General features: G+C 48.8%; 50 protein-coding genes (2 of these 50 running past the window's edge). 16 read left to right on the top strand and 34 right to left on the bottom strand.

Annotated features, from left to right (window positions below; translation table 11 throughout):
- Both SPIBUDDY_RS05385 and SPIBUDDY_RS05380 read right to left on the bottom strand, forming a co-directional pair.
- Positions 1–144, bottom strand: partial view of a DUF438 domain-containing protein gene (locus SPIBUDDY_RS05385; protein ID WP_013606747.1) — the 5' portion only. It extends 1,080 nt beyond the left edge of the window; only the first 144 of its 1,224 coding nucleotides appear in the window; the start codon lies at positions 142–144; its stop codon lies beyond the left edge, outside the window.
- Between the two features lie 100 nt (positions 145–244).
- Positions 245–688: a CBS domain-containing protein gene (locus SPIBUDDY_RS05380; RefSeq protein ID WP_013606746.1), complete on the bottom strand. Its 444-nt coding sequence runs from the start codon at positions 686–688 to the stop codon at positions 245–247.
- Between the two features lie 225 nt (positions 689–913).
- Between SPIBUDDY_RS05380 and SPIBUDDY_RS05375 the strand changes: the two genes are divergently transcribed.
- Both SPIBUDDY_RS05375 and SPIBUDDY_RS05370 read left to right on the top strand, forming a co-directional pair.
- Positions 914–1,399 (top strand): permease, encoded by a 486-nt coding sequence (locus SPIBUDDY_RS05375; protein WP_013606745.1) that lies wholly within the window; start codon positions 914–916, stop codon positions 1,397–1,399.
- Positions 1,396–1,932 (top strand): permease, encoded by a 537-nt coding sequence (locus SPIBUDDY_RS05370; protein WP_013606744.1) that lies wholly within the window; start codon positions 1,396–1,398, stop codon positions 1,930–1,932. The genes SPIBUDDY_RS05375 and SPIBUDDY_RS05370 overlap by 4 nt, the downstream gene beginning before the upstream one ends.
- On the opposite strand, the gene SPIBUDDY_RS05365 is transcribed toward SPIBUDDY_RS05370, so the two are convergent.
- Positions 1,929–2,648 (bottom strand): Crp/Fnr family transcriptional regulator, encoded by a 720-nt coding sequence (locus SPIBUDDY_RS05365; protein WP_013606743.1) that lies wholly within the window; start codon positions 2,646–2,648, stop codon positions 1,929–1,931. The genes SPIBUDDY_RS05370 and SPIBUDDY_RS05365 overlap by 4 nt on opposite strands.
- A gap of 114 nt (positions 2,649–2,762) precedes the next feature.
- On the opposite strand from SPIBUDDY_RS05365, the gene pflB reads away from it, so the two are divergent.
- Both pflB and pflA read left to right on the top strand, forming a co-directional pair.
- Positions 2,763–4,973: a formate C-acetyltransferase gene (pflB, locus tag SPIBUDDY_RS05360; protein ID WP_013606742.1), complete on the top strand. Its 2,211-nt coding sequence runs from the start codon at positions 2,763–2,765 to the stop codon at positions 4,971–4,973.
- 9 nt (positions 4,974–4,982) lie between these two features.
- The gene (pflA, locus tag SPIBUDDY_RS05355; RefSeq protein ID WP_013606741.1) at positions 4,983–5,747 is read left to right on the top strand and encodes a pyruvate formate-lyase-activating protein; all 765 of its coding nucleotides are present in this window, start codon (positions 4,983–4,985) and stop codon (positions 5,745–5,747) included.
- Between the two features lie 64 nt (positions 5,748–5,811).
- On the opposite strand, the gene SPIBUDDY_RS05350 is transcribed toward pflA, so the two are convergent.
- The 4 genes from SPIBUDDY_RS05350 to mgrA are packed head-to-tail and all read right to left on the bottom strand — an operon-like array spanning position 5,812 to position 8,400.
- A complete protein-coding gene (locus SPIBUDDY_RS05350) occupies positions 5,812–6,366 on the bottom strand; it encodes a lipocalin family protein (RefSeq protein WP_013606740.1) in 555 nt (184 codons plus the stop codon).
- Entirely contained in the window at positions 6,353–6,841 is a 489-nt protein-coding gene (locus SPIBUDDY_RS05345; RefSeq protein ID WP_013606739.1) for a MarR family winged helix-turn-helix transcriptional regulator, read from the bottom strand. The genes SPIBUDDY_RS05350 and SPIBUDDY_RS05345 overlap by 14 nt, the downstream gene beginning before the upstream one ends.
- A complete protein-coding gene (locus SPIBUDDY_RS05340) occupies positions 6,841–7,317 on the bottom strand; it encodes a glutathione peroxidase (RefSeq protein ID WP_013606738.1) in 477 nt (158 codons plus the stop codon). Before SPIBUDDY_RS05340 ends, SPIBUDDY_RS05345 begins: the two co-directional genes overlap by 1 nt.
- 57 nt (positions 7,318–7,374) lie before the next feature.
- The gene (mgrA, locus tag SPIBUDDY_RS05335) at positions 7,375–8,400 is read right to left on the bottom strand and encodes an L-glyceraldehyde 3-phosphate reductase (RefSeq protein ID WP_013606737.1); all 1,026 of its coding nucleotides are present in this window, start codon (positions 8,398–8,400) and stop codon (positions 7,375–7,377) included.
- Between the two features lie 116 nt (positions 8,401–8,516).
- On the opposite strand from mgrA, the gene SPIBUDDY_RS05330 reads away from it, so the two are divergent.
- From SPIBUDDY_RS05330 to SPIBUDDY_RS15630, 4 genes are all read left to right on the top strand, one after another.
- A complete protein-coding gene (locus SPIBUDDY_RS05330; protein WP_013606736.1) occupies positions 8,517–9,272 on the top strand; it encodes a TspO/MBR family protein in 756 nt (251 codons plus the stop codon).
- Positions 9,269–10,333, top strand: coding sequence for a 4Fe-4S binding protein (locus SPIBUDDY_RS05325; RefSeq protein ID WP_013606735.1), 1,065 nt, complete (start codon positions 9,269–9,271; stop codon positions 10,331–10,333). Before SPIBUDDY_RS05330 ends, SPIBUDDY_RS05325 begins: the two co-directional genes overlap by 4 nt.
- Before the next feature lie 68 nt (positions 10,334–10,401).
- Positions 10,402–12,627, top strand: a complete 2,226-nt coding sequence (locus SPIBUDDY_RS05320) for a putative bifunctional diguanylate cyclase/phosphodiesterase (RefSeq protein WP_041380596.1) — start codon at positions 10,402–10,404, stop codon at positions 12,625–12,627.
- The gene (locus SPIBUDDY_RS15630; protein ID WP_013606733.1) at positions 12,620–15,382 is read left to right on the top strand and encodes a diguanylate cyclase; all 2,763 of its coding nucleotides are present in this window, start codon (positions 12,620–12,622) and stop codon (positions 15,380–15,382) included. Before SPIBUDDY_RS05320 ends, SPIBUDDY_RS15630 begins: the two co-directional genes overlap by 8 nt.
- On the opposite strand, the gene SPIBUDDY_RS05310 is transcribed toward SPIBUDDY_RS15630, so the two are convergent.
- The 7 genes from SPIBUDDY_RS05310 to SPIBUDDY_RS05280 form a co-directional block, all read right to left on the bottom strand.
- Entirely contained in the window at positions 15,359–15,979 is a 621-nt protein-coding gene (locus tag SPIBUDDY_RS05310) for a hypothetical protein (protein ID WP_013606732.1), read from the bottom strand. The two genes, SPIBUDDY_RS15630 and SPIBUDDY_RS05310, sit on opposite strands and share 24 nt — an antisense overlap.
- Positions 15,979–16,386 carry a rhodanese-like domain-containing protein gene (locus SPIBUDDY_RS05305; protein ID WP_013606731.1) on the bottom strand — a complete coding sequence of 136 codons (408 nt, stop codon included), beginning with the start codon at positions 16,384–16,386 and terminating at the stop codon, positions 15,979–15,981. Before SPIBUDDY_RS05305 ends, SPIBUDDY_RS05310 begins: the two co-directional genes overlap by 1 nt.
- 113 nt (positions 16,387–16,499) lie before the next feature.
- Positions 16,500–17,069, bottom strand: coding sequence for a hypothetical protein (locus tag SPIBUDDY_RS05300; protein ID WP_013606730.1), 570 nt, complete (start codon positions 17,067–17,069; stop codon positions 16,500–16,502).
- Positions 17,070–17,080: 11 nt separating this feature from the next.
- Complete coding sequence (locus SPIBUDDY_RS05295) at positions 17,081–17,842, bottom strand: hypothetical protein (protein WP_013606729.1); 762 nt, start codon at positions 17,840–17,842, stop codon at positions 17,081–17,083.
- A gap of 3 nt (positions 17,843–17,845) precedes the next feature.
- Entirely contained in the window at positions 17,846–18,430 is a 585-nt protein-coding gene (locus tag SPIBUDDY_RS05290; RefSeq protein ID WP_013606728.1) for a hypothetical protein, read from the bottom strand.
- A 14-nt stretch (positions 18,431–18,444) separates the two neighbouring features.
- Positions 18,445–19,470, bottom strand: a complete 1,026-nt coding sequence (locus tag SPIBUDDY_RS05285) for an LPP20 family lipoprotein (RefSeq protein ID WP_013606727.1) — start codon at positions 19,468–19,470, stop codon at positions 18,445–18,447.
- 8 nt (positions 19,471–19,478) lie between these two features.
- Positions 19,479–20,090 (bottom strand): penicillin-binding protein activator LpoB, encoded by a 612-nt coding sequence (locus SPIBUDDY_RS05280; protein ID WP_013606726.1) that lies wholly within the window; start codon positions 20,088–20,090, stop codon positions 19,479–19,481.
- Positions 20,091–20,280: 190 nt separating this feature from the next.
- On the opposite strand from SPIBUDDY_RS05280, the gene SPIBUDDY_RS05275 reads away from it, so the two are divergent.
- On the top strand, positions 20,281–21,609 hold the full coding sequence (locus SPIBUDDY_RS05275) for a COG3014 family protein (RefSeq protein ID WP_013606725.1): 1,329 nt from the start codon (positions 20,281–20,283) through the stop codon (positions 21,607–21,609).
- A gap of 46 nt (positions 21,610–21,655) precedes the next feature.
- On the opposite strand, the gene SPIBUDDY_RS16150 is transcribed toward SPIBUDDY_RS05275, so the two are convergent.
- From SPIBUDDY_RS16150 to SPIBUDDY_RS05265, 3 genes are all read right to left on the bottom strand, one after another.
- Entirely contained in the window at positions 21,656–21,823 is a 168-nt protein-coding gene (locus tag SPIBUDDY_RS16150; RefSeq protein WP_013606724.1) for a hypothetical protein, read from the bottom strand.
- Positions 21,824–21,920: 97 nt separating this feature from the next.
- Positions 21,921–22,802: an alpha/beta fold hydrolase gene (locus SPIBUDDY_RS05270; protein WP_013606723.1), complete on the bottom strand. Its 882-nt coding sequence runs from the start codon at positions 22,800–22,802 to the stop codon at positions 21,921–21,923.
- A gap of 56 nt (positions 22,803–22,858) precedes the next feature.
- Positions 22,859–23,251, bottom strand: a complete 393-nt coding sequence (locus SPIBUDDY_RS05265) for a (deoxy)nucleoside triphosphate pyrophosphohydrolase (protein WP_041381112.1) — start codon at positions 23,249–23,251, stop codon at positions 22,859–22,861.
- A 327-nt stretch (positions 23,252–23,578) separates the two neighbouring features.
- On the opposite strand from SPIBUDDY_RS05265, the gene SPIBUDDY_RS05260 reads away from it, so the two are divergent.
- The gene (locus SPIBUDDY_RS05260; RefSeq protein WP_013606721.1) at positions 23,579–23,851 is read left to right on the top strand and encodes an RNA recognition motif domain-containing protein; all 273 of its coding nucleotides are present in this window, start codon (positions 23,579–23,581) and stop codon (positions 23,849–23,851) included.
- 134 nt (positions 23,852–23,985) lie between these two features.
- On the opposite strand, the gene SPIBUDDY_RS05255 is transcribed toward SPIBUDDY_RS05260, so the two are convergent.
- The 13 genes from SPIBUDDY_RS05255 to SPIBUDDY_RS05195 form a co-directional block, all read right to left on the bottom strand.
- The gene (locus SPIBUDDY_RS05255; RefSeq protein WP_013606720.1) at positions 23,986–26,688 is read right to left on the bottom strand and encodes a tetratricopeptide repeat protein; all 2,703 of its coding nucleotides are present in this window, start codon (positions 26,686–26,688) and stop codon (positions 23,986–23,988) included.
- Between the two features lie 16 nt (positions 26,689–26,704).
- Positions 26,705–29,383 (bottom strand): EAL domain-containing protein, encoded by a 2,679-nt coding sequence (locus tag SPIBUDDY_RS05250; RefSeq protein WP_155816069.1) that lies wholly within the window; start codon positions 29,381–29,383, stop codon positions 26,705–26,707.
- A 126-nt stretch (positions 29,384–29,509) separates the two neighbouring features.
- Complete coding sequence (locus SPIBUDDY_RS05245) at positions 29,510–30,253, bottom strand: 6-phosphogluconolactonase (protein ID WP_013606718.1); 744 nt, start codon at positions 30,251–30,253, stop codon at positions 29,510–29,512.
- Between the two features lie 194 nt (positions 30,254–30,447).
- Complete coding sequence (locus tag SPIBUDDY_RS05240; RefSeq protein WP_013606717.1) at positions 30,448–32,046, bottom strand: phosphomannomutase; 1,599 nt, start codon at positions 32,044–32,046, stop codon at positions 30,448–30,450.
- On the bottom strand, positions 32,036–33,301 hold the full coding sequence (locus tag SPIBUDDY_RS05235) for an AGE family epimerase/isomerase (protein ID WP_013606716.1): 1,266 nt from the start codon (positions 33,299–33,301) through the stop codon (positions 32,036–32,038). The genes SPIBUDDY_RS05240 and SPIBUDDY_RS05235 overlap by 11 nt, the downstream gene beginning before the upstream one ends.
- A gap of 49 nt (positions 33,302–33,350) precedes the next feature.
- Positions 33,351–35,039 carry an ABC transporter permease gene (locus SPIBUDDY_RS05230; RefSeq protein ID WP_041381106.1) on the bottom strand — a complete coding sequence of 563 codons (1,689 nt, stop codon included), beginning with the start codon at positions 35,037–35,039 and terminating at the stop codon, positions 33,351–33,353.
- Positions 35,040–35,095: 56 nt separating this feature from the next.
- Complete coding sequence (locus tag SPIBUDDY_RS05225) at positions 35,096–36,214, bottom strand: ABC transporter ATP-binding protein (RefSeq protein WP_041380592.1); 1,119 nt, start codon at positions 36,212–36,214, stop codon at positions 35,096–35,098.
- A gap of 68 nt (positions 36,215–36,282) precedes the next feature.
- Positions 36,283–37,269, bottom strand: coding sequence for an ABC transporter substrate-binding protein (locus SPIBUDDY_RS05220; protein WP_013606713.1), 987 nt, complete (start codon positions 37,267–37,269; stop codon positions 36,283–36,285).
- A gap of 161 nt (positions 37,270–37,430) precedes the next feature.
- A complete protein-coding gene (locus SPIBUDDY_RS05215) occupies positions 37,431–38,261 on the bottom strand; it encodes a hypothetical protein (protein ID WP_013606712.1) in 831 nt (276 codons plus the stop codon).
- Between the two features lie 3 nt (positions 38,262–38,264).
- Positions 38,265–39,185, bottom strand: coding sequence for a sugar phosphate isomerase/epimerase family protein (locus tag SPIBUDDY_RS05210; protein WP_013606711.1), 921 nt, complete (start codon positions 39,183–39,185; stop codon positions 38,265–38,267).
- A 2-nt stretch (positions 39,186–39,187) separates the two neighbouring features.
- Positions 39,188–39,952 (bottom strand): DeoR/GlpR family DNA-binding transcription regulator, encoded by a 765-nt coding sequence (locus tag SPIBUDDY_RS05205; protein ID WP_013606710.1) that lies wholly within the window; start codon positions 39,950–39,952, stop codon positions 39,188–39,190.
- A gap of 92 nt (positions 39,953–40,044) precedes the next feature.
- A complete protein-coding gene (locus SPIBUDDY_RS05200) occupies positions 40,045–40,548 on the bottom strand; it encodes a DNA-deoxyinosine glycosylase (protein ID WP_013606709.1) in 504 nt (167 codons plus the stop codon).
- A complete protein-coding gene (locus SPIBUDDY_RS05195) occupies positions 40,542–42,095 on the bottom strand; it encodes an NAD(P)/FAD-dependent oxidoreductase (RefSeq protein ID WP_041381103.1) in 1,554 nt (517 codons plus the stop codon). Before SPIBUDDY_RS05195 ends, SPIBUDDY_RS05200 begins: the two co-directional genes overlap by 7 nt.
- A gap of 151 nt (positions 42,096–42,246) precedes the next feature.
- Between SPIBUDDY_RS05195 and SPIBUDDY_RS05190 the strand changes: the two genes are divergently transcribed.
- The 6 genes from SPIBUDDY_RS05190 to SPIBUDDY_RS05165 all read left to right on the top strand — a co-directional run bounded on the left by SPIBUDDY_RS05190 (position 42,247) and on the right by SPIBUDDY_RS05165 (position 51,790).
- Positions 42,247–43,509, top strand: a complete 1,263-nt coding sequence (locus SPIBUDDY_RS05190) for a TolC family protein (protein WP_013606707.1) — start codon at positions 42,247–42,249, stop codon at positions 43,507–43,509.
- Between the two features lie 11 nt (positions 43,510–43,520).
- Positions 43,521–44,462, top strand: coding sequence for an efflux RND transporter periplasmic adaptor subunit (locus tag SPIBUDDY_RS05185; RefSeq protein WP_013606706.1), 942 nt, complete (start codon positions 43,521–43,523; stop codon positions 44,460–44,462).
- Positions 44,459–47,590, top strand: a complete 3,132-nt coding sequence (locus SPIBUDDY_RS05180) for an efflux RND transporter permease subunit (protein ID WP_013606705.1) — start codon at positions 44,459–44,461, stop codon at positions 47,588–47,590. The genes SPIBUDDY_RS05185 and SPIBUDDY_RS05180 overlap by 4 nt, the downstream gene beginning before the upstream one ends.
- Positions 47,591–47,689: 99 nt before the next feature.
- Complete coding sequence (locus tag SPIBUDDY_RS05175; protein ID WP_013606704.1) at positions 47,690–48,601, top strand: DMT family transporter; 912 nt, start codon at positions 47,690–47,692, stop codon at positions 48,599–48,601.
- Between the two features lie 41 nt (positions 48,602–48,642).
- Positions 48,643–50,502: an ABC-F family ATP-binding cassette domain-containing protein gene (locus SPIBUDDY_RS05170; RefSeq protein ID WP_013606703.1), complete on the top strand. Its 1,860-nt coding sequence runs from the start codon at positions 48,643–48,645 to the stop codon at positions 50,500–50,502.
- Positions 50,480–51,790: a hypothetical protein gene (locus SPIBUDDY_RS05165; protein WP_013606702.1), complete on the top strand. Its 1,311-nt coding sequence runs from the start codon at positions 50,480–50,482 to the stop codon at positions 51,788–51,790. The genes SPIBUDDY_RS05170 and SPIBUDDY_RS05165 overlap by 23 nt, the downstream gene beginning before the upstream one ends.
- On the opposite strand, the gene SPIBUDDY_RS05160 is transcribed toward SPIBUDDY_RS05165, so the two are convergent.
- The 4 genes from SPIBUDDY_RS05160 to SPIBUDDY_RS05145 form a co-directional block, all read right to left on the bottom strand.
- On the bottom strand, positions 51,783–54,437 hold the full coding sequence (locus SPIBUDDY_RS05160; protein WP_013606701.1) for a TolB family protein: 2,655 nt from the start codon (positions 54,435–54,437) through the stop codon (positions 51,783–51,785). The genes SPIBUDDY_RS05165 and SPIBUDDY_RS05160 overlap by 8 nt on opposite strands.
- Positions 54,438–54,587: 150 nt before the next feature.
- Positions 54,588–55,634: a branched-chain amino acid aminotransferase gene (locus SPIBUDDY_RS05155; protein ID WP_281047970.1), complete on the bottom strand. Its 1,047-nt coding sequence runs from the start codon at positions 55,632–55,634 to the stop codon at positions 54,588–54,590.
- A gap of 104 nt (positions 55,635–55,738) precedes the next feature.
- Positions 55,739–56,728 (bottom strand): sugar phosphate isomerase/epimerase family protein, encoded by a 990-nt coding sequence (locus SPIBUDDY_RS05150; protein WP_013606699.1) that lies wholly within the window; start codon positions 56,726–56,728, stop codon positions 55,739–55,741.
- 13 nt (positions 56,729–56,741) lie between these two features.
- Positions 56,742–57,671, bottom strand: partial view of a Gfo/Idh/MocA family protein gene (locus SPIBUDDY_RS05145; protein WP_013606698.1) — the 3' portion only. The gene runs 147 nt beyond the window's last position; 930 of the gene's 1,077 nt are visible here — the last part of the coding sequence; its start codon lies beyond the right edge, outside the window — the gene reads right to left on this strand; it ends in the stop codon at positions 56,742–56,744.

Raw genomic sequence — 57,671 nt, 5'->3', positions numbered from 1 at the left:
TAGCTTGCGCTCGGCTGCAGCCAATTCTTCTGCACTTACGGTGCCGAATTCAGCTTCAAACTCAATCTTCACCGCATCACTGGAGACTCCGCTATGCAGTTTCTCAATGATTTCTTTCAGTCTCGCAATTTTTCTATCGTCCATGATTTCTCCTTATACCATAATTCCTACTATTATAGTATGATAAAAAGCGCCTCACAAGGGAAGCGCTTTTCTGTAAAAATTGAACAAACTATCTTTGAGCTTAGTAAGCATTTGTGATGTAATGCTCAAGCTCTCCAATTTGGAAATCACGTTCGTCCAAGGCAGCCTTAACGACATCCCCGATGGAAATCATACCAATGACTTTATCGTCCTCGACTACCGGAAGGTGACGGAAGTGTCCTGCAGTCATGAGATGGAGGCAGTCTTCAGAACTCTGATGCGGTTTGACATAGGTTACTCCGGTGGTCATCACTTCCCGCACCTTAATAGAAGCCGTATTCAGGTGTTCGAGCCTCTTGGAGAAATGCCGGATAATGTCTCGTTCAGAGAGGATTCCCTTGATGTCACCCTGCTCATTGAGCACCAACAGCGCGCCAATTTTATGCTCGGTAAGTTTCAAAAGGGCATGTGATAGGGCATCGTCAGGTCCAATACTAATAACTAATTTCCCTTTTTGATCCAGAATCGTTTGTACATTTGCCATACATTACCTCCACTATGTCAATTTTTACGCTTTTCCTAATTCAAGCGTACCTCACGGTTTTCAAATACGCAAGCTAATTGTGTACAACAACATAGAAATTCCTACTTAATTACTAGAATAGGTATTTTTCTATCTATAAAGAAAGATTTGATTGCCTGCAGGATTGCTGTATAGTTGCCATTGGCAAACAAATTCGTTATATAGATACCATAAGGAACAAACCTGATGAACATCATCCTCTACAGTGTCACCGCCATTCTGCTCATCCTTTCCTTCGTGAAGGATAAACAGAAAACTCACAAGGCTCTTGTGAAAGCTTGGAAAGCATTTGAAAATATCCTTCCCCAGTTTCTGGTCGTCATTCTGTTGGTCAGCCTGCTGCTCAGTTTGTTGGACCATGCAATGATTCTGAAAATCATCGGCTCTGAATCGGGATGGCTCGGAGTCCTGCTCGCCGCCATTGTCGGGGCCGTCACCCTGATTCCAGGTTTCGTTGCCTTCCCTACTGCCGCTCTTTTGGTCAACGGAGGTGCCGGATACATGCAAATCGGCGCTTTCATCTCAACGTTGATGATGGTCGGCATAGTCACCCTTCCGGTTGAGATACGCTACTTTGGCAAAAAAATGGCATTCTATCGCAACGGCCTTGCTTTCATTTTCTCGTTCTTGGTTGCCTTTGTCATCGGACAAGTCATGGAGGTTCTGGTATGAAGCAAGTTCTCAAGCGATATCGCTCTTTCTTGGTAGTATTGGTAGCCTTGGTGGTGACAGGCCTCTTCAATCGGGAACTCGGCGAACAGGTACTCAATACAACCGCCTACCAGCTTCGGGAGATGCTGCTCATAATTCCCCCGATTTTCGTGCTCCTGGGCCTTTTGGATATCTGGGTGCCCAAGCAGACCATGGTCAAATATATGGGAGAAGGAAGCGGCCTCAAGGGGATTCTCTTGGCCCTCTTCATCGGTTCGGCGGCCGCAGGTCCTTTGTATGGAGCGTTTCCCGTGGCTGCAGTCTTCATGAAGAAAGGGGTAACGTTCTCAAATGTCCTGATTTTCCTCGGAGCCTGGTCAACAACCAAGATCCCGATGATTCTCTTTGAATTCTCGGCATTAGGCATTCCCTTTGCCTTGACCCGCCTTCTGGTGGATATTCCCGGCATTATCATCATTGCCTACCTATTGCAGGCCCTGATGGGGAAAAAAGAGATTGAGGCTATCTATGAGAAGACTCAGCAGAACGGTTAGTCGACCATAACAGAGAGGCTGACCAACCGCTGCAGGTCCACAATTCGTATCACCTTGGCCCCGATCTGCTCTATCAATCCATCACTCTCGAATTGAGCCAGTTTTCGGCTGAGCGTCTCTCGAGCCAATCCGAGGTAATTCGCCAACCCTTCCCTACTGAGAGGAAGGGTTATTTCTATATAGGGGCCGTTATAGTGTCCGTACGGCTCTTTGAACTCGAGCAATAAGCTTGCAATCCTCAAGTCAGCATTCCTGCCACCCATGCTCTGCATGGCAGTCTCAAGGCGGCTCATCCGATTTGCCATCGCCTCAATGATTTGCAGTGCCACTGAGCTGTGCGCCTCAATCAGAGAGGCAAACTGTGCTTTACTGAGGATGCAGACGTGGGTTTCTTCCAATGCTTCGACCGTATACGGAACACTCTCTTCGGTAAAAAGGAACCGTGCACCATAGTAGTCGTTGGCTGGGAAAATATAGAGAATCTGCTCCCTGCCATCAGCATTGGTCCGGTAGGCTTTGGCGCTTCCTTTCCGTATGACAGTGAAGCCGGTCGCCCTATCCCCTTCACGAATCAGTATTTCCCCTTTCTGAAAGCTTGTATGCTCCATTTGGGAAGTGAGGGCATGTACCGCTTCAGGTTGCAGGGAAGCAAAAAGCGGAACGCTTCGGATGCAGTGGTCATTGACACAACTCTGGCATTGAATGGACGCTTCCATACTATCTCCTAGTGAAATACTCAATTTGTGATTTCAATCACAGTATAAACTTTTTGAACATGGTATATCAAAGCTAAGAAAAGTATACGAGAAACGTGTGAAAGAGGAAACACCATGGACGATAGAGAAGACCAGAAGTACGAAATCAACACGAGAGCTTTCATCGTTGAGCATTACACCCCCTACGATGGCGATGCTTCCTTCCTGCAGGGTCCGACACAACGCACCGTGCAGCTTTGGGACAAGCTCAAGGATTTGCTTGCAATTGAACGCCAACGAGGCGGCATGTACGATATCGATGAAAAGACCATCTCCACCATCACCAGTCACAAAAACGGGTATATCGACCAGGAATTGGAACAGATAGTAGGACTGCAAACCGACCAGCCGCTGAAGCGTGCAATCATGCCCTTTGGGGGCATCAGGTTGGTACACACCGAGCTTGAAGCCTACGGCAAAACCCTGCCCGAGGATGTGGATACGGTTTTTACCTACCGCAAAACCCATAATGACGGTGTTTTCGATGTCTATACCGATGAAATGAAGAAAGTCCGCCATAGCGGCATCATCACCGGCCTTCCCGACGCCTACGGGCGGGGAAGAATTATTGGTGATTACCGCCGTGTTCCCCTCTACGGAATCGATTACCTGATAGCGCAAAAGAAGGAAGCGAAGCGCACCTATACGTTTGATGCAATGACCGAGGACGTGATTCGTGATCGCGAGGAGCTCAGCGAGCAAATCCGCTCCTTGGTCGAGCTCAAGGAAATGGCCCTTTCCTACGGCTGTGATATCGCCAAGCCTGCGATCAATACCAAAGAAGCAATCCAGTGGCTCTACTTTGCCTTCCTTGGAGCAACCAAGGAACAGAATGGTGCTGCGATGAGCCTTGGCCGTATTTCCACGTTCCTTGACATCTATGCTGAACGGGACCTGAAGGAAGGAACCTTCAGCGAGGCGGAAATTCAGGAGTTGGTCGACCACTTCATCATGAAACTCAGAATCATCCGATTCCTGAGAACCCCCTCGTACGACCAGCTGTTCAGCGGAGACCCTACTTGGGTCACCGAATCGATCGGTGGCATATGCGTTGACGGACGGCACATGGTCACCAAGATGAGCTACCGCTTCCTGCACAGCCTGACCAACCTCGGGCCGGCACCCGAACCGAATCTCACCGTCCTTTGGAGCCAGAACCTGCCTCAGGACTTCAAGCACTATTGTGCACAGCTTTCGATTGAAACCTCCTCGATCCAGTATGAGAACGACGATCTGATGAGAGCCGACTATGGCGACGATTATGGTATTGCATGCTGCGTCTCGGCAATGCGCATCGGAAAGCAGATGCAGTTCTTCGGCGCCCGTGTAAATTTGGCCAAGACCTTGCTATATGCCATCAACGGCGGACGCGATGAGAAAAGCGGTGAGCAGATCGGTCCGAAGTTCGCCCCCATACAGGACGAGTACCTTGACTATGCCACGGTTCTTGATCGTTTTGAGACGATGAGCGGTTGGCTTGCCAAGCTGTATATCGATACGCTGAACGTCATCCATTTCATGCATGACAAATACAGCTACGAACGCCTTGAGATGGCGTTGCACGATGAAGCGATTGTCAGAACCATGGCCGGAGGGATTGCAGGTCTGAGCGTTGTGGCTGACAGCCTGTCCGCCATCAAGTATGCCAAGGTGAAGCCGATCAGGGACGCAAGTGGACTGGCCATTGATTTTGAAATCGAAGGAACCTACCCCACCTACGGAAACGACGATGACCGCGTCGATGCCATCGCACGGGACCTGGTGAAGTCCTTCATGCAGAAAATGAAGAAGCACACCACCTACCGAAAGAGCATCCCCACCCTTTCAGTGTTGACCATCACCAGCAATGTAGTCTATGGCAAGAAGACCGGCTCCACCCCCGATGGGAGAAAAGCAGGCGAACCGTTTGCACCGGGAGCGAACCCGATGCATGGAAGAGACCAAAAGGGCTGTGTTGCCAGCATGAAGAGTGTAGCGAAGCTACCGTATGCCTACGCCCAAGATGGTATCAGTTACACCTTCTCCATTGTTCCTTCCACACTTGGAAAGAACACGGGGATGCAGATTGCCAATCTTACCACCCTCATGGACGGGTACTTTGCCCAGACGGGCCATCACATCAATGTGAACGTCATGGAGAAGAGCACGCTGCTGGACGCCATGGATCACCCGGAGAAGTATCCCCAGCTGACGATCAGGGTCAGCGGGTATGCGGTCAACTTCATCAAGCTAACGCGAGAACAGCAGCTTGATGTCATTCACCGCACCTTCCACGAATCCCTGTAAGGAGAAGCCATGTCAGTGATTGGATCTGTCCACTCCGTGGAAAGTTTTGGAACCTTGGATGGTCCGGGTCTCAGGTATGTTGTGTTTTTGCAAGGGTGCTCACTCAGATGCCGGTATTGCCATAATCCCGATACCTGGAATCTGAACGGGGGAAATCTTTCGGACAGCGAGGATTTGGTCCAAGAAATTCTGGGCTACCGGAATTTCATTGCCAAGGGCGGTGTTACCATCAGCGGCGGCGAGCCGCTGAAGCAGCCACAGTTCGCCCTTGCATTGCTCAAGCGCCTGAAACAGGAAGGTCTTCATACTGCACTCGATACGGCTGGCAGCGTCCCCTTGGAGCTGTCAAAACCGGTGCTGGATGCAGCGGACTTGATCCTTTTGGATATCAAGAGCTTGGATGACAAACTGTGCTTCAGCCTTACCGGAATGGGAAATGCAAACACCCTCTCCACCCTTGCCTACTGCCAAAGTATCGGCAAGAAGGTATGGCTAAGGCATGTGTTGGTTCCCGGATGGACACTCGATGAACAACGGCTAGAAGAACTGGCAGCCTTTCTTACAGCCTTCAGCTGCATCGAGCAGATCGAACTGCTTCCCTACCATCGGATGGGACAGTACAAGTGGGAGCAGTTGAAACTGCACTACTCCTTCAAGGATGTTCCCGAGCCTACAGCCAAGCAGCTTCGCATGGCCCGCTCGGTGTTTGAAGCGCAGGGCCTGAAGGTCCTGATGACCAATCTTGGAGAAGAGAAAGAAAACAAGGTCGGTTGAATACAAACAGGACTTGCCAATAGTGGCAAGTCCTGCTTGAAAACGAAAACAATAGGGGCTTTGCTTATCGCAACTTTTGTGGTACCAGAAAGAGTTTTTCCATAGCATAGCCCTGCTCAATGGCAATAGCCTTCATGGTTTGCAGCACCTCATCACTGATGGTGGGCGTACGGGAAAGGAACCAGAGAAATTCTCGAGAATCATTGCCGACCACTGCCCACTGATAGGTTTCCTGGTCAAGACCGAAAACAAGGTAGTCGGAAGTGAACAAGCCAAAGAACTTTACCTTCAGACGCCCCTGTGCGGATTCATTGGGTCTCCAGGCTACAGCTTTGACCGAAGTAAGTTTGCCATCGAGAGTCTTCTTCAATCCACTATTTACAACCTGGATGCGCCCATCGTCACGCAACGTATACTCAGCTTTCGCCCCTACCAGATTCTTCTCAAAGGGGTGCTGATACCGTCCAACCTCATACCAAGAACCAAGATACCGATTCAAATCAAGGGAATCCACTGTTTTCAATTTCTCAGCCTCCGGCACCGTCGTGGCACATCCGGCCAACGTTATCATCACAACAAGAGCGATGACAAACAACCCCGCCTTCTTACTTGGCTTCATAGTACCTTCCTCCATCCCGTTGCCTGCGAGTTTGCTTGAGTTGCTCGAGCGTCTCATCGAGCATCTGCCTCAATTGTGCATATTTCTTGCCTTGCTCATCGCGGTCGCTGCTGAGCAGGCAGGTTGCTATATGACTGGGAATGGAAACAGCCTTCTGCTCCAATTCACGGCCTTTTTGGGTGAGGATGACCTCAACAGTCCGTTCATCGCTGACAAGGCGGTGTCGTTCGATGAGACCGGCCGATTCCAAGCGCTTGAGCAGTGGTGACATAGTCCCTGTATCGAGGCTCAAGGCACTGCACAGTTCTCCAACCGTCGCTTTCTCATGCTCCCATAGATAGAGCAGTGTGATGTACTGGGCATAGGTCAGACCCAGATGATCGAGAAGAGGTCGGTAGGCAGCCATGAGCTCCCGTTCCAAGGCATAGAAGCGAAAACAAAGTTGATTGGAAAGCAAGAGTTGGTCATGGGCCATTAGAGTATCTCCTTCAGAGTCGGGATCAGCGAGAGCGGGGATTCAGTGGGTGCATACCGGTGTACGGTCACCCCGTCCTTCTCAACCAAGAACTTGGTGAAATTCCATTTGATGGTACTACCAAGTTTTCCCGGAGCTTGTTGTTTCAGGAATGCAAAAACGGGGTGGGTATTCTTTCCGTTGACTTCTATCTTACTCATAAGCGGAAAAGTAACACCATGATTCACCCTGCAGTACTCTGCAATGTCAGCATCACTGCCGGGTTCCTGATGCGCAAATTGGTCACAGGGGAATCCGATGACCAAAAAATTGGAGTCCTTGAACTGTTGGTACAGTTTCTCCAAATCGTCGTACTGAGGTGAAAATCCACATTTGCTGGCAGTATTGACAATCAGCAGGGTCTTGCCCTGCAACGTGGAAAAGTCGAATTCACGCTGATTGTTCGCAACTGCCTTGAAATCATATATGGCTTGCATACGCATTCCTTTTATTCAATTAAGTTGCGAACAATATAACAGAAGCAAATATTCTTGTCAATCCTTGCTGGATCGAGCCCAAAGATTGATATTTCCATCCTTTGCGTACGCATCAATCTTTGCAAGCTCGTCCGATGAGAAAACCAAATTCTGCAAAGCAGCCACATTTTCGCTAACCTGTTCAGCAGAACTTGCACCGATAAGGACGCTGGTTATCTCCTTTCGTCTCAGACACCAAGCCAAAGCCATTTGCGGTAAGCTTTGCCCACGCTCTTTGGCAATATCGTTGAGAGAACGGATATGGGCCAGATTCTCCTCACTGAGCATGTTCTGGGAAAGTGAACTGCCTTGGCGTGAAGCACGGCTACCCTGCGGAATATCCTCTAAGTAGCGATCGGTCAACATGCCCTGGGCCAAGGGAGAGAAGCAGATGGTCCCCACTCCCAGTTCATCCAACGTACCCAACAGATCTGCCTCAACCCAACGATTGAGCATGGAATAGGAGGGTTGGTGAATGAGCAAAGGAATACCCATCTGCTTGAGAAGGGAATACGCTTCCTTTGTCTTGGCGGCCGAATAGGAGGAAATGCCCACATAGAGGCACTTTCCGCTATGGTATGCAGTAGCCAATGCCCCCATGGTCTCCTCAAGGGGGGTGTCGGGATCAAAGCGGTGTGAGTAGAAAATATCCACATACTCAAGGCCCATTCGCATCAGGCTTGCATCGAGACTGTTCAAAAGATATTTGCGGCTTCCCCACTCCCCATAAGGACCGGGAGTCATCAGATACCCGGCCTTGGTGGAGATGACCAATTCATCACGGTAGGAAGCAAAATCCTGAGCCAAAAGCTTTCCAAAGTTAAGCTCTGCAGAACCAGGGGGAGGCCCATAATTGTTGGCCAAGTCGAAGTGGGTGATACCGAGATCAAAAGCCGTATGCAACATTTTTCTTGCATTCGCCAAAGATGTCTGATCTCCGAAGTTCTGCCACAGTCCGAGTGAGATGGCAGGCAGCTTCAAGCCGCTTTTGCCACACCGATTATACAACATGGCATCGTAACGCTGAGGATTTGGTTTATACATTGGCAACTCCTTGTATAGGCTAGTATACAATACAATACGCTTCTGCTCTATTTGTTTTGACTTCTCTCGTTTCGCTGATAGACTGACAGCAAGAGATCCATCTGTCTGGAGGTTGTATGAAACGAGTCCCCGTTCTTGTTGCTCTCAGCTATTTGGTCATGGTTACCGTAAATGCCCTTGCCAACATTCTTCCGATTGCAGGCATGAATACAGGAGCTGTCTCCGACTCCTACCCAAATCTGTTCGCTCCAGCAGGCATCACCTTCTCCATTTGGGGGGTCATCTACCTGTTGCTCGCCCTGCATACCATCTATCAGTTCACCAATAAGGGAAAGGGCAAATTGGATACCATCGGCATCCTTTTCACCCTCTCCTCGGTAGCAAACACCCTGTGGATATTCAGCTGGCACTATCATAAGATCGGGTTGTCGGTAGTGTTGATGCTTTGCATTCTCGTTCTGCTGATCCGTATCAATCTCCTGATCCAGAACATGAAATTCGACCGTACAGCAATCTGGGCGGTACGCATTCCCTTCGCCGTCTACCTTGGTTGGATTACCGTGGCCACCATCGCCAACATAACAACACTCCTTGTTTCAGCAAATTTCACAGGATTCGGGATCTCCGAACCTGTATGGACAGCCATTGTATTGGTGGTGGGAATCCTAATCGGCCTGGCTTGGGCCTTCAAGACCAAGGAGAAAGCATACCTGATTACCCTGATTTGGGCGTATGCCGGTATTCTCATCAAGCATACTTCACCAGAAGGATTCGCATCCCGGTACACTTTGATCATCGTGGTGGTCTGCCTGGCTTTGGGAGCCTTCATTATCGCTCTGGGCTTGCTTTTCAGAAATCCAAAGAGTATATGAAACGGGAAGTAACAACGCTACGCATCCTTCTTTTTTTTTACATTCTGTTTTGTCTCATTCTTGCCGGCCTCAACCAAGGCTCGAATGAGGTGATTGCAAAAGCTGTTGCACCGTATTGGCATGCCTACGAAAACGAAGGAAAGACCTTGTTGATCCTTGTCTGCGGCCTGCTTACCTATCGCATCACCAAGGCAAAAGGGCACCATGAGATGCGCTACAAAAATCTGAGAAGATTCTTTCTGGCCGCTCTCGTTCTGCACATCGTCCTACCAATAGCAACCAACAACCCTGAAATCTACTTCTTTGCTATGCCGCTTCCTTGGACCACCCTGGGCTTGCAAGCCAGCTATGAAGGATCAGCCTTCTACCAAAGTCATCTGCAAACGCTCGGGCTTGGAGGGATCCGCTTCGTCCTCCGCTTTTTCTGGGTCTACAGCGGGTTCATTGCAATCGGGACAGTGCTGTTCGGCCGAAGATTGCAATGCTCTTCACTGTGCCTCTTCAACGGGTTTGCAGCCGAGATATTCGACCCGGCTATCCCTCTTTTCGGCAAGAAACACAAACCTTTGGGTAAGAAATCCCTGATGATAGTCACCCATATCCGCATGTTCTATCTGGTGCTTGCGCTATCATTCACCCTCTTTTGGATGCTCATTCCCTACTTCGAAGTGTTGCAATCTACCATCTCCATCGTCCGAGGTCTGGAGCTTATCTGGTACCTGGGAGCCAACCTCATTCTAGCAATGGCCTTCTGGGTTGCCTTAAGCGGTAGGTTCTATTGCCACCTTTGCCCCTTGGGAGCTGTTCTGTCCTTGTTGTCAAAACTTGGGAGAATGCACATACGAACCGATGTCACCTCCTGCATCGGCTGCGGTGCCTGCGACCGTGCCTGCCCTCTCTCCATCCCGATCCAAGAAAAAGCAAGCAAAGCCTTGGCGGTTCATTCATCTCGCTGCGTAGGTTGCGGCCACTGCGTGGATGCTTGTCCGAAACATACGCTTCGCTATGAGACAACGTTTTTGTCATATCTTCAACCCAAGATAAAGAACAAGCAAGAATAGTGCAGTCTTGTTGACGAGTACCTGAGCCGATGGTAGGATGCAAATCACGTATCAAGGGGAGTGTGAACGTGCAGGACTTTCCAAAAAACAAAAAAAACCTCAATTCATGGAAGTCGGTCATTGTGCCTGCAATCCTCATTCTCATGCTCTTCTTGGCCGCCGGGCTTCTGGTTGTCAATTCACTCTCCTCATTCTATTATCAGGAACGGGTCCAGGAAGCCTCCCTGTTGGCCAAAAGCTATACCAGCATCCTGAGTACCGTCATCGATGCCGAGTACCAGCTTGACCAACAGATGGAAAGCACCCTCAAGGTGGCAGGGGTTACGGTGAGCAAGTACACATTACCCTTTTCCAATGAGTTGCTTTCCACGATGGCAGCAAACCTTGATGTTGATGTCATCTACGTATATGACAATAATTTGAACATCACCCACTCAAGCGACAACAACTATATTGGATGGGTCTCCCCGCCAGACCATCCTATCAGTATATTCTATGAAAGCGGACAGTTGTTCCAAGCTGAAGTAATCAGGGCCGATACCGAAAGTGGAACGCTTTACAAGTATGGGTATTATCGATTCCCACAAGGGGGAATGGTACAAGTCGGTATTCTGGCTTCCAACATCAAAGCGTTGTATGCTCAGTTCGAACCACAATATATTGTTGAGCGGCTGAGCAAAGATGCCAAACACACCCGGCTTGCATACCTCGATCCTGAGCGCAAAGTACTGGCAGCCTCCGACATCTCACTCATCGGCTCGGTGATACAGCCTGATAACGTCGGCTTGCCTATCTCTGAAACCTCGTTTAGTCGAATCTCCTGGGAAGGGACCAACTATCTGGCTCTTCATCTTCCCATCACCCTCAAGGAGGCGTTTGCCGGATCCTTGGTCCTATTCTATGATTTGTCAAAGATGGAACAACTCATACTGAGGCTTACGGTGATCATAGCTTCGGCCTTGCTGGTATTCTATCTGCTTTTTGCATACTCCCTCTTTACCGTCTATCGTAAGAATCGACGTATTCTCAGCCTCGCATACCTCGATGAACTTACCGGTCTGCCCAACTTGAGAAACTATCATGCCTACCTAGAAGAAATACGCTGTCAGCATCTTGCATTGGTGGTGCTCAATCCGCTGAACTTCAGGCTGTTGAACATCCTGTATGGATATGACCATGGCGACAAGGTGCTTATCAACATAGCCCAACACCTCAGAGCGCGCTCGATTGCCTGGGAGGCCATGCAACCATTCCGACTCTCCGATGACCGCTTCCTCTTGGTGATCAGGGACGAGGAATCCTTGGAATACTTGCTCTCAATCTGTCAGCAGCTGCTGAACATCAAACAGGAAACCGGGTTGATTGGTTCCATTGAGGTTTCCATCGGTTTGGTGCAGAGTATCGGGCCTTTTCATGATGCAACACGGTTGCTCAAGGAAGCCCTGATCGCATTGAATGCAACTTCTCCCACCCACCAAATCCAGGTGTACAACTCCGAACTGGAGGAGAGACTTGTCAGAGCCGATACCATCGAGCAGGAAATCAAGGCCGCTCTGCATGGGGATGAAGGAATCCTCAGTCTTGTGTATCAGCCGATCTATGACAGTGACGCTGCCCAAATTGTCAGTTTTGAAGCCCTTGCCCGGATGAAAAGCAAGAAGTTGGGATCAATCAGTCCTGTTGAGTTCATAGACATTGCCGAAAAACGTCAGCTCATTATTCCACTCGGGAAGAAGATCCTTTCCATCGCCTGTGACTTCATCAACGAACTACAAGGGCTGGGAATATACGATGTATCGGTAGCCGTCAACGTATCGGCCCTCCAGTTGATGGAGGAACCTTTTATCACCTATTTGCTTAATCTGACTAAGGAAAAGCAAATCCCGCTCAATCAACTGGAGATAGAACTGACTGAATCAGTCTTTGCCAAGGACATCCAATTCATTTCCTCCCAATTGAGGGAACTCAGAAACCTGGGAATCCTGATTTCCATCGACGATTTCGGTACCGGGTACTCCTCACTCAGCCGCTTGGAAACTTTGGAAATCGATTACTTGAAATTGGATAAGTCATTCGTGGAGAAACTGAAGACAAACAGCGAGAATGGTTTTGTCAGTGACATCATCTCCTTGGCACACCATATTGAGAAACTTGTTATTGCCGAAGGTGTTGAGACAGAAGAGCAAGAAAGTGAATTGCAAAAACTTGGTTGTGATTATGTCCAGGGCTATTTGTACAGCAGACCGGTTGGCAGGGAGCAGGCATTGCAACTCTTGGAGGTCGGTGATGCGTAACCTGTGCCCCAAAAGATTGGTTTTCTTCCTCCTTCTCTGTAGCTCATCGCTGACGCTCTGGTCATCTGATCTTCCAACGCTCGATGCTGCCATCGAGCATATGAGCAATCCTGTCTTTTTGGTGGAAGCAGAGAGTAAAATCATTGTCTATGCCAATCCCATCTCCTCCAGCTTTTTCGCCCTCCCCTCCGAGCGACTCACCGGACGTTCCTTTCTTTCGCTGCTGAGCCTTAAGGACCAAAGCATCAACCATTTGCAGGGAAAATCAGTCACGTATCAACGGGCTGATGGAAAAAATGGCTACCTGCAGGTGGGTGTGCAGAGTGTCGTCAGCGATGGTACCTATTATTACCTGATTCTCCTGCAGGACAGGACCGATCAGGAACTGCTTTTGATCAGAAGCCGCATCCTTTCCATTGCGTTGTTTACCCTGCTGCTCGTATCAGGTCTCTTCATCGTACTCTTTTTGGTGCTCCAGATCAGGCTTATGCATACCCTGCAACAACAACGGAAGCTGCAAGACTATTCCATCAAGCTATTGCAGAATTTTTTGGATGCCGACAGACGTATCAGCTATGTCCAGGATGAAAATGGGAACCTAAAGTTTGTGAATGCGGCTCTGGAGCAGTTTGTAGGCAAACAAGCCGACCAGCTGCTGGATACTACAATTGAGAACATTGTTCACCCTGGTTTTGCTTCACAACTTCAATACAATGATGAAGTAGTGATGGCCGAGCAAAGGCGCCAGGAACATACAGCAACCTGGAACAATTGCACCTATAGGATCAATACATTCCCCCTCATCCTGCCTGATGGCAAACCAGGACTTGGGACCTTTGTGGTCGATATCACCGAACAGGTCCAACAGGAAAAGGACTTGAAGCAAAACCTCAAGAGATCGGCGTTGTTGGTCGATATACTCGCATCCTATGAAAAGACTGAAGACAGATTGCGAGTGGCATTACACAGGGTAGCCGAGCTGACGCAGAGCACCTTCGGGCTCTTGTTGATCGCTGACTCTGCTGATGAGCCGTTGCATGTTCAGGCATGGTACGGCAACATTTCCCCCTCCACTTCGCACTTGCCGGCCGAACTGAACCAACACTACAAAACCCTGCTTTCCGACAGTGGTACGTTAATCCAAAACCAAGCACCACTATCGTGTCCGCTTTGCGACTATCTCGAGTTACCCGACGAAGAGCTTACTTGCTTGATCACCATTGCGTATTTTGTCGACCAGAGGCTTGCCGGGATAGTCCTGCTTGCAAACAATCCTTCTGGATATAGAGAGCAGGAAGGCTACCAAGTGAAGTTGCTCTTTGGTAGCATTCATACTTCCATGATCAAACAGCAAAAGGAATTGGAGCTTGAAGCAAGCCAACAAAGCCTTCGCTTGATTCTGGATTCCACTGCTGAAGGAATTTTCGGTATCGACCAACAAGGGCTTTGCACGTTTTGCAATACAAGTTGCCTCTCCTTGCTAGGCTATGATAATGAGCAGGAACTTCTGGGCAAGAATATCCATGCACTCATCCACCATAGTACCGCCGACGGAAACCCAATAGATGAACGTGACTGTCCGATACGAAACACCCTTGTCAGCGGAATCGGCGTTGAAATGGAGAACGATGTTTTCTGGAGAAAGGATGCAACGTATTTTGCTGTATTATGCTACTCATATCCGCAAATCAAGGAAGAAGTCGTAGTCGGTGCTGTTGTCACCTTCACCAATAATACCGAGCGCAAGGCCAACCTTGAAAAGATTGAATTCCTCAGCTTTCATGACCAATTGACCGGGCTTAACAACAGAGCCTTCTTCGATGAAAAACTCATCAGTATCGATCGGGAAAAAGACCTTCCCTTCTCCATCATCGTCGGTGATGTAAATGGCTTGAAACTCACCAATGATATTTTCGGACACACCGCCGGGGATGCCTTGCTGATCGATGTCGCCAACGTGCTCACAGCCTCCTGCAGAAAGACGGACATTATCAGTCGCATCGGTGGGGATGAATTTGTAATTCTGCTTCCGAATACCAGCAATGCTACCGCCCAGGAGGTGGTTGAGAGGATTCAAGCAAACCTCGATCAGAAGAGTGTATTGGCAGGGAGAAGGAGCATAGCCTTAGGTTGGGCGACCAAAACTGGCAGGGATGAGAGGATTCACGATATGTTCGATGTGGCCGAAGACCGCATGTATCGCCAGAAGACGCTCAGACGCACGGAAACCCAACGGCAGCAGCTGGAAGTCCTTACCAATATGCTTTTTACCAAGGCACCCAAGGAAAGAGACCATGCGGCAAAAGTACAAAACCATGCTAGGCTTATCGGCAAACTGTTGCAGGTCAGCAGTGAAGATTTGAGCCTCATTTGCCGTGCAGGATATTACCATGACATCGGTAAGGTGGTTTTGGACACGAAACTGATCAATGCCAAGGGCCGCGATCCGGCAATGCAGCGAGAATACCAAGAACATGTAAGTTCTGGATTCAGGATTCTCAATACCTTTGAGGAAACCATCGACTTGGCTCCCTTGGTGTTGCATCACCACGAGCGATGGGATGGAACGGGTTATCTGAAGGGACTCTGTGCAGAAGAAATCCCGTACATCTCCCGAGTGCTGCGCCTTGCAGAGGTGTGGGAACGGGAGGGATTGCAGGATTGTTCACCTGAGAAAAAAAGGGAAATCTTGACTCAACTAGCAGGAAATGAAGTCGATCCTGCGATGGTGTCACAGATCCTGAGTGCGCTGTAAGCTGACAAAACCACCGGAACGCACCGTAGTCTCATACCAAAGCTTCAAGTCTATCACCCATTGGGTTCCCCCGTCGTACACGTGGATCAATACACCATTTTCGGTGTGTTCCAAGCCTACAATGGTCACCCAGTGCCACGAATCCAGGTTTTTGACTTCTCCCGATGAGAGATTGAGAAAAGCCACCGGCTGATCGATGAGTAATGCACCTTCTATGAATGCGACAATCTGCTCAAAACCCACCCGCTTCGCACGATCTTTTGCCACGGTAATACTGGTAATGGAATACGGCAATGCATGTTCAGCAAGGAATCTGCTCAGGCCTTTGGTGAACTGACTGACTAAATGCACTCCCATTATGCCGGGCGTGATGTGAGTCCACATAGTATCCATCAGACGTACCATGTCTGGTTTATTACTCGGCCGCGAATCATGCCTGTTGTACAATACCAGGTGGCTTGCAGTAGTTGGACCACAACCGGCCTTGCGTTGCCACAACAGGGGAAACCACTCTTGGTCTGCACCGTGAAAGAGGGCCCCCTGATCATCGACAATAGTCAGATACTCGGGGTGTTTGAGATACAACGCACTATTCACTATCGCACTACCTCGTACGGCCAATTGATGATTCCGCCGAAATCTGTGACATTCGTATACCCGATCGCCAAAAGCTTCTTGGCAGCCTGGGCACTGCGTGCGCCGCTTCTGCAGTAGACTAGAATGGTGGCATCCAAATCAGGGAGTGCTGATACAACGCTGGTAGCAATACTTTCGTTGGGTACGTTGATCGCCCCTTGAATATGCCCACTCTCATATTCACTGGGAGTACGGACATCGACGATGGTCAGTTTCTGACCACTTTGCATCAGATTCATCGCCTCTTGGGCGGTAATTTTCTTATAGGAAGCAGCACTGCCTTGCACTGGCTTGACCTGTTGGTTCTTAAACGAAACAAACAGGACAATAACAAGAATAAGCAGCAGGATGATATATATCTTACTCATTTACTGGGTTCTCCTCTGCTCAAGATGGCAAAATCCCAGCAATACGTCAACTGGTGGACTCACAAAAAGCCAAGAGAAACATCTCTTGGCTCTTGATAGGTCAAACAAAATGCTTATTCTTCGATATCCCGATCCAGCTGTGCATCAAGGAATGCAAGCATCGCTTCAGCCTGAATAGCCTTTGCCTGCGCTTCCTGGGCATTCGCCTGGGCGAGTGCTATACGTTGTTCAAGTTCAACTGCCTGCTTCTTGTAAGCATCCTTAAGATTCTTGACAGGATACGAAGCAAGCACCCATACAGTTCCATCGGGGGCCGTATAACGTTCCTCAAAGACAACTCCCCTGAGTCCGATATTGACTGTCTGGATACTCAGATTTTGCAGAACTTCAAGCATCTGCTTGGTCTTAAGTACTTCCCCTGCTTCTTCGATGAAGGTGACCAGTGCGTTATCCACATTGGTGGATGCCCATCGGCCTATGGCGTCCTTCGCAGATGATTCCGCACGAAGCTGACTCAATTGCGGGGTGGATTGCTTGGCGGAGGCTACTTCATAGTGTATAGCCTTTGTATTTTTTGGTGAATGGGTCGTCCAATACGGAGATCCATCGGAATTTGTTTTTGGTGTGGCGCAGCTTGCAAGCAGCAACATACTTATCAGCAATACAATCAACGTTCGTTTCATAGATACATCCTTTATTCATAGCAGGAGGCCAAGCTCCAGTACGTCTGAGTTTCCTTGTCATAATATCTGGCAAGGACGGTGAATCCGGTCAAAAGGCCCCGTTGGGCCTGATAGAGATCCCGTTGCATCTGCTCATTGTGCGTACTGACTTTCTCCACCGACAATGCATGATCGGTTTTCAGGTCAAGCAGGTTCTGCGCAGCTGCAAAATCAGCAGCTTCCAACGAGTCATTCAAAAAGTAATGGCGTTTTGCCGAGCCTATGCCGAAACGATACCCATCAACCTCGGGATAGGTTTTCAGCCAAGTAGGCTTGCCCATCTCATCAAAGACCGATTGGTAGATACGCGGTTGTGCTTTCTGTTCAGGAAATGCAACCAACACTACAGCTCCCGCATGCGCATCAAATTGGATCGAGAGTACTTCAAGGTTCTCAATTGTTTTTGCCATTGCCGTATCGTCAAAATAGGCACCCTCCTCGGTAGCGAAGGATTTGAGCCCCACGCTCGAGTGATAACTGGTGACCAAACGACTATCCAAGGCAAGTGCCCTATTGAGATGAATGCTTTTGGCAGCAGAGAGGATGGCTTCTTCAACCATCCTCTTTTTGGTGGAATACGGCCCGGAAACGCCTACATAGACATTACCGGGATACCTGCTGACATCCAAAAGCGAAAGCGCATCACCACCGCTCTCCTGCTTGATGGTTGTACAACCACCGAAAAACAGAAGTATACACAGGCAGAGCAGGAGATGGCTTCTTCTGAAGGGCAAAGCTTACATTGCTCCCTTCAGCAGATTGGCAAAAGCGTCTTTCATTTTCGCATTTGCAGCTGCTGCAGCATCACTTTCTACGAAAGCTTCTGCAACGGCTTCAGCGGCCGGTTCAAAATTCTTTTCGATGTTGGCCATCGGAATGGAGCAAAGCACCCAGACTCCACCTTCAGCGTCGACCCAGACCTCTTCGGTGGTCACTCCGCTGAGCGTAGCTTCTGCAACCTGCTGGCTGATCACTTCCATAGCATCAAGAGCTTGGCGGTCCGCTCCACTGCCGGCATCATTGACGTACGTGACAACTACTTCCTTGACCGACGTACTCACCCAAGCGGCAATCTTATTCTTGGCTTCCACGGTAGCTCGTTTGATGGAATTCTGCTTGTCGCTCATTTTTCCATACCCAGTCTCAAAATGCACATCCTGGGTGGAGACTGTCTTATAGACCCACTCCGGCTGGGGGATGCCTTCAGCGCCGATTATTACAGGACGGGCAGGAGCCGGAGCTTCCTTGACTTTGGTCGATGAACATCCACTCAAGGTGAGTGCCAGCAAAACGAGTGCGATTACCGCATACTTTGTTTTCATTGTGAAACCTCCAACTACGTTTCATCCCCTGCCGTTGTCAGCATGAGGCTAAAGAATTCTTCAACACCGCTGTTGCTTGCCGAACGCAAGGCTTTTGCCACAGCATCCACTTCCGAGAGAGCCGCTTCCCGTTCGCCTTTTTCATAAGAAAGATAGGTTTGGGAACTATGCTTAAGTTGAACAGAAAGGTTGTAGCGGGCATATCGGTACGGGCTGTCAGCCATGCTAAGAGGCTGAACCTCATAATGCACCAAGAGAACAGGACCGGATGGTTGTTCAGAAATCCTAAAGCCGAAGTCCTGTAAGCCTTTCTCGAACGCAGCCTGCAAAACAGGAGTACTTGCACCATCGGAGACAACGTCCACCTTGATCTGGATCTGCTGGGCAAGAGTGGCAAGTTCCATTTCATAGCCGAGCAACACCTGCCGCTGCGGCTCTCTGAGCAATACCTGCAATTGGTCATACAGACCTTGTTGTTCCCTCGCCAGGCTCTTGGCCTGCAACAACAACACATAGGAACGTATGGAATCGGAAGCAAGAGCGCTCTTCGTCCGAGCCTGTGCCAATGCAGTGGAGAGTTCTGCGATTCTATTCTGATAGAGCTGTGCGGTGCGCTTGCGATGCAAGGCCACCCGAACATGGACACGACCCATTGCATCAGTATACGTGCTGACAACCTCAGCACCGATGATTTGCTCGGTATTGGAAGCAACACGTCCGATATCCAACAAATCTGTGGATTCGGCAAAACTCACATTTCCTGCTGTATCTGTTTCGCGGCTGGAAAGACTGGTTACTTCGGTAACCGAACGGACCTGTGCATTGAATATCTGCGACAGCGAAGAAAGGGCTGACTCTACAGCACGTTCCCTGCTTGAACCGGAACCGACGGCACAAAGGTAGGTCGCCTCATTGAATTTCCCATCATAGGTACTTTGCATCCATGCAGGCTCACCTGAGCGTGAGTAACCCAGCATGGTACAGGAGACAAGCAAGAGTGGAAGCAAAAGAAGGACCGAAAATCTGCCAAGCTTGGTCATCGGACCTCCTAGAACTTGTATTTGCTCTGTTTGATGAGCTTCTTGATGGTCTCTTCACCAACCCACACCTTGCGGTTGGTCTCAATGTCGATCAACTCGGCAGAGACATAATAGGTCCTGACCATTTGTTTTCCGCTTTGGTCAAGATTGGTTCGTACTGCTCCCTGTAAAAGGAAATCTGCGCCAATCTCCTTACCCAAAGCCTTGGCAGTCTCCTCACTGGCAAAATACTGCTGTTCTTCCCTCTCATCACGTACAGAAGCACGGAAGGATTGGTCGGCAACCATATCGACCTTGCCTGAGTTGATGAGAGCCATCTCATACCGTTTGGCAATTATGGAGGTATCAATATGTTCGCTACTGCGATTAAGAAAGGTCCCTACGATCACCACGGGGTTTTTACCCGGATGCTTCATACGGAACTGGGTAATCCAAGGTGTGGAGAAACTCGACTCCACCAAGGCTTCCGAGACAATGCGGATATCCGTATCATTCCAGTTGCCGCTTAAATCGATGTCAGTATCAGAACTGAGACGGTTGACCGAAACACCAGACTGACAGGAGAGAAGCAACAGCATCACGCCAATGAGCAACAGGCTCCCATACAAGGTTCGTTTCATTTCAGGCTCTCCTCGTTGTAAAAACTCACAATAGGTCCACTTGGTTACCAAGTGTACCAGATAAGTTTTGTATTGTGTAGGATTGTGGTCAATTAAACAGACAAATACCCCTCGTTTTCCGTATTGTATTGTTGCGTGCATGAGACAAGAATGCTACATTGTGGCCATGTCGAGGGGAACAAGCCAAGGTATGAGAACTACACACCGCACGATTTCTATACAACGCTTACTCTGCTTGCTCCTGCTTTGCCCAACCTTGTTTCTTGGATGTTCCTCGTATATCGACCTCTCCAGTTCACAACACCATGTCATACAGGGCAACTATGAAAAAGCCTACCAGAATCTCCAGGGGCAAGCACCCAGTCTGCTCAAGGCTCAGGGACCAATCATAGTGAATTATGATTTAGGCCTTCTTGCCCGCCTCAATAAAAATTACACCGAGTCGAACTTCTTGCTCTCCGAGTCCGAGCGCCTCATCCGCGAAGCCTACACCCAGAGCGTTGCGGCGAACCTCGCTTCGTATGTGCTCAACGACAATACCAAGGCCTATCAAGGTGAGGAGTATGAGGATATCTACCTGAACCTATTCAAGGCTTTGAACTTCATCGCCCTCGGTGAACAGGAATCCGCTTTGGTTGAATTGAACCGCAGCATGGAAAAACAAGCCTTCCTGAAACAGAAATACGAGCAATACAGCAAACAGGCCCGAGAATATGCTTCCCAGCAAGGCTTGGGCAGCATCGCTACCGAGTCGTACGCCTCGTCCTTCTCCACCAGTGCGTTGATCAACTACCTTGCATATCTGGTAGCACAATCGTTGGGTGAGGAGTCCTCCTCATACTTTGCCAAAGAGCAAGTAAAGCACGCTTTTTCCTCACAGCCGCAGTTGTATCGATTCGCCCTTCCCTCCTCTTTGGAGCAAAAGGAACCCGAACCGGGTAAAGAGCGGTTGCATCTCATCTCCTTCAACGGACAGGCTCCCCTGAAGCAGGAACGATGGGAGTATGTATATCTAGGCCCGACCAACCAGGCCAAAATTGCCTACCCCGTTCTGGTCGGACGAATTTCCAATGTGCAAAGCATCCAAGTCAAGGCAAACGGGCAAACACAAGCTACTTTGCAAAAGATAGAGTCCATGAGTGCAGTAGCCATCGATACCTTCCGTTCAAAAAGCCAACTGACCAAAACAAAAGCCGTCCTGCGTGCCATGTCAAAAGCCGTGGGGATCGCCATTTATGATTCTGTGATACAGCAGGATGACAAACTTACAGCTGCCGAGGAGCTTTTGGGCCTCATTTTCCGCGTTGCCCAGGATGTCTCTGAGCGAGCTGATGTACGATCCACCCATTTTCTCCCCTCCGAGGCTTGGGTTGGCTCCATCGACCTTGAACCGGGACTGTATGACATTGAATTCTCATTCCTCAATGCAACCGGCGGCGTATTGCATACCATGGTGCTGCCGAACCAAGCTGTGAAACAGGGCACACTGAATCTCAGTGAAGCCTACTATGCTTTATAAAAAATCCTCCCAATTTCTTGGGAGGAGGATACCGTATCAACTGTAGTTAGGAATCTTCTCCTAAATCTGCCTCAAATAGCTCTTCTTTCTCTATTGTTTTGGATTTAGGCTTGTTGACTCCCTCTGTAAAAACCTCTTTTGAATCAGCATCCCACGCAGGGTCACGTTCCCAGTCCTTGGGTCTTCTGATTGTGTCTCGTGTGTTCTTTCTCATAATCCATCACTCCTTACAAGATGAAATCGGGCGTTGCCCTGAAAGAAAACAATCCTTTCTTATACCATCGTATCAAGAAGGCCAAACGTCAAGCCATCTACCCCAACTTTCCTTTTTCCAGGAACTGCGCTATGAGCGAGAATACCAACTCTTTCTCTTTTTCCATCAGTACCTCATGTCTCATACCTGCATACACCTTGGAATAGAACGTTTCATACCCGATCCGCTTCAAGGAAGCCTGGGTGTCAGCCAATCCTTTGCTATAACCGGGAACAGGGTCCTCGGCCCCACAAATGCAGAGAATGGGAAGCGAGCGATTCTTTGCTTCATACAAAGGCCAGGCATGCAACTTTTTCACTGAATCGAAAATGGTATACACAGATGCCAATTGATAGCGGAAATTTTTGCGGTAGGGGTCGATGCGGCGTTCCTCAACGACAGAAGGATCGGAACATACCCATTTGAGGGAAGGAGAGGTGGTAAGCTTTCCTGATATGAACCCATAGCCGTTCGGCGAAAGGAAAACCATCAACAGCTTTACCAGTTTCATACCCAAACTGATACCCGGCACATAGCAGGGCGAGCCGGTCATTACCAAACTGGCTAGCTGCTCATCGTGCGAAGCCAGATAGAGACGGGCTACATTCGACCCGAAAGAGTGGCCCAATAGATGGATAGGCAAAACAGGATACTGTTCTTTTAGAAACTGGGTAATGTACCACTGGTCTTGTACCAAGACTTCAACAGAAGGAAGGAAGCCTCTCACAAAATGAGCATCAGTAGATTCTCCGTGCCCCCTCTGGTCGCTGACGAGCACACAGTACCCTTCGTTTTGCAGAAAGGTGGCGACTTCTTGGTACCGCGCTTTGTATTCTGCAGCACCATGGATGATCTGCACGACTGCCTTGGGCTTGTCTGAGCGATAGAGATTACAGGAAAGAAAGAACTTGTCGAAAGAAGGGATCAGGACATTTTCCATTCCAACCTCTCCATACACAAAGTATCGCTTCAGATCCTGTAGGGAATCAAGAAGAACTATGTGAGTAATTTCTCGACTGCCCTGACGATAGGGATGTCTGCCTCCGCCCAATCAAGACCATACAGGTCGGTTTTTCCAAGCCAGGCGGATGCAATGTGTTCCGATAGCTCAAGCTGTCCATCGAGTCTTCGGCAAAGATACGCATGCATGGTAAGGAAAAATGTTGGATACTGGTGCTCTACCGTAGTCAGGAACCTGACGACTTCGATACGGGTATTCAGTTCCTCTTCAATTTCACGGACAATGGCAGAACGTCCATCTTCCCCTATTTCCAGTTTTCCGCCGGGGAATTCCCAACGTTTGGCAAGTGGGCCCCTATTGCTTCGTTGTGCTGCAAAGACTGCATTGTCTTCAATCAAAACTGCCGCTGCAACTTCGATGTGTTTCATAGAAACATGGTACCAACTAACACAATTCTTTACCAGTTGCATGCTGTCTCTCCTTACGGTAATGCTTTCTTTTTACATTGCCGTAGTTTTCTCTTACATATTTGCATAAAATGTTTAAAGTACCAAAGAGGCTTCATTGACAAGAGTATTTGGGCATGCTACCGTACACTTGCTTTGGTTTTTGTGTTGCAGCTAGTCCCTTATCCTATCTTTGTATGTATGCGTTCTTCACTGAATCCCACTAGCAGACAGGTTAAACGTTCGAGACTGCGCCAAAAAGAGCAAATACTCTATAGTACAGGCAATGGCCTGTGAAGGATGCTTTGAATGGCAAAGAAAATCTATGTTGGTAACATGAGTTACAACACCAGCGAAGAGGAACTTCGCGACCTGTTCGCACAGTACGGCACCGTACTGAGTGCAAACATCATCATTGACCGCGAGACCCGCCGCCCCAAGGGCTTTGGTTTCGTAGAGATGGAAGACGATTCTGCTGCAATCGCTGCCATCAGCCAGCTTGACGGCCAGGACTTCGGTGGTCGCAATCTTCGTGTCAACGAAGCTATTGCCAAGCCCCGCCCGAGCTTCAACCGCTACTAAAAGCGTTTGATCGAGCACATCAGGGAATCCTTCGGGATTCCCTTTTTTATAGAGATTCATCAAAGACAAGAGAAAATCTTTTTATTCCCTACTCGGTATTTTATATATTTTTCCTTATCGTTTACAGTATACCGTCATTCAGTGAATTTCCCTGACCATATAGGTTTAGGAGCATCATCAATTTCGGATAACTTCCCAAGGGCACTTTCACTCAGAGATTGCATGGGATTCTGATCTCGCTCAAACGAACTTGTCAAAGCACTACCGCCATTCACCGAAGTGGTATATCCAGTTGAAGCAGAACCTGCAAAGGTTTTTGCGGCCAACGAGGCATTGGCCTGTACATCACTTTGCCATCCGGTCTGCGATCCATAGGAGGCCTGGGCTCCGGCGCCGATGCTCCCTGGCCCGGCTGAAGCTGATACATCAAGGTTTCCTTTGAATTGATAGTCTGTCACCACACCTTTTCCATCGGTGGAAACGGAGGTCCGCAGGGAAAGGGATGCCTTACCGTCGGCAAGCTCCATGCTCATGCCTCCGCTATGGTTTGTTGCTCCGCTGTTGGCGCTTTGGCTGAACGTATAGTCCAGGTTAGGCCCTCCAACCGGTGAAAAATCAGCGGTGAACGTGGCCTCGGTGCGAGCGCAGCTGATCCTTCCCTTCAAGGTGGGAATAAACGGGATTGAAAGATCTGTTCCATAGGAATCCAATTTCTGATAGAGCGGTGAGGCTGGCGGAATCTCTTTTGATTCAAACTGTTTCTTGGCGATGCGCTCGCGCGCTTCGCGTTCCTTGTCGACTTTCTCCCGTTCCTTCTGTTCCCGTTCAGATGCCGCTCGGATGGCATCGATGGAACACCCGCAATCCCAGGCATCCCTGTACTCGTAGCCGGCATAGCTGGTGAGGATGTTTTCAAGAGCTATGGTCACGTACGTAAGAATCTGGGAACGAAGCATTAATTCCTTCTCTTCCCTTACCTCAGGATCACTGATCAGAAGGATATGGGAAAAGACTTTCTGATACATGGGCTGAACTACTTTCTCCAATTTCTTGTAGGCGGGAACGGATGCATTGGTAGCTTGGTTGAAGTAGCGATTCGCTATTCCATTGTACTGCGGCACATAGTTTGTATGTACCCGATGAATCGCAATCGCACGCTGATCATCATTCTCGATTGCTTCAGCCTTTTTTAGATCTGCTTCTTCCTTGAGAGCAATTGCCTTGTACGCTTCATTGTATGCATGTAGGCTCTCTTGGACTGCCTTGACCGTTTCCAAAGTCAGCCTTCCTATATAGGACAGGTAAAATTGGTACACCTGCTGCATAGCAAGGAAATTCTGCTGCTGAAAGATTATATTCTGGGCATCTGCAAATTCGTGCGGTTTCAGTTTCAAGATTCCGTAGCTGGGATCGAACAGTGTCATAGATCCCATCATGGCATCAAGATTCCTTGTCTGTAGCAGTGATTCAAAATCCATTGCAGCTGATTCAAACTCAGCAATTTTCTCTTGGAGAGCACTGTCATCAAACTCAATGACCATATCCTCGGTATAATCCTCATATGCTTGGGGATTTGCAAGCATTTTCTCAGGGTCGACTTTCAAGCGGAACTCAATGCCCAAATTCCTGAACATTTTGGACTGATAGGCAACCGAAACAGCAACGCTTCTTACTGCATATATGGAAAGAGCTTGGGTGAATTCAACCAAGGCGCTGCTTCCCAACGGAGCGTTGACGGCTTGTACGGTGGCGTATTGGGTGAGAATAACCGGATTGGGGATTTTGTAGGTCTGTTGCTTGGCAAGCGAGGTGACAAATCTTCTCACCCTTTCCGCTTCCTGAGGGATCAAATCCTTGTAAAAATCAGCCGCTGTCACGATTTCTTGGTTTTCCAGAAGAGGAAACGCCGGCTCCATAGCTTCAATGGGGACACCTGCTCCCAACCCGATGTATTCAGTAAGGATCTCCGTCTCAGCCTTGATAGCCTTATTCTGTTGCATCGATGCTGAGGGAAGAAATGGCTTTTGAGCGAGCAAGGATTTCGCCTTTTGTGTTTTGCCCAGTTTTTGATAGACACTCGCAAGGGCGGTACATACCTCACTATCCGTAGAATCAAGTTTGTAGGCTTTTTCCAATACCACGAGAGCCTCATCATATCGATCAAAGCGATTATACAACTGGCCCAAGTTCAACAACCGTCGGATACTCGATTGAGTGTACTGTCCATGCTGGAGGGAGCAGTAAAGCGCATAGGAGGCAATGCTGAGAATCTCGTCCTCATCCAGTGCAAGGGATTCCCCGATTTCCAGCAAACCGGCAAGGGAAAGTGCATAGTTGGAAATGATGGGGCTGTCATCAGGCCAAATGGAAAAAGCCGCAGTACAAAGAGCTGCAGACAGTCGACCGGAAGTAGCACAAGCTAGCAACGTGCTTGTCATCAACGATGTCTTCTGGATGTCAAAACCAGCCGAAGTTTGTCCATCGAAGGTAGGGTCACGAGGAAAGAGGGAACGTAATACAATTTTCTCTCGTGCTGTAAGCCTATTGTTCAACTGAAAATAGAATTGTTTAGCTTGCTGCAGCAATAGTTCTTTATAAGCTTCATCAAATTCGGGGATCTGATAGTCTTCTCCCAACGGTTCTTGTATTGGGGGGACAAGAGGATTTTGTTCCTGTTCAGGTATAGCCGCATCCTCGCTGTCCATGTACTGCATTGCCATGTCTATTTCACTTTCACTCATACCATACCCAGCCATAAGCTGTCGGTAATCCAACGTGGCAGAACATAAGCACCCCGTAACCAACACACATGCGCAAAGCAACAAACTTTTTCGCATAATCACCTTCTTGGTTTTATGTTTTTTGGTTCACCTGTTCAATTTGTTTGAGGAACGTGGCCCCATCGACTGCTTTGGAGAAGAGGTATCCCTGATATTGATCACACCCTATCTCTTTGAGGAACGCTAATTCATCTTTCCTCTCAACACCCTCTGCAAGAACGGTCGCCCCTACTACCTTGGCCAGGAGCAACACTGTTTTATAGATGGTAATCGACTGTGAATCGGGATAGCGGGAGATGAAGGAACGATCAATTTTAATCATGTCGATGGAGAGTTCCATAAGATAGGAAAGCGAGGAGAAGCCGGTGCCAAAGTCATCGATTGCGATGGCAATTCCTTGTGCATGCATCTTTTCCAAAATGAAATTTGCCGAGGTGAGATTTTCTATGGCCGTATGCTCGGTCAACTCAACAGTCAGGAAGTTGTCTGGAATGTGGTACTCCCTGAGCTGTGATCCTAATAGGTCAATAATTACAGGATTGGAGAACTCCTCAGGACTCAGGTTTATGGACAAGGAGAAATTGGGGCAATTTGTTTGCAGATACTCAAGATTTTGACTCATGAATTGGATGGACTGGGTAATGACAAACCGTCCCAACTGGTCCAGCTGTTGCTGTTCCTGGAGTATGGGCAAAAACTCATCTGGTCGAATGGTACCCAGTGTGGGACTTTCCCAGCGAATCAAAGCTTCGGCGCCAATTATCAGTCCTGTCTGCACGGAGAGTTGCGCCTGATAAAACAGTTTGATTTGGTCTGTATTGAAGACACCGACGAGCGCTTCCCGAATGGCAGTCTGTCGTTGAAACTGCTTGCGAACCTCGCTTGTATAGAATACTGGTCGCGCAGACTTTAGTTTCTCTCCCATCTGGCTTGCCAGATAGGCATCCACCAAAAGGTCGAATACATTGGAGGATGTGGATGGATAGTTGGAAGCTCCACAGTCCAGGCGGATATCCAAGGTATTGAAAGGCTCTTGGAAAGCATTTATCAGCAATTGCATTTTCTTGGATAGGGATTCGTTAAGTTCACAATCCTTAAGAAAGACAAAATAAGAATCAAATGAGAACGCATGCACTGCTAGTGTCGAACCAAGCAGATTTGAGAGCGTGGAAGCAAAATTAAGAGAAAATTTGACGCGTTCACTTTGATTGAGCTGCATGCCGATTTCTTTGCTGTTCTGCACTTTGATGCAAAGACAGGAAACTGACTTTCCTTCGCTGACCAAGGAAAAAATTGTGGAGAAGCATTGCGAAGGATCGTGATTGGCCAACTCACAGAGCTGATTGATATCCGAAGGTGTCCATCGCGAAGGGCTGTACACCTCAACGGTATGCTCGCGTTTATTCTGTCGCGTATAGAGGTGCGTTATCGAAAGGCTGGTCAAAAATTTGTTTCCAGAACGATGGAACACCCATGCCGGGTGCTCTTCCATCTGTTGGCGCGTGTGAGCGACTACCTGTAAATCCTGTCGCAGCTTAAAAGAACTCTTTCCGATGAGTTCATTCTGCTGGTATCCTGAAAGTTCCTCAAATGCTTCGTTGCAAAAGGTGATATTTCCCTTTGCATCACAAACAACAATGCCGTTGGTTGCATAATCGGCAACCAAGGAACTTATTCGCATTTGCTGCTTATCCCCGACACGAATCTGATAGAAAACAACCAAGAGGCTTCCTAGTATGAATACCAATGCAGTGATTGCATATTTCACGGAGTCATGGGAGAGCAGGAACTCATGAGTCAGGTGGGGAACTTCGGCAATTTCATACGTGCTGACCAACGTCCAGAGCCGAACCCTTCCAGGCGTCCAGGAGAGACGCTCGCTGGTTCTGGGATAGATCGCCTGATGAGTATATACCGATTTCCCAATAATGCTGGTTCCCTGATCTGATGCATACAAGGCGGTAAGCAGATTCGGTACCTCAGCATAGAGATTCCTATCGGTGGCATAGAGCTCGGTACAATCACCCTGGCCGCTCAAAACCACGGTTCCCTGCGCATCGATGAGGACAAAACCAAGATCCTTATCCAAGGTTGACTGATAGTCTTTCAAAAAGGAGAGCATGAAACATGCATCAAAATCGATGGCTACAATTCCTAAAAACACCGATCCCCGGTATGCAGGAAGGGCGAGGGTGATAAGGGAATTGCTTGTGCCGTACACACCATCCTCATCGAACACTTTGGATATATAGAGCACCCTGGGAGCAAGATTGCGAGTTCGGAGAAAGAGTTCACTCTTTCCAAGGTCCTGTAGCTCCTCATCACTAGCCAGTGTAATGAAACTACCGGGATTCCTATCCACCTGAATACGTTCTTTTCCTTGGGTGTCAATGAATCGCTGGTGGTAAATATACTCTTTCTGGGTCGTAATACGGACAAAAAGCCTGGCAAAATCCAAGAGAGTAGCCTCATTTGGTTCTTGGGCATAGCGAGAGAATTCATTCGAATTATAGACAACCAAGAGATCGGAGACATACTGGGAGAACACCGATTCTATCTGGTTTGTAATGATGAGTGTCCCTCGCTGCTGTTCTGCCTGCAGTTTCAGGGAGGCCTGTGCTATGACGGATTGTTCATAACCGAGAAGCAGGGTGAAACATACCACCGCAAGTGGAAGGACAATAAGGAGCATCAAGCGAAGAATGCGCTTGGGCGACTTGCCTTGAAAGACCATTGCTTCTCCCTTACTCACACCCCAAAGGAGGATGAATCACTATGGGGTAAGGATACCACAGCTATGGTGGGGGAGGAAGCTTGAATGCACGCAACTCTTGGAATATATTGCTACATTCCAAGAGTTTTTGATTCGATTAATAGATTATGTCAGAGGCACCAACTTGGAAGCAGAGTAATAATCGATAAACAAATTCCAGTCCGCATGGGTTTTCAGCAAGGTAGCAGGAACCATCGGATCCACTGCCTTGGTGAGGGTGTTGTACACCGCCTCAGCCTTTACCGCATGCGGGACCGAGGAGACGATGTGCCTTGCAGACAGGATCTGCCTGGGGCACATGGTGATCGCCTGTACCGGCACATCCTGGATGCTGCGGAACCATCCCTCGCCCACCTGCTGCTGCTTGCAGCGGCCGTCCAGCTCCACCACCTTGTAGGCCTGCTCGGTCTCAAAGTCCGCCGGAGGGTCGTTGAAGGCGATGTGCCCGTTCTCCCCGATGCCGATGACACCCACGTCCACCGTCTTGCTTCTCAGCTCTGCACTAAGGGCGGCGATGTTCTTCTGCACATCCCCCTCCCCGTTCACGAAGTGGGCAGCCTTCAGCCCGACCTTGGAGACGAAGCGCTCCTTGAGGTACCTGCGAAAGCTCGCGATGTGGCTCTCGCTCAGGGCGACATACTCGTCCAGGTGGAACATCTCCACCTTGGCCCAGTCGACATCCTCGGCCGTCAGGGCCTCCATGGTTTCGAACTGGCTCGCCCCCGTGGACAGGATGATCCTCGCCTCCCCCCTCTGGGCTATCGCCTCGCATAGCAGTTCGGCTATCTTCTTGGCTGCCCGCTTTCCCAGCTCCTGCGGGTTTTGCGCAATCGTGATGGTAATACTCATATTCGCTCCTCAATCATAGTTGGTATGTTCAGTTCCTAACGGGCACTTCCATCCCGCTGACAAAGACACGCTTGACATCGATTCCCTCATCGAAGATCACAAGGTCGGCCTGCTTGCCCACAGCAAGCGAGCCGGTCGCACGTGGCGAAGCTGCCGGTGAAGCAGGGTGAGCATATGCCAGACCCTCCTACAATTCATTCGTAGACCGCTAGGTCCGCTTTGACAAATCGATCGGTAATGCCCTTTATTTGTGCAACTGCTTGCTTGCATCGCTGATCGCTGCTGGACGCAACTTCCCAACGAGCCATTCCCTCTTCACTTCGGCTGATTCTTTGGGCTATCTGAAGCCAATCGCCACCCAAGTCCGTTTTTGCATCAATGTGCTCGGCAAGACCGTAGCGCATAAGCGTTGCATCCAGACTGCTGCCATCTTCCATTGCCGTAAAAACCTTCAAACTTTGATTGCGGAACAAGTCTTCCACTTCATTCACGACAGGTTCCAAATACTCATCCGAGAAGAAATGACAAGGCCACTCCCTTTCTCTGAAAATGCTCTGTTGCCGTTGCAAGGCTTGGGTATAGAGCTGGGGAGAAGCCGCCCACACTTTTGCGGTAAGCAAGGTGAAATACAAGGTATTTTCTGTTGCAGCAAAACCTTGTGAATAGTCGTCCAAATTGAACGGGAAATTCATATAATAATGTGCTGATTCTTCGCTGGCAACAAGATATTGCTGCTTGAGATTCTTTCGGAGTGCCTCCTTGATGAACGAATGTCCATTTCGGATGATATGAACCCCAATGCCACATTTTGCTTGATACACAACGGAAAGAGGATTTGCTTTGACATCGTAATACATATGAGGGTCCCAAGCGCATGTTCCAAAAAACCCACTTGCATGGACTTTCTTGAAAAAATCGGTAATTTGAGGTATCAGGATGGAGAGATTGAAAGAAGGGGTAATTTGTTCCCCTTCCTTGGTCATGATATCCATGCGATCACCATCCCCATCAAAGCAGAAGCCAAAATCATAGTTGCCACTTTTCATCATATCCCATGTAGGCTTGATACTTTGGGCAATGATGGGATTTGGATCTCCTGCCGGAAATCTGCCGTCGGGAATCAGATTCCTTGCACGCACGGTTGCACCTGCATACTGCAACGCCTCGGTAACCTCTGTACCAGCAGCTCCACACAGGTAATCAATAAGAATGGAAGTACCTTTTAGGGAGTCTTTCTCAAGCCCGGCCAATTTCAGGGAATATGAAATAAAAGCATCCAGGTACCGATGTACCTTCACAGAACCTCTGCTCTTCGCAGAAGGTATCGATCTGTCATCCTCGCAATAGAATTCCCGGATACAGGTTATGCCACCTTTAGGACCACTATCCATTGCTAAAGTCTGAAGGCCGGGGGCCATCAATTTCATGCCAATATAGGTTCCTGGATTGTGGCTTGCAGTAAACATGACTGCCGCTGACTCAGGGTTTTGCATGCAGCTGAAATAAAACTGACATGTGGAAATTTGCAATGGATTGACGATAATATTCAACCCCAAGTCAGCAAACACCTCTATGGCAAGCTCGAGCAAAGCAGGAGCGGCCAGTCGGGCATCCCTTCCAACAACCACAGAAGACACCTGCAAGACCTCGATAAAGTACCTCCCAATGGCCTTGACGAGACGGACCATCAAAGGAGCATGGAGTTCTGCACTTTTAGTTCTGATATCATAGGCTTTGAACATACTCGTGTTCAGAGCTTTTCGTTCTATTTCCGATAATTCTTCATACCTCATGGTCGATTTCCTTGGAATAATCTGTTTTCATATTCAGCATAAGCAAATGCATACGCAGAATATGATAAGGATCTTTTACCGGCAGAGCGACTACACGCTCCAGGGGTATACCGATCCGCGTTCGAATCTGAATCCACTCTTCCCCCTTGTCAGAAGGAAAGGTGGTATAGGTGTACTGTTTCAAGCGCTCATACCAAACAAAGAAACGTTCATCTTTGGTAGCTTGATAAAAACGTGAGCAGGCATACAGGGCTTCCACATGCGGCCACCATAATTTCAATTCCCATGTGGATGCAACCAACTGAGAGAATGCGGAGCCATCACACTCCCCTTTCGGTTCTCCCCCATCAGTATCCACATAGCGAAACAAGCCTCCCCATTCTTTGTCCCATCCCAGTTCCAATGACGATAGGACAAATGCAGAAAGAACCTCTCTGTATTCGTCACCAAGGGCATCAAGACAGAACCACATACATTCTATTGCATGTCCGGGATTGCGATGTCGGGCCAGTAAATCCATATTTTTGTGCGTATCTTGATAGACCACCTCACGAATTTGCATGGTTTGATTGTCTGCAAATACCTGGAGAACTGAATGTGCCGCCGATTGGGCATCCATCCTGACCCGGGAAGCTTCAGGTATCCCCAGCTGCTGAAGCGCTAAAGCCAGCTCATGTGCTGTGTTGCAGATAATCATGGAAATCGATTGAGCACTAGTGCCGGGGGGAAGTGGATAGGGTTCAGTCCTGATAATTCCCCTTGCCATGACTTGCTGCATTTTTGTATAGATGCCGAGAGCTGTACGGGCAATATCTTGGCTTTCTACAAGCAGGGCATAGCGGGCGAATCCCATGATCACAAAACAATCGGCATACATACTGGTATACAGACTGTCATGAGAACCGGTCTTTTTTGGATTTCCCTTCCGATCGAGCAAAAAAGCACAGACTTCATCCTCGCCGGGCAATAGAGCCTTCTCGTTCAGCAAATGGAATAAGGCATCGCAACGTTTTCTGTATTGCAGAAGGGTGGCGTCATCAATTCCCTCTGAGCACTGAGCATGACCCAAGAGAAACGATAGACACCACAACATTCTTCCTTGTGACCACGTGAATTTATCTTCTGAAACCCTTTGCTTCCCATCATTTGTATAACACGTAAAGACACCACCGTATGCATCATCAAAGGCGGTTTCCCAAAACGGGAGAACCTGAGACTGTAGATGGTCCTTGAACCATTGGAAATCGTTATTCATATTACTTCCTAGCTTGGTACCGGAGATGTCTCCGGTACCAAGGTACGGGTCAACCCATTTTGAAACTTGAAGCAATGGATTTACCTTGCTTATGATTCATCAGGTAGACTATGCCGAATACGACTACCAACAAAATTACCGAGAGCGCGCTTGCTTCTCCGAGTTTACCATCAGCTACAGCACCATAAATCTGGATTGGAACGGTTCTCGTTCGTGAACTGTACAGCAGAATAGTAGTACTCAATTCCTGCAACAACGTAGTGAGCGTGAGAATGGATCCACTGATAATCGCAGGCATAATAAGAGGTACGCTGACCCTGCGGAACGTATAGAACCAGTTTGCTCCTGCAATTGTGGAGGCTTCTTCAAGAGAAGGATTCAATTGCGAAAGGCTGGCCGCTACGGAACGGTATACATACGGCGTGCGGCGAACCATATAGGAGATCACGATGATGGTATAGGTACCAGTCAACTTAATCAGACTGCTACCGCTGAAAGCCGAAAGCAATGCAACCGATACAACGGTTCCAGGAAGGATGAAAGGAGCCATGATCGACAAATCGAGCAAAGCCGCTCCCTTGGGCTTCTTCCTTTCTGTAATATAGGCAATGAGACTTCCCAAAATCGCGGCCAATCCCGTTGCTAGAATGGAAAGGTAGAATGTATTGAAGAGCTCCTTGTTGGAGTATTGAGGGATACGAAGATAGTTTCTGAACGTGAATCCCTCAGGGAAAAGTCCTACCCACTTCTCAAAAAATGACATCACGATGATGGTAATCTGAGGCAGGAGAGAGACCACAAGGATAATGACGCAATACACTATGGCAATAATTCTGATACCCTTGCCCTCATGCAGCTTTATTTCTGAGTGGGTCGCTGAAATTGTCTCATACTCGTGTCTATTGATTACCCTTTTTTGGAGATACAAGACCAAAGCTGTAATCAATACATTGACCACGGCAATCGATGCAGCACCATTGAGATCCCAAAACCCATTGACCCGGAAATAAATCAAGGTAGGAAGTACGTACTTGTCTCCACCGATAATTGCGGGAATACCGAAGTTCCCGATTGCCCTGACAAAAACCAAAAGGGCTCCGGCGCCAAGGCTGGGAAGAATCAAGGGGAAGGTAATGGTTTTAAAAATATGCCATCGTCCGGCTCCCATCAACATTCCGGCTTCTTCCAACAACGAGTTTGCGGAAGCAAAAGCGCCATAGGATAACTGGAATACAAACGGATAATACGTAAGAGTCATACAGAGAATCATACCGAACATACCATAGATTGTCGGAATTTCTATGCCCAGAGGAGTAACTATGAAATTGAGGAAGTGACGAACAACCCCTTGCCTGCCCAGTAGTATGACCCAGGTAAATGCGCCTACGAAGGAAGGCATAATAATTGGGAGAATACCTAAACTCAGCATGAGATTCTTACAGGGCATTTTCACACGAGCAACAAAATAACCCATGGGAACACCGATCAAAACACAGAAAAATGTTACAGCAAGACTTACGATGAAAGAGTTTAGCAATGCTTTTTGGTACATCGCACTTTCAAAAAACTTGGTGAATCCCTGCAGAGAGAAGTTTCCCAGTACCAGTTTGTTACCTGAAGGCATGAATGCCCTGAGCATGGTAACCACCATCGGGTAGACGAGAAAAATTGCCATGAAGGCAAGGGGAATTGCAAAAACAAGATAGGGAGTGAAATCTTTTTGCAAAAATTTCTTCAAGTTTTTCTCTTCACTCCCCTTTATGTTGATTGGAGGTGCTGAATTCGTTGTTTTCATTAGTTTCGAACCTCCGGCAGGAACAGGAACGGCAAACCTTCTTTCACTTTTACATATACTGAATCACGCTCAAAAACACCCTCTACCATATAGGGCATATCAATTTCCATAGAGACTTCGCTGACGCTCGCATCCAAGACTACTTCATACCGTACAAACTGCCCCAGATGCTGAATTATCTGAACAGTGCCCCTGATTCCTTCCGATGTTCTTTCCTTGCAGATCTCCAACTGTTCGGGGCGCGCACCAAGTAGAACGGAAGATCCATTCGCGACACCCTTGTTGGTACTGAATCGAACATTTTCCGGATGGACTGAGATTTCGGTTTGGGTACCTTCGATGGTAGCTTTTCCTTGGCCTGTCAGCTTTGCATTAAAGAAATTCATTTTTCCAATGAAATTGGATACAAACGCATTGTTCGGCCGGGTATAGAGCTCATTGGAAGAACCAATCTGTTCGACTACACCCTTGCGTAACACAGCAAGCCTGTCGCCGATAGCCATCGCTTCTTCCTGGTCATGAGTAACAAAAATGGTAGTAATGTTGGTAGCTTTTTGGATTCTTCGAATTTCCGCCCTCATGTATCGGCGAAGTTTGGCATCCAAATTGGCAAGCGGCTCATCAAGCAACAGAATATCTGGATCATAGACGAGAGCGCGTGCAATCGCTACACGCTGCTGCTGTCCACCGGAGAGCCCGGTGGGAGAAGGATTCCGTTTCAATTCCTCGGTAAGTCCGACCAACTCCATTACTTCGGTTACTTTCTTTCTGACGATGTCATCGGGTGTTTTCCTGACACGCAACCCATAGGCTACGTTCTCAAAAATATTCATATGAGGATATAAAGCAAAACTCTGGAATACCATGCCGATATTTCTTCTGAAGGGAGGGATAAGGGTCATATCCTTATCGCCATAGAGTATCTGACCATCAGTAATCGACTCCAAGCCGGCCGTCGAACGCAATAGCGTGGTTTTACCACACCCGGAAGGACCAAGAAGACAAAAGAGTTCACCGGGTTCGATAGCAAAGGAAACATCCTTCAAAGCATGTACGGGATTCTTTGACTGTTCCCCAAAGATTTTATTCACGTGTGTATATGTCAGGTTCAGACTCATGATTGGTAGGTACTCCTGTAGATTCTTAACTGTTCCTGCCTGGGGTAAAACCCAGGCAGGAATGTGCATTACATCATATTCGAGAAATCGTTGATCAAGGTTTCCTTGATGTTCTTTGCTTCAAGATCATCATAGGGGAACAACTTGATTTCGCTGAGCGCAGGCAAATTTGCAGGACCAGGAAGCTCGGTTGTCACGACTCTTCTGTTACGAGTCGAACGAATAATCTCGTAAGCTTCCAAGCTGGTGATAAAGTCCATGAACAATTCGGCAGCCTCGGGATTGGGTCCGTTTGCAATGATACCGGTAGCATCAAAGCGCGCACCAGTTCCCTCTGAAGGATATACATAGGTAACTGGGGAACCTTCACCAATGTATTTTCCGATATTGGACTCACCGGTGACAGTGATGGCATATTCTCCGCGGGCAACAGATTCAGGACCTGCTGTGGAACTTGCTGTGAACACTGCATTCTTGGCGAGCTTTGCCAAGAACTCATTTCCATACAGCTTGTGTAGCATATACACCTGAGCGTATGCAGAGCCGGAAAGAGCCGGATTGGCCAAAATGATTTCACCTTTATAGCGGGGATCAACGAGATCTGCCCAGGATTTCGGATAATCGGAACTCTTAAGAAGATTGGTATTTACCATAATTGCCTGAAGCGGCATTGAGGACCCGTAGAATCTCGGTACATCTGCGCTATCGCGTACTGAGACATCAATCTTTGCATGATTGACTGACTTATACGGGGCTAGGAAATCATAGGCTAGTTCCATGTTTTCCTTCGCAACCATCAAGAGAATGTCTCCATCAGGTTTCGGCTGCTCAGAATAGAGACGATTCACCAATTCTCCAGAACCAGCCCGAATGATGCTTACCGTAATTCCAGGTTGTTTCTCGTTGAACTTCTTTACGAGAGCTTCGGCCTCATCCTCACTGGCTCCACTCCAGATGGTGAGCTTGTCAACTTTTTTCTCTTCACTTGCACCTTGTGCAAACAAGGGATTGAAAAAGAGAATCAAAGTGAACAAAACAATAAGTGCTTTTTTCATACCATGCCTCCTATGTGTTGGTACGTTCTTGAAACCAAGAAAGTAAATTTTCCATAGTATATGTACGACATGAAAGAAAACGCAAGTTTTATTTTTTCTTTTTTTATCTATTAGCGTATATCAACTTTTCTTTTATAGATATTTTTCCAAAGACAGCAATTTTAGACAATAATACGCAAAAAACTTCTATCGTCAAACGATAGATTTCCTGCGATGAGGGGTTTTGTCGCCCTGCAAGTGGAAATCATCAAGGGATCATGGGTCAATTGGTGTTCCAGTGCATCTTCCGTCTGGGCCAAGGTTGGAAAAAGGTGTGGATATCCATCACTGGCCAACACGACTTCGGTCGAAGTATCGGGTAGAACAACAATCTGTACTTGCTCATAATCAGAAAAGAAACCATCCAAAACGGCATATGCAAAATGAGACGGATTATCTGAATTTTGAAACGTAGGTTGCAATTGCATCAAATCATCGAGTTTTCCTTGAATCTCCTGAGGATTTGCCAAGAGGTAATCTGCCGTTTTCCCCTGCATCAGCGCATGTTCGACCAAGAGAGTACGAACATCTTCCATAAGCGTATCAATGGCCTTATGTCGCGTCGTCAGCACAGAATCGACCAATGCCTGGCAATCGCCAAGAACCCACACTTGCCTATGGTATCTGCTTACAATAGCAATATATGCCGAACAGCGCTTTGCAGGATTGGTGAACGCTGTATCTTCAAGACCTTGCATCTGATACCAAGAGAGTATTGACGCATTCAGAGCATGAAACGCTTGCACCATCGTTACCTCGGGATCCATTGTAGAAAGGGTTGCAAGAAGGCACTCCTTGGCGATAAGCCCGCTGCTTCGTTCTGAAGGAACCAATGATAAACGGCTGGTACACCCATCAATGACGGCTCCAAAGTGCTCATTGGCAAACACGCCATCCTCACACAAATCAACCTTTCCTCTTTTTCCAATACACAATTGCTCTACTACTTGCATCCACTACTCCTCATCACCGTGTTGAATTCCTGTAATTTGCTGAAGAAGATAGCGCGTGTTATACCCAAAATCCTCCACCATTTCCAATACCAGGTTGGCGTCGGATGTTAACAAGAGTTCAAGTACTTGGTGGGCTGGAAACCCATATTTATCGAATGTATGATGGTCGTCCGAATAATGTTGGACATGTGCATTCGTAGCATTGCTGTGCAAATGACAGTTAACCACCTTTTGGGTTGCAAGAATCCGTTGGATGGCTGGCAAATAGGGAAAGCCATAGACAAAACTGGATATCCATAAGTGGCCAACATCGAGACAGAGATATACATCATCGAGCTCAGCTAGCTGTTCCATCTCTTGGGGAGTCTGAAAGAGATATCCTACGCGTGGATTCAGGTTTTCGACGGCCAACTTGACACCATATGACTTGGCAAGCTGTGCAACGTTTTTAAGCTCTTTGAAAGCCTGGGTAGCATGGGAACGATACACTTCCTGTTTTGGGTAGTCAGGACCACAAATGGCACCATCAGCATGCACTATATATGGTGAAAAGGAAGGAGCATCGAGCAATTTTTTTCTGGCCGCGTTTGCCGAGGGCATCGACGAATCACAGACATAGCCGGGATGAAGGACCACAATATCCGCTTTACAAGAACGTGCGGTTTCAAAGCTCTGGAGAATGGCATCATAGCTTTCAGCAAGAACAGCCGGGTCGAGACTCCCAAAATTGGGAAAAATGGGGAGCGAAGGACAACAAGCATGTACCGATGCAATGCAGCCAGCAAGCATCGGACGAACTTCAGATAGGAGTTGCTTGCTCATTTTATAGGAGAGCTCATAATACATAGAGGGAAATTCAGTTTTATATGCTGCAATTTCAGATGCAGAAGAAAACCCAACGAGAGACATTACCTGTTTTTGCATAGTCAAGACTCATCCACTACCAAGATTTTTACTCCGTGGCTTTCAATAATTGTCCGAATTTCATCTGAAATGGCATCGGTTATAAGGTAGTGTATAGCAGGCCAATCACATACTTTTGCAAGAGAAAGATGTTCCATCTTCGAACTATCCACCAAAAGGCAAACCTTAGAGGCACTTTGGATCATCGTTTGCTTGGTATCGGCTTCAATAAGGTTCGTACAATATACGCCATGCTTTGCAGAATACCCGGCAGCACCAAGGAAACACCAATCAGCATGGATTTGTCGATAGAACTCTTTTGAGAAATTTCCCATAAGTCCCATCGAAGGCCTTCTTAAAATTCCACCAGCCATCAAGAGATCAACCTTTTCAGCATGCATCAATTCCTGCATAACCAATAAGGAGCTGGTAGTAACTGTAATAGGCAAATCAGCAATAAATTGGGCTATGTGCAACGTAGTACTACCATTATCGATAATGATTGACTGACCACTTTTAATAAATGTTGACGCAAGTTTGGCAATCGCCATCTTCTGCACGGTAAATTCGTTGATGGTTTGAGAGATGAATCGGGAACTGCCCGATGCCTCTGCAGTGACAGCACCGCCATGTGTTCGCACCAGCAGGCCTTTTGTCTCCAATTCATCCAAATCGCTACGGATGGTAACCTTTGAGACATCCAACAAACGAGCAAGATCTATTACTTGCACAGACCCATCCCGAACAAGCACCGAAAGAATCTCTTTTTTCCTAGCTCCAGGATTCATGGCCTCTCCTTACCAACAAACACGAATACCTGTATTGTAATAAGGCTAGAGAAATTTGTCATCCTTTTTCTTTTTTGCTTTTTTGCTTTTCTTTAACTTTCTTTTTGCAGACTCTGTATTGGATGGATTATCGCTTCCCTCCACAGCTTTAGCTTCTGTCCAATGTCCAAAGTATAGGCAGGACTGGTGGAAGGCAGGGTCTCAAACTGAACGGTGACAGGGTAATACCCGATGAGGCGGCGATACAAGTCTGCCGCTTTCTTTCCGTTGAACAGAATGATTCTCAACTGGGTATGTTCATCGATGAACTGCCTAAGATCATTGGCAATCACCTCAGTATAGGCCGAGTCGGCCGAGCCCTTCCTCTCGAATTGGGCAAGCACATCCCACAAGGCGATATCGTTTGCAAGAAGCAAATCCCACTTCTGCTCATAATTCTCAATCGGACCGGCAAGTATGGAAGCCATAATCGGCCAGAACGCATTGCGTTCATGGCCGTAGTATTGTTGCTTCAGGCTGGAAACCACACTCGGGCCGGTCCCGAGAATCAAGACAGAGCTATTCGCTGTATGGATGGGTGCAAAGCCCTTCAGCATCCAAGGTACGCCTTCACCCCATCGGCAGAAGAAACCCCATCCATAGCAGCACTGACAATGCCACCTGCATACCCGGCACCCTCGCCACAGGGGAAAAGACCGGTATATTCGGGATGCATTTTGCTTTCAGTATCCCGGGGAATCCGAACAGGACTGCTCGTTCTGGTTTCTGCCGCCAATAAAAGCGCATCGTTGGTCAAGAACCGTGAGGCTTTCTTTCCGAAGGCTTCAAAAGCGAGAGCGAGACGCGTTGAGATGAAGGCCGGGAAGAGAGCGTGCAGATCAGCATTCACCAAACCAGGGAGGTACGAGGTTTCACAAAGGTCCTTTGAGCGGACATGCTTGACAAAATCCACCATGCGCTGAGCCGGAGCCTTAATGCTCTGATTCGCATAGGCGAAGCTTCGCCTCTCCAAGGCTTCCTGGAACTCCAGCATCGCCAAAGGCCCACTGAACTTGTCAGAAGGAAGATCCTCTGGGTGCAGTTCAACCACCATACCGCTATTTGCAAACTCGCCTTTTCGGTCTGAGGCACTCATTCCATTGACCACCTGCTGTCCGGCTTCGGTTGCCGCAGGAATCACAAAGCCGCCCGGGCACATGCAGAACGAGTAGACGCCCCTGCCCTCCACTTGATGGACAAAGGAGTATTCAGCTGCAGGCAGGTATAAGCCCCGGCCCTCTTCCTGCTTGTATTGCATCTGGTCGATCAGGTGCTGCTTATGCTCAAGGCGCACGCCCATAGCCATCGCTTTGCTCTCTACGGCAATACCCTCGGCATGAAGATACCGATACATATCACGGGCGCTATGGCCGGTAGCAAGAATCACGGGTCCAAAATAGGTTGCACCATCAGAAGTTTGCACCCCTTCGACCGTAAAACCTTTTCTCAGCAACGCGACTACCTTGCTTTGGAAATGAATCTCCCCTCCGTGGGAGAGAATCGTATTGCGAATCGCTTCGATCACTTGGGGCAGTTTATTGCTGCCGATATGTGGGTGGGCATCACACAGAATATCCAAGTCTGCACCATGCTGGCACAGCTGGTTCAGCACCTTGGAAACATCACCACGTTTGGTGGCGCGTGTATAGAGCTTGCCATCGCTGAAAGCCCCGGCTCCACCTTCGCCAAAGCTGTAATTGCTCTCTGTGTCCACAATGCCGGTACGGACCAAGCCGGCAAGGTCCTTCTTGCGCTGGTGCACATCCAATCCACGCTCCAAAAGAACGGGCTTTAATCCCAGTTCCAGAAGCCTGAGGGACGCGAACAGCCCAGCCGGGCCAGCTCCGACAACGATGACACTCTTTGCCTCGCCGACATTCTGGTAGGTTACCTCTTCAAAGGGAACATCCTCGCCTGATGAGGAGAGCCTGATTTGCAGGTCTACAACAACGGGTCGACGACGGGCATCGATGCTGCGCCTGAGTATGCGGACATTGCCAATGTCACGGACAGGAATGCCTGCTTGTTTGGCAGCAGCTTGTGTAAGAACGGAAGTATCGGCGGCCTCCTGGGGAGACAGCCTAAGGTTGATATCAATTTGCATATCCGTATTGTATCTGCCCTGCTCTAGTAGGGTCAATGAAGTACTCCTTCAAAACTTCATATTCCTCCTAGGACTATCCATATACTCTTGGCTAACCGTACATATTGGAAGCATACCGTTTCGGCATACAAACCAATGAGGAGACACCTACATGTCACGGATACGAATCACGTTCCTTTTAGCATTATTGCTTGGAACTCCACTTTTTGCCCAACAACTTACCCTGCAAGAAGCCTTACAAAGTGCACAAGCCACCAACAGTATTGCCCAGAATGCCAAGATTACCTTGGAAAAACAACTAAACAAAGCCAATATAAACAGTTATCTGCCTTCAATCGATCTCTCGGTGGGCGCATCGGCTTCAATAAGTCTCCTGGATCAGGAAAGCAATGCACTCATAACACCTACGGCGTCCGTTTCGTTTTCGCTCTCCAGCTCAGATCGCTACACAAAAGCATCCAATACGTTGCTTGCCAAAACCGCCCAAACAGCCTTTGGCACCAGCATACAAAACCTGAAAGCGCAGGTAACACAAACATATTGGAATGTAACGGCAGCCGAACTTGCCTATGATCAGCAGCTACTGGACTATGAACAGAAAAGTATATCGAATGCCGCTATCCAAGCACAATTCGATAATGGCAAAGCCAACACACTTGCAGTCAGTCAGGCAAAGCTGGCCCTCTTTCAAGCCAAACTCACCGTAGAGAGCAGAAATAACGACTTTGAAACTGCTAAACAAGCACTCCAAAGGTTAATCGGCTACGAAATCGAGGGAACCTCTGATGAGCTCATGGAAGTCAGGGATCTCAAAAATTTGGAATTTCTGCAGGAACTCTCGCTTAGCACCACATCCATCAAACAGCTCAGCTACCAGGTGGAACAGGCCGAGCTTGCACTGAAAAAGGTACGAGCATCAAGTGCCTCCCCTGTCGTTGCGATGAATGCATCAACTTCCTTCTCAGGCTCCCTATCCACCAGCAGCTCACAAATCCGTGACACCACAAAAGTCTCTGTCTCTGTTTCCTTTTCCCTCGATCCCTATCTGCCCAACTCCAGCGCTCAAGTCACCTTGGAGAATCTGCAGAAGGATATCACCCTTGCCAAAAACACCCTGGAGCAAGGGATTAAGGACATACAACAGGAAGTACAAACACTCTACCAGAGTCTTTTGCAGATCAAAGCTAATCTTGAGTACCTGCTCGAGTACCAAAAAGTGGCCGATGAGACCTACAATCTGACGCTTGCCTCCTATGAGGCAGGGGAGGTCCCCTATCTTACCTTGCAAGAGAGTGAACAACAGCAGCAGAACGTCCAGCTTTCCATTCTGCAACAGAAAGTCGACTACACCGTAGCACTCTACAATCTGGCTTACCTTTTGGAAACCGACATAAATACCATCATCAACGAATAAGGAATCATCACATGAAATCATTATCAATGCTGGAACGCATCACCACCATCATCCTGCTACTGATCTGTATTGTTCTGAGTGCGGTCATTATCCTACGTTTTGCCGGCAACACATCCGAATCTGCAACGAATTTTGGAGGTATGATGGCGCGATCAAGCGAAGCCTCCGTTGTCAATGTAGCCGTCCAGGAAGTCACCCATGCCACCTTTACCCGAACAACCACCTTAGGCGGCGAATTGACCAGTGAACGCGATGCAGTGTCGGTGAACAGCACCCTTAGCGGTAAAGTGACCGAGGTTCTGGTAAAAGAAGGACAAGCGATAGCCAAGGGTGACCCTCTTTTAGTAATCGACCCCTCTACAGCAGGCAGCATCTATAAAAGTACCACCATCACCAGCGTTATGGATGGAGTTGTTTACTCTGTATCAGCCTATGTCGGCCAGCAGGTAGCCAATGGGACAACACTTGCCACCATCGGGAAAACCGGGGACCTTGTAATAGAGACAGCCCTGTCGGAGCGGTATCTGTCCAGCCTTCATACCGGTCTTGAGGCAACGTTCACCACTGCTGCCTGGCCGAATGAAAACCATACAGCTCTCGTTTCCCAGATCGGCACCCAAGTAAATACCTCGAATCGAACGGTCAAGGTCACCCTTACCCCCCAAACGCAGGACACTCGTTTCAAGGAAGGAATGTTTGTTTCGGTAACCCTCATAACCGAAAAGCTAGAAAATGTATTGGTTATACCCAGTGATGCCGTCACCACCTATCTCGGCGAGCCGGTGGTCTATATAGCTGAAGAAGGCATGGCAAAGCGGGTGGCTGTGACCATTTCCGTCTCCGATGACAACCACAGTGTAGTGACCAGCGGACTGTTTGGAGGAGAACAGCTTATTACAGCTGGATCAGTGGTTGAGGGAAGCCGAATTTCCGTCATCGAGGAGCAGGTATGAAACTGAGCGAACTTTCTGTACGAAGACCGGTATTGATCAGCATGATCTACCTCTTATTGCTACTCATTTCTCTTTTATTTCTCAAGGACCTGGATATTGCACTCTATCCTTCAGTGGAGATGCCTGTTCTCTCCGTCATGGTGGAAACCGGTGACGCAGGTCCCGAGGAGGTCGAACAACAAGTAACGAAAATCATTGAAAATACCGTTGGATCACTTGAGAGCCTTGAGAGCATCACCAGCCAGTCATCGGACGGTAGATCGATGGTCATGCTGGAATTTGCCTACGGAACCGACCTCGATGAGGCATCGAGCAGCCTGGAATCCCTGTTAAGCAGAGTAACCAGACAACTGCCCAGCTGGGCGGAAACTCCCTCGGTTATGCGCTTTGATATGTCCTCCTCCTCAACCTTCATGCGCCTGATGCTCAGCGGTTCACTGGATGAGCAGACGTTGAAACAACTAGCCGAAGATACCATCTCTCCCTTGTTGTTACGAGTCGAAGGAGTCAGCCAAGTCGAGGTCAGGGGAGCCGGAGACACCCAGATTCAAGTTGTCATCGATCCCATTCGCCTTGAAGCGTATGACCTGACCCTTTCAGAAGTAAAGAATGCACTCGCCCTACGCAATGTCCAGGGTAAAGTGGGAACCATCACCCAAAACCTCATCGACTACTCCATCACCCTGGATGAACGGTTTACCGACCTGACGACCATCAGGGAAACAGTGGTAACGACCATCGATGGAGTTCCTATCCGAATCGATGATATTGGAACTGTAGCAGAATCGTTGGAAACAGGTTTCAATGAACAGTACCTCGACGGTTCTCCTGTTGTCACACTCAGCCTCTCCAATGCATCGGACAGCAATGCCGCCACTGTTGCCAACAGCGTACAGCTACAATTGGCAGTTATCCAAAGCCAGTTGCCGGACGGCATCAAGCTGGTGATTCAGCAGGACTCGACAACTATGATCTCCTCCACCCTGTCGGAGGTATACAAGAGCGCCATCCAGGGTGTCGTGCTGGCTGCATTGGTGATATTCCTGTTTCTGAGGAACATCAAGGCTACCTTGATTATCAGTCTATCGATGCCGATCTCAATCTTCTTCACCTTGATGATGATGTCACTGATGGGCATCACCATCAACAGCATGAGCATGAGCGGGTTGATCTTAGGCATCGGTATGATCGTGGATGCCTCGATCATCATCCTTGAGAATACCTACAAATATCGTGAGGCGAAGCACAGCAGCGCTGCATCGGCGATACTGGGAAGTCAGAACATGAGTACGGCAATCCTTGCCTCAACGCTGACCACCATCTGCGTATTTCTCCCGCTCTTCATCTATAAAAACCAATTGCAGATGATTGGCATCATGTTCCAGGATTTGATCCTCACCGTATGTATTGCCTTGTTTGCTTCGCTCCTCGTCGCACTGACCTTGGTTCCGGCACTCAGCGGTAGTATCCTTCGTCTCGATACCCGGATACAGAAACCGCTGAAATGGAAGGTCCTTCGCTATATCGATGACTTCTACGTCAGAGTGGAAGCCAAGCTGGAGCAGGCGTACGCACACGTTCTCTCATACTTTCTGCGACACCGATTTCTGCTTATCGTGCTACTGGTATTGCTGCTTATCTTCAGCCTTCAGTTCTTCGACGGCATCGGAATGAACCTCACCCCGCAAATGAATGCAGACGATACTGTCACGCTTTCTCTCACTCTGCCCAGTGGAACAACCAAGGAGGCAAGCCGAGAGGAACTGTTCAGGATCCAAGAGCTCCTGATGGAAGAGTTGCCCTCTGAGGCATACTCCCAAATCATGGTTCAGGTGGGAACCTCCAATACGGGTTCAATAGAAATTGGCCTCCCTGATATCACTCAGCAGCACTATACGGCCAATGAAGTCAAGCAATTGATTACGCCCCTCTTGGCAACCAACCCCTCTGCATCCTGGACATTCGGGGGAGGCAGAGGTCCGATGAGCAGCAGCCCCATCAACATCAATGTGAGCGGATCCGATACGACGACGCTTACCCAAACGGTGAATGAGATTGCCACCATCATTTCCTCCTTCGTCCCCGAAGCCACCAATGTTGCAACCGACCTATCCAATGGATCCCCGAAGGTCAGCGTAGAACTCAATAACCAGCTGATGGATGAGTTGGGCATCTCGGTAAACGAGGTTGTTTCCACGCTCTCATCAGCGCTTGCAGGGTCAACAGCAACCACCATCACCACCATGAACGTCGACCAATCCTATGCTGTGGTGGTTTCCATGGACAGTGCAAAGTATGCATCCATCAGTGATCTTGGGAACCTCTTGGTAAGCAGCAAGGGCGGCAGTGTCCATTTGGACAGTTTTGCCACCTTCTCTACGTCTACAGCCCCTGCATCGATCACACGCGAGAATAAGGTACGTGTCAACCATGTCACAGCCAACCTCGGTGAGGGGTATACTGCCGATGTGGTCCAACAGAAGATCCAAGCGGCCCTTGATCAGCATCTGTTGGTTGCTGATGGTGTTAAGGTAAGCCAAGGCGGTGACATGCAACAACTCACCGAGTATGGCTCAACGTTGGTCATCATTGTCCTGCTTGCCTTGGTACTGGTCTTTGTAGTTATGGCAGCACAATTTGAATCTTTGGTTGATCCTTTCATCATTTTTGCAACCATACCGCTGCTGCTCATCGGTGTTATCTTTATTCACATCATCACCGACCAAGCATTCACGCTTTTCTCGGTAGTCGGTATTGTTGCCTTGATCGGAGTAGTGGTCAACAACGGTATTGTACTGGTCGACTCCATCAACCAACTGGTCAGGCAGAAAATGCCGGTCAAGGAGGCCTGCCTCACTGCAGCCCGAACACGGCTCAGACCAATTTTGATGACCACGTTCACCACGGTTCTCGGGCTTGTTCCGCTTGCTTTCTTCCCTGGTGAGGGTGCTGAAATGATGCAACCTATCGCCCTTACCTTCATCGGGGGGTTGGTGACTGCAAGTTTTCTGACTCTCTTTCTCTCCCCTAGTTTGTATTCACTTTTCAACAAACGCAGGGAGAAGCGATTCTTTGATCCCAATAGCCTTGCAAACCAACTTGCAGTGTTTGACAAGGAGGGGAAATAGTTCTTCAAGACGTTCTCTCCAAACGTTCGTTGGCATGCCTCGAAAGGGGCATGCCTTTCATTGCCTAACCAAAGCCTTTATGATACTGTTTGGCCCATCATGGAACACAACCTTGTCGTAGGGCAGCTCTTAGCCCTTTTGACTGCTGCCTGTTGGGCACAAAACTCAATCATCTACCGTCATATCGGAGCAAAAGTCGGCTCGGATGCTGTCGCCCATGTCAGGATGTGGATTGCCCTTCCCATGATCTTCCTGCTCGCATACTGGGTGGAGGGAAGTTGGTTCCCCACCTCACTCAGCGCGCGTACCTACCTCTTCCTGCTTGCAAGTGGAGCGATCGGGTACTTCTTCACCGACATGCTTCTATTCAAGGCATATATTCTGCTCGGAGCGAGGGAATCCATGGTGATCATGACCCTCTCCCCCGTCGTTACCGCTTTCTTCGGGTTTTTACTGTTTGATGAGCGGTTGAATCTGATCCAAATCCTTGGAATCTTCATCACCATCTCCGGCATTGCCTTAATCGTATTGCTGGATGCCCGTACCAAGGTTGCCAAAGAGGAGCACGACACAAAAACCAAAGGGTTCATCTATGCAATTCTGGGCTCCGCTTTGCAATCACTATCCTTCTTATTGGCAAAATTCGCTCTTGATGAAACAGGCCCCATCTCCACCAACCTGCTTCGTAATTTGGGAGGACTTGCCTGTTTTATTATTTTTAATTTCCTGTATAAGAGGAATGCTGTTCAGCACTTCAAAGTCTTATCCAACCGCCGCTACCTCCTGTTGTTGGTAATGGCTGCCTTTGCAGGTCCGGTACTGGGCATGTCCAGTCAAATGAAGGCGTTTACGCTTGCCCCGGTAGGAATTGTAACCACCATCACCCAAGTCACGCCGATCCTTTTGCTTCCATTCGATTATTTCATCCTGCACAAACGCCTGACAGCATCGAGTTTGGCGGGCACATTCCTCTCCATCGCCGGGGTTGCCGTGCTCTTTCTGGCAGCGTGATACAGCTTGCCTAGAGCCCCGCTTTTCGCTACGCTCAACGTATGAATGTACTCTCACTGGAAGCTGTCTCCAAGACCCTGAAGGATGAACCCCTCTTTGAAGGGGTGAGTTTTGGCTTGGAGGAAGGCGATCATGTGGCCCTCATCGGCCGCAACGGACAAGGAAAATCCACCTTTCTCAAACTCATCGCCGGTTCAATCGTCCCCGATAACGGTACTATCGCCATGAAAAATGGCACTGATTTGGTTATGCTCGAACAAGGCGTGCAATTCGAAGAGAATGACACGGTTGCAAGCTACCTCCATTACGGGCAGGGAAAGCGCATCGAAACCTACCGCGCCTATCACAAAGCCTTGGAGAGCGAACACAACGAAGCACTTCTAGCCCATCTCACCGAGCAGATGGAGTTGGTTGGTGGATGGAATCTCGAGAACGATTACCAATCATTGTTGGGAGAACTCGGCCTGTACGATGTTCAAGGCCAAACCATGTCCAACCTCTCAGGCGGAATGCAGAAAAAGGTTGCCCTCGCCCGGGTCCTCTGCGCCAAGCCTACCATGCTCCTGCTCGATGAACCAACCAACCATTTGGATATCCAAACCATTGAATGGTTGGAGCAATATCTGAAAAACAGCAATGCAACCATAATACTGGTCACTCACGACCGCTACTTCTTGGATGCCGTATGTTCTGCAATCCTGGAAATGGACAGCGGATCCGTTTTTCTTCATCCCGGCTCATTCTCCTCATACCTTGAGCGCAGGGAAGAACGACTTGAACGGCTGCAAAAAGAACAGGACAAAATCAAGACCATACTCAGACGGGAACTTGAATGGTTAAAGCGCGGCCCGAAGGCCCGTACCGGCAAGGATAGTGGAAGGAAGGACCGCATTGAAGCTTTGCTTAGCAGTCAGAGTTCAATCGCAGATGAAGAGATGCGTAGTTTCAGTTCGCACTCCCGTCGTATGGGGAAGAAAATCCTTGAGGCAAAGCACCTTAGCAAACGATACGATGAGAATGTAGTGATCAAGGACTTCTCATTTTCCTTCATCAAGGGAGCACGGATCGGGGTGGTAGGACCAAATGGAAGCGGCAAGTCAACGCTGCTCGACCTGTTATGCGGATATCTGACGCCCGATGAAGGAAGTTTGGATATCGGAATAAATACCGTTTTTGCCTATTATGACCAAGGCGGCAGGGCTCTGGTAAGTGACAAGATTATCCTCGAATTCGTTGAGGATATTGCCGAACAAGTGGTATTGGGCCCCAACCAAATTGTAAGTGCGGCCAAATTCCTTGAGCTTTTCGGGTTTCCTGCATCCATGCACCGCCAAAGCATTGCAAGTCTTTCAGGGGGAGAGAAACGGAGACTGTACTTGGTTTCCAGACTGCTTTCCAATCCAAACTTCCTGCTTCTGGACGAACCGACAAACGACCTGGACCTTCCTACCATGGAGAATCTGGAACAATATATCCAAGACTTCGCAGGCTGTACGCTTATCGTCAGCCACGACCGTGCATTTCTCGATCTCACCTGTGACGAGCTGTTCATCCTAGCCGATGATGGATCGGTTACCTATGAGACCATGCGCTACAGCCAGTGGCGCGATCAGGAAAAAGAGAAAATCGTGAAAGCCGCCCCCACCGCTCTCGCCCCTTCGGTACAGAACAAAAGAAGCGAAAAGAAGGGTTTGAGTTTTCGGGAACAAAAAGAATTCGAGCACATCGAATCTACTATTGAAGCAATGCAACAGCAACTGGCAGCCTTGGAAGCAAGTTTTGCTCTAGCACAACCAACCAAAGAGGGAACGCTCGCTGAGCGGACAGAGAAATACCATGCACTACGTACTGAACTTGCACGTTTGGAAGATCGCTGGCTTGAGCTTGCACAAAAAAGCTGAGGCCCTCCTCCTTGCACTCCTCATCACATTATCAACGCCTGCCTTTGCTCTCTCTGTAACCTCACTTTCGGTGGGAAGCGGCAACGACTGGTACACCATGGGATTGGGGTACAATCAAGATGATGGACACTCGTTTGGCGGGTATACAGCGGTGACTTTCAGCAACAACTTGGTCCTCAACGCAGAAGCCAAAGCCTTTACCGATCGTATCGAAAGCAATCTGCGCCATGATGAAATTCAAATCAGCGCCTCCTATCCATTCCTCTTCCCTGTATCGAAGAGAATCGGTATATCCGTAGTTGGATCAGCTGGCATGTTGCTTGCCGGGAATTTGGGAATGCAGAATATTCAAACCAGCTTCCACAGCCTCATCAGCCGCGATCATGTCAATCTCGTCTACTACGATGACCAGTTCAGACTCCACCCACTGCTTTCGTTGCGCATACAAGGGGGATGGCTCTATGGACACGCATTGTTGGGCTTGGAACTGGGCTACTCGTATGTTCATGCTTGGGAGCAAAGCCTTCAAGCCAACATGTTTCTCTCCTATGCTTCCCTGCTTACGGTACGACTTGGGTATCTGGCTAAGGACATAGAGGGTATCGATACCAGCCAAGTCATTCAAAAAGAGCGGTATGAGGGATTGAGGCTATCGTTTAGCTATGATGGAGGCCTGCTGGAGACATCCTTCTATTCCTTTCTGCAATCGGGTTTCTCCTATGGATCTTTCGGCATCAACCCCCTTGCTCTATCCTACTCAAAAACCTATCAACAAACCGATTTCACGTTCACCAGCGGCGTCCTGTACAATATGGAAGGCCATCAGAACCGCTTGATAGCCTTTTCCTTCGGCTCCGTCAGTTTTGAGACCCGGCATACCAATGGGCCCATGCTCAATCACTGGGAGGACCAAAACGACCGGATGAATCTCGGGTCCTGGCTGTTGGGGTATCGCTTCCTCTATGAACGGGAGACATCCATGTTCGATCCTTACGTAAAAACACTGGCGGGACTGTGGCGGTTCAATCTGCAACAGAACTTCACTACCACCTTGGTGGAAGAAGTCAGGCCGAGTATTGGAATCGAAACCGGAGTAAGGATTGGGACTCAGCGGTGGTGGGTTATAGGAAATACGAGCTACCATCCGCGCTTGGCAGTGAGTCTGCACTATGTGTTCGGTACTGATTCACTCAGGGAGAATCCTGCAATTGCATATTTTGAGCCACATACCGGACCCTGGATTCTCATGGCCGGCATCGTGCTCGATATCGATCACGACCTCACCTAAAGGAAAAACTTTCGAAGAGTGTTTGTCCATCCAAGCCCAGGGAAAACTGCCAAAGCCCGGGACCTAAAAGATAGGCAAACTGGGCGAAGGGTCTGAATGCAACCGAGGAACCACCCAGTATTGCATTGCTGGTCAGGCGGGCGGCGAGAGCTGTTGCACCTTCCCAAACCAAGGCTTCAGCATTCAGATACCAAGCACTCTGGGCTATCAGTTCCAATCCAACACCGGTAAGGCCACCGTACGGAATGGGAATATCCAACAAACCCAATGGGAACCGGAATGAAGTTGAGAGCCGAAGTTTCACATTTCCATCCTGCATCGGGGTGAAGGAAAACAAGGTAAAGTTACCACTGACATTCAAAGAAGTGGTGCCGATTACGTCCAAGCCAAAATGAAGCATGGCTGAGGAATCGAAAAGCCGTACCTGCGTATCAGTTGAAAGGAAAGGAACCGGTTCAAGCGTGTTGCTTTGAACCATGACACCCCCGCTTACAGAGAAGGAAGGCGGTCCAAAAAAGTCGGCGGTACGCTCATTGCGGGTCTGCTTTCCGTACCCAAGCAATAACGCACCGGTTGCAACAAATCCACTCTCATTCCATGCAAGGGAGAGTTGCGGTTGCAGGTTCAAGACTTCAAAGGAATAGTATGTAGTATGAGAAATGAGGGGGAACTGTAAGGCAGAATATGCATAGCTTACATAGGAGCCATATGCGGAGAGATACGTGTTCAGTTCAAGGCCTAAAGCTACTGCATAAGAGCCGGCAGTATAGGTATAGGTCAGATCGGTTACCGGCTTTGCTCCCCGTATCGACCACCCGACGCTACCGATGAGGCTTTGTTTTCTCAGCAGGCTGGTAGTATGAAACCAGACTCCAGGCTGGAACTGATTCGCCTCCACGAAGGGAAACGGTAGGGCAATATTGAATTGCAAGCTGTCATAATAGGCGGCTTTTGGATACGTAACAGAAGCTACAACCCCTTCACCGGCAAGAGGTGCCCGAAAGGTAACCTGTTCAATGCTTGGGTTTTTCAGTTCAACCTTCTTAACAGCGAAACCCTGTGCTGTATACGTTTCATAGAAAAGCTCATGCCCTACCAAGGAGGCGTTGTAGATTCCGACGGGGTCGGTATGCACGAGGTGTATCTCACCGGTATCCAAACGATACTGATAGAGCTGCAGCTCCTTGATAAAGAGAACCGAGGAATCATTGTCGGTAAACCTAGGTGAACGCAGTTCATCAGCAGTGGGACCTACAAGCAGCAAAGGTTTCTTTCCCTCCTCTAGCAGGTACAGTGAGGAATTGCCTTGTTCCATGGCTACATACACAACAGCCGATCCATCATGATTCAATGCCGGTTGGAGAAAACTCACCCGCTCTTGTGATGCCAGCGTTGTAATTTCCAAGGTATCGTCATCCAGCTCAACCAAATCATAGAAGCTGCCGTTGACACTGCTGGCAACAATGCGCGAACCATCGCGGCTTATGGCAGGCTGCACCAACCGCTGTTCATGGGTAAGCCGCCTGGCCTTGAGACTTGCAAGATCGAGCAAGTACAGATCGCTGTAACTGACAGAGGCCAAGGAGAGGGAGGATGGATGGGTTGCGTCCGCCCAAAGCGAGGAGAACACGGCTGAATCTTGTGCAAACGAGAGGGCAGAGCCTCCATCCAGACTCAGTTCCAATAATTTCTCAGTACTTCCATCCTCTGTGTAGCGATAGACGGCCCTTCCCTCGTCGGGACTTTGCACAAAGCCTATCAGTCCAATCGAAGTGGACGCGGGAAGGAACCGATCGCCTTGGATGGGTTTTGCAATAAGACCATCCAAGGAAAGGGAAACCTTTTCCCTCTCCTGCAATGCAAAGGAGAAGATTTCCTTCGCTGAGTGTCCGGTTACTTTCTTAAAAGCAGGCGTGAGCCCAAAGAAGGGAAGCGCTGCAAAGCGACGGTTGATTTCGGCAAAAGCTGAAAGGCCGTAGTGACGGGACAGATAATCGATCATCACATATCCGGTGACATAGATACGATCGGAGGGGTTGAAGGGACCGTTGTAGGCGCCTTGGGTGAGTGACCACATCGAGTCTTGCGCCAAGGATGTCTGGTAAATTCGTGCAAACGGCAGGGAGTCGCCTCTTCCCCCACTGGAAACAAAGGCCGTCTCGGCATAGGTGGTGACACCTTCGATCCACCAGCCGGGCATAAAGGCCGTACTCATGGCCGTAATCTCAGGTCCGAGGAACCTCAGGAATTTTGCCGGCCCGACAGCGCTGGTGAGGTGGATGTAATGGGTCAACTCATGAATGAAGAGACTTCTGAGCCAATACTGGGTTCTTGAACCGATGAAGCGGTCGTCAGGGCTGGTTACATACAGGTAGACTGCGGAGGGGAAGTTGATATAGTACCCGTTCGCCCAAGCGGTCTTGCTCGTTATCACCACAGGTACCGGGTCGTTAGGAGTATGTGCAAGAAAACCTGTAAGTTCTTCAAACACCTCATCAGCAAACGCTGCTACTTCCTGTGCATAGAGGTAATCATACGCTTCGAAGATGATTTGCGTGTGTTCGGTCGTAATCTGCTGATATGAAGAAGCAAACAGCGAACTGGTTGCTAGAAGAAGCGCAAATAGCAGAACTTTCATACGAACCATGACACACTCCTTGCCCTACTGTACTGCAACCTGCTTTGACAGTAAAGAAAGGAGAGGTACGTACTGAAGCAAGAAGACTGCTATCAAGGAGAAGCTACCATACAGAACATCCCGCCTTTCGGGCGGGATGCTCTGCCATAGTAATGATACTTATGCGATGGTGTGAATCCAGCCCTCGGGGGCTTCGAGTCTTCCCATTTGGATACCTGTGAGTGTATCGTACAGCTTTTGGGTGATAGGACCCATCTTCTCCATGCCGCTGGGTAGGTAGATTACTCCCTTTTTGGTGGTAATCGAGCCGATGGGAGAGATGACTGCAGCAGTGCCGCACAGCCCTCCTTCAGCAAATTCAGCAACTTCATCAAGTGGAACCGGACGCTCCTCGGTCTCGAGGTGGAGAATTTCCTTGGCAACATACATCAGTGAACGACGGGTGATGGATGGCAGGATGGAAGGACTCTTGGGGGTTACCACCTTGTTGTCCTTGGTCACAAAAATGAAGTTCGCCCCACCCGTCTCCTCAACGAAACTCTGCGTTGCTGCATCGAGGTAGAGGTTCTCGGCAAATCCATTCTTGTGCGCTTCATGTCCTGCATACAGGCTCATGGCATAGTTCAGCCCACCCTTTATGTGGCCGGTACCACGCGGGGCTGCCCGGTCGAATTCGCTTACCTGCAACTTCAGTGGCTTGATTCCACTCTTGAAATACGGACCGACAGGAGTACAGAACATTCTGAAGGTATATTCAGGAGCCGGGGCAACACCGATAACAGGACCACTGCCAAAAAGGTACGGACGAATATAGAGCGTTGCTCCACTGCCATAGGGAGGAACAAATGCAAGATTGGCTTTCACCAGTTTATCCAGGGCATCGATGAAGCGATCATGGGGGAACGGAGGCATCAGAAGCCTGTGAGCGGTATCGTACATGCGTTGGGCATTGAGATCGGGACGAAAGGCAACTACCTTTCCATCGATGGTGGTATATGCTTTTAGGCCTTCGAAACAGGTCTGGGCATATTGTAGAACCCCTGCGCTCTCGTTGATGGTTACATTGGCATCTTCAACCATTGCTCCGTCATCCCACTGGTTATCTTTCCAGTACGAGACATACCGGCTATCGGTCTTGGTATAGCTGAATCCAAGACTGCCCCAATCAATGTTCTTCTTTTCCATACGATGTTCCTTCGGCCGCAGAAGACCCTTGTGTGACTTATATTAGGGGGCATTGTACAACTTCGTATGCATTTCGTCTATTTATATGCAGGTTTATTGCATATAAATAGACAAATATCGCATGATTACTGGGTTTTCAGGGCTGCATCGAAGGCAATCGAGGAACTACTAAAATTTATTTTCTTCACGTAGGCACAGCTCTCGGTAGCTCCGAAAACCCTGTCCATACCTGAATCCTCCCACTCCACCGACAGTGGTCCCGTATAGCCGGCGCGGTTGAGTTCTCGGATAATCCCATCAAAATCCACATTTCCATGCCCAACGGAAACAAAATCCCAGCTTCGACGCGTATCGCCGAAGGGAAGGAACGAGCCCAGGATCCCTGCTCGGGGATTGCTTTTTAGCTTTACATCCTTCATATGAACGTGGTAAATCCGATTCGCAAAATCCCTTGCGAACCCTACCTCATCCACTCCCTGCCAAACCAGATGACTTGGATCAAAATTGAGTCCAAGGGTTTTCCGGTAGTTGAAAAGTTTGAACAGCCGTTCGGTTGTATACCAATCGAAGGCGATTTCAGTGGGATGCACCTCCAAGGCAAAGCGCACATCACACGCATCAAATACATCGAAAATCGGGGTCCATAGGTCATGAACGAGCTGAAAACCCGCCTCAATCATTGCATCGCTGGTTTGCGGATAGGAGTACCAACGAGCCCAGATGGGAGATCCGGTAAATCCATTCACCACAGAAACCCCAAACTGTTGGGCAGCACGAGCGGTATCCTTCATTTCCTCGATGGCCCAAGCCCTGATCGCTTCAGGCTTGCCGGCCAAATGGGAAGGGGCAAATCCATCCAGACGCTCGTCCCAGACATCACAGACACATTGGCCGGTCAAATGGGCGCTGATCGCCTTACAGGCAAGACCATATCGGTTCAGAGTTTCCTGCACCATAGGAAGGTAGGAAGGATCATGCAAAGCTTTCTGCACATCAAAATGTGCATGGGTGGCAAGCTCAAGCCCCTCGTAGCCCATATCTTTTGCAAGACGGCAGAGGTCTTCCAACGGCAAATCCCCGAATTGGCCTGAAGCCAAGGTAACCAAACGACTCATATTCTCTCCCCTCTTATTCAAACTGTACACACTCACCGGTTTCGCTGCTCATATAGATGGCATCGGTGATACGCATCAGGATTAAAGCCTCAGCTGGTGTGTTCATCGGTTTTTTCCCTTCTGTGATGCTCTGGACAAAATTGACGGCATTGGCCACCCTGCCCATGGTTTCATCCTTCTGTACCAGAATCTTTCGATTCACCTGCCTACCGTACTCCTCTGTGAAGAGCATGGCGGTATCACAACTGGTTTCATCCATACCATCGATACCAAACAGACGTTCCACCTTTCCTCCAGCCTTACTGCCCTGGAAGGTCACAGAAACCACTTCACGCTCATTCATCTCAGCCCATGAGTTGCGGATCATCAAGGACTGACCGTCCTTGAAGGTAACCATGGCATGACAGGCTGTCTCCACATTCGTTTTACCGTTGCCGTCGGCGATACCCCAAGGCCCCTTGAATGCCGGATTTCCCATGAAATCATCAAAGGTGACACCAAGCACCGACTTCGGTTCTGGATAACCCATGAACGAGAGCGCGAGATCGATCATATGCAACAGGTCGATTACCGGTCCGCCGCCTGAGAGATCCTTGTCGGTGAACCACCCGCCGAATCCAGGGATACCCGCTCTGCGGATCCACGTTGCCTGCGCTGAGTTGATCCTGCCTACGTCTCCATTCTCGATATACCGATACATCACCTGGCTTTCAGGTCGGCAACGGTTGTTGAAACCAAACATCAAATGTTTGTTTGCCTTTTGGGCTGCTTCATACATCAGAAGCATTTCCTTGGCATTGCGGGCCGGCGGTTTCTCGCAATACACATGCTTGCCTGCCTCAAGGGCTTGTATGGTCAGCGGTGCATGAAATTTATTCGGGGTTACGATGGAAACTGCATCAAGCAACGGCATCTGATCAAGCATGGCCTGCAAGCTTGGATA

The sequence above is a fragment of the Sphaerochaeta globosa str. Buddy genome (assembly GCF_000190435.1).
GTDB lineage: Bacteria > Spirochaetota > Spirochaetia > Sphaerochaetales > Sphaerochaetaceae > Sphaerochaeta > Sphaerochaeta globosa.
This window is presented reverse-complemented; position numbering and strand designations above follow the sequence as displayed.

Excerpts from the sequence above, each read along its gene's own strand:
- SPIBUDDY_RS05285 (WP_013606727.1), bottom strand. The coding sequence starts at position 19,470 with ATGACCAAGCTTGGCAGATTTTCGGTCCTTCTTTTGCTTCCACTCTTG.
- SPIBUDDY_RS05305 (WP_013606731.1), bottom strand. The coding sequence starts at position 16,386 with ATGAGTAAGATATATATCATCCTGCTGCTTATTCTTGTTATTGTCCTG.
- SPIBUDDY_RS16150 (WP_013606724.1), bottom strand. The coding sequence starts at position 21,823 with ATGAGAAAGAACACACGAGACACAATCAGAAGACCCAAGGACTGGGAA.
- SPIBUDDY_RS05160 (WP_013606701.1), bottom strand. The coding sequence starts at position 54,437 with ATGGTTCGTATGAAAGTTCTGCTATTTGCGCTTCTTCTAGCAACCAGT.
- SPIBUDDY_RS05175 (WP_013606704.1), top strand. The coding sequence starts at position 47,690 with ATGGAACACAACCTTGTCGTAGGGCAGCTCTTAGCCCTTTTGACTGCT.
- SPIBUDDY_RS05300 (WP_013606730.1), bottom strand. The coding sequence starts at position 17,069 with ATGAAACGAACGTTGATTGTATTGCTGATAAGTATGTTGCTGCTTGCA.
- SPIBUDDY_RS05275 (WP_013606725.1), top strand. The coding sequence starts at position 20,281 with ATGAGAACTACACACCGCACGATTTCTATACAACGCTTACTCTGCTTG.
- SPIBUDDY_RS05195 (WP_041381103.1), bottom strand. The coding sequence starts at position 42,095 with ATGCAAATTGATATCAACCTTAGGCTGTCTCCCCAGGAGGCCGCCGAT.
- SPIBUDDY_RS05150 (WP_013606699.1), bottom strand. The coding sequence starts at position 56,728 with ATGAGTCGTTTGGTTACCTTGGCTTCAGGCCAATTCGGGGATTTGCCG.
- SPIBUDDY_RS05255 (WP_013606720.1), bottom strand. The coding sequence starts at position 26,688 with ATGCGAAAAAGTTTGTTGCTTTGCGCATGTGTGTTGGTTACGGGGTGC.
- pflA (WP_013606741.1), top strand. The coding sequence starts at position 4,983 with ATGTCAGTGATTGGATCTGTCCACTCCGTGGAAAGTTTTGGAACCTTG.
- SPIBUDDY_RS05265 (WP_041381112.1), bottom strand. The coding sequence starts at position 23,251 with ATGAAACACATCGAAGTTGCAGCGGCAGTTTTGATTGAAGACAATGCA.
- SPIBUDDY_RS05290 (WP_013606728.1), bottom strand. The coding sequence starts at position 18,430 with ATGAAAACAAAGTATGCGGTAATCGCACTCGTTTTGCTGGCACTCACC.
- pflB (WP_013606742.1), top strand. The coding sequence starts at position 2,763 with ATGGACGATAGAGAAGACCAGAAGTACGAAATCAACACGAGAGCTTTC.
- SPIBUDDY_RS05205 (WP_013606710.1), bottom strand. The coding sequence starts at position 39,952 with ATGAATCCTGGAGCTAGGAAAAAAGAGATTCTTTCGGTGCTTGTTCGG.
- SPIBUDDY_RS05185 (WP_013606706.1), top strand. The coding sequence starts at position 43,521 with ATGAAATCATTATCAATGCTGGAACGCATCACCACCATCATCCTGCTA.
- SPIBUDDY_RS05190 (WP_013606707.1), top strand. The coding sequence starts at position 42,247 with ATGTCACGGATACGAATCACGTTCCTTTTAGCATTATTGCTTGGAACT.
- SPIBUDDY_RS05270 (WP_013606723.1), bottom strand. The coding sequence starts at position 22,802 with ATGGAAAATGTCCTGATCCCTTCTTTCGACAAGTTCTTTCTTTCCTGT.
- SPIBUDDY_RS05350 (WP_013606740.1), bottom strand. The coding sequence starts at position 6,366 with ATGAAGCCAAGTAAGAAGGCGGGGTTGTTTGTCATCGCTCTTGTTGTG.
- SPIBUDDY_RS05235 (WP_013606716.1), bottom strand. The coding sequence starts at position 33,301 with ATGAATAACGATTTCCAATGGTTCAAGGACCATCTACAGTCTCAGGTT.
- SPIBUDDY_RS05370 (WP_013606744.1), top strand. The coding sequence starts at position 1,396 with ATGAAGCAAGTTCTCAAGCGATATCGCTCTTTCTTGGTAGTATTGGTA.
- SPIBUDDY_RS15630 (WP_013606733.1), top strand. The coding sequence starts at position 12,620 with ATGCGTAACCTGTGCCCCAAAAGATTGGTTTTCTTCCTCCTTCTCTGT.
- SPIBUDDY_RS05220 (WP_013606713.1), bottom strand. The coding sequence starts at position 37,269 with ATGAAAAAAGCACTTATTGTTTTGTTCACTTTGATTCTCTTTTTCAAT.
- SPIBUDDY_RS05240 (WP_013606717.1), bottom strand. The coding sequence starts at position 32,046 with ATGAGGTATGAAGAATTATCGGAAATAGAACGAAAAGCTCTGAACACG.
- SPIBUDDY_RS05225 (WP_041380592.1), bottom strand. The coding sequence starts at position 36,214 with ATGAGTCTGAACCTGACATATACACACGTGAATAAAATCTTTGGGGAA.
- SPIBUDDY_RS05210 (WP_013606711.1), bottom strand. The coding sequence starts at position 39,185 with ATGCAAAAACAGGTAATGTCTCTCGTTGGGTTTTCTTCTGCATCTGAA.
- SPIBUDDY_RS05280 (WP_013606726.1), bottom strand. The coding sequence starts at position 20,090 with ATGAAACGAACCTTGTATGGGAGCCTGTTGCTCATTGGCGTGATGCTG.
- SPIBUDDY_RS05345 (WP_013606739.1), bottom strand. The coding sequence starts at position 6,841 with ATGGCCCATGACCAACTCTTGCTTTCCAATCAACTTTGTTTTCGCTTC.
- SPIBUDDY_RS05330 (WP_013606736.1), top strand. The coding sequence starts at position 8,517 with ATGAAACGAGTCCCCGTTCTTGTTGCTCTCAGCTATTTGGTCATGGTT.
- SPIBUDDY_RS05340 (WP_013606738.1), bottom strand. The coding sequence starts at position 7,317 with ATGCAAGCCATATATGATTTCAAGGCAGTTGCGAACAATCAGCGTGAA.
- SPIBUDDY_RS05375 (WP_013606745.1), top strand. The coding sequence starts at position 914 with ATGAACATCATCCTCTACAGTGTCACCGCCATTCTGCTCATCCTTTCC.
- SPIBUDDY_RS05180 (WP_013606705.1), top strand. The coding sequence starts at position 44,459 with ATGAAACTGAGCGAACTTTCTGTACGAAGACCGGTATTGATCAGCATG.
- SPIBUDDY_RS05245 (WP_013606718.1), bottom strand. The coding sequence starts at position 30,253 with ATGAGTATTACCATCACGATTGCGCAAAACCCGCAGGAGCTGGGAAAG.
- mgrA (WP_013606737.1), bottom strand. The coding sequence starts at position 8,400 with ATGTATAAACCAAATCCTCAGCGTTACGATGCCATGTTGTATAATCGG.
- SPIBUDDY_RS05260 (WP_013606721.1), top strand. The coding sequence starts at position 23,579 with ATGGCAAAGAAAATCTATGTTGGTAACATGAGTTACAACACCAGCGAA.
- SPIBUDDY_RS05365 (WP_013606743.1), bottom strand. The coding sequence starts at position 2,648 with ATGGAAGCGTCCATTCAATGCCAGAGTTGTGTCAATGACCACTGCATC.
- SPIBUDDY_RS05325 (WP_013606735.1), top strand. The coding sequence starts at position 9,269 with ATGAAACGGGAAGTAACAACGCTACGCATCCTTCTTTTTTTTTACATT.
- SPIBUDDY_RS05200 (WP_013606709.1), bottom strand. The coding sequence starts at position 40,548 with ATGCTGAAGGGCTTTGCACCCATCCATACAGCGAATAGCTCTGTCTTG.
- SPIBUDDY_RS05380 (WP_013606746.1), bottom strand. The coding sequence starts at position 688 with ATGGCAAATGTACAAACGATTCTGGATCAAAAAGGGAAATTAGTTATT.
- SPIBUDDY_RS05215 (WP_013606712.1), bottom strand. The coding sequence starts at position 38,261 with ATGCAAGTAGTAGAGCAATTGTGTATTGGAAAAAGAGGAAAGGTTGAT.
- SPIBUDDY_RS05170 (WP_013606703.1), top strand. The coding sequence starts at position 48,643 with ATGAATGTACTCTCACTGGAAGCTGTCTCCAAGACCCTGAAGGATGAA.